The 57,671-nt window shown below is 54.6% G+C and carries 52 protein-coding genes and 1 pseudogene (2 of these 53 running past the window's edge); 46 read left to right on the top strand and 7 right to left on the bottom strand.

Annotated features, from left to right (window positions below):
- Positions 1-99, bottom strand: partial view of a DUF3817 domain-containing protein gene (locus ACP8MI_RS06000; protein ID WP_144736310.1) — the start only. It extends 378 nt beyond the left edge of the window; only the first 99 of its 477 coding nucleotides appear in the window; it begins with the start codon at positions 97-99; the stop codon falls past the left edge of the window.
- A 128-nt stretch (positions 100-227) separates the two neighbouring features.
- Here ACP8MI_RS06000 and ACP8MI_RS05995 point away from each other — a divergent pair, with 128 nt between their 5' ends.
- The 11 genes from ACP8MI_RS05995 to ACP8MI_RS05945 all read left to right on the top strand — a co-directional run bounded on the left by ACP8MI_RS05995 (position 228) and on the right by ACP8MI_RS05945 (position 12,732).
- Positions 228-1,163: an acyl-CoA thioesterase gene (locus ACP8MI_RS05995; RefSeq protein WP_126843764.1), complete on the top strand. Its 936-nt coding sequence runs from the start codon at positions 228-230 to the stop codon at positions 1,161-1,163.
- Positions 1,164-1,326: 163 nt separating this feature from the next.
- Positions 1,327-2,082, top strand: coding sequence for a YebC/PmpR family DNA-binding transcriptional regulator (locus ACP8MI_RS05990; RefSeq protein WP_249605858.1), 756 nt, complete (start codon positions 1,327-1,329; stop codon positions 2,080-2,082).
- A gap of 21 nt (positions 2,083-2,103) precedes the next feature.
- Positions 2,104-2,643, top strand: coding sequence for a crossover junction endodeoxyribonuclease RuvC (gene ruvC, locus ACP8MI_RS05985; RefSeq protein WP_049148331.1), 540 nt, complete (start codon positions 2,104-2,106; stop codon positions 2,641-2,643).
- Positions 2,644-2,646: 3 nt separating this feature from the next.
- Positions 2,647-3,279 (top strand): Holliday junction branch migration protein RuvA, encoded by a 633-nt coding sequence (gene ruvA, locus ACP8MI_RS05980; RefSeq protein WP_049167685.1) that lies wholly within the window; start codon positions 2,647-2,649, stop codon positions 3,277-3,279.
- A 21-nt stretch (positions 3,280-3,300) separates the two neighbouring features.
- On the top strand, positions 3,301-4,419 hold the full coding sequence (gene ruvB, locus ACP8MI_RS05975) for a Holliday junction branch migration DNA helicase RuvB (protein ID WP_249605857.1): 1,119 nt from the start codon (positions 3,301-3,303) through the stop codon (positions 4,417-4,419).
- Positions 4,420-4,531: 112 nt separating this feature from the next.
- Complete coding sequence (gene yajC, locus ACP8MI_RS05970; protein WP_049148328.1) at positions 4,532-4,942, top strand: preprotein translocase subunit YajC; 411 nt, start codon at positions 4,532-4,534, stop codon at positions 4,940-4,942.
- Positions 4,943-5,006: 64 nt separating this feature from the next.
- On the top strand, positions 5,007-6,815 hold the full coding sequence (gene secD, locus ACP8MI_RS05965; RefSeq protein ID WP_249605856.1) for a protein translocase subunit SecD: 1,809 nt from the start codon (positions 5,007-5,009) through the stop codon (positions 6,813-6,815).
- Positions 6,808-7,950: a protein translocase subunit SecF gene (gene secF / locus ACP8MI_RS05960; protein WP_082148332.1), complete on the top strand. Its 1,143-nt coding sequence runs from the start codon at positions 6,808-6,810 to the stop codon at positions 7,948-7,950. The genes secD and secF overlap by 8 nt, the downstream gene beginning before the upstream one ends.
- Before the next feature lie 129 nt (positions 7,951-8,079).
- Complete coding sequence (locus tag ACP8MI_RS05955; protein ID WP_238635790.1) at positions 8,080-9,789, top strand: ABC transporter substrate-binding protein; 1,710 nt, start codon at positions 8,080-8,082, stop codon at positions 9,787-9,789.
- A gap of 67 nt (positions 9,790-9,856) precedes the next feature.
- Positions 9,857-10,423: an adenine phosphoribosyltransferase gene (locus ACP8MI_RS05950; RefSeq protein ID WP_018119651.1), complete on the top strand. Its 567-nt coding sequence runs from the start codon at positions 9,857-9,859 to the stop codon at positions 10,421-10,423.
- A 17-nt stretch (positions 10,424-10,440) separates the two neighbouring features.
- Positions 10,441-12,732 carry a RelA/SpoT family protein gene (locus ACP8MI_RS05945; RefSeq protein ID WP_049148323.1) on the top strand — a complete coding sequence of 764 codons (2,292 nt, stop codon included), beginning with the start codon at positions 10,441-10,443 and terminating at the stop codon, positions 12,730-12,732.
- 155 nt (positions 12,733-12,887) lie between these two features.
- Here the strand turns inward: ACP8MI_RS05945 and ACP8MI_RS05940 are convergent, their stop codons facing one another.
- Positions 12,888-13,256, bottom strand: a complete 369-nt coding sequence (locus ACP8MI_RS05940) for a hypothetical protein (protein WP_018119649.1) — start codon at positions 13,254-13,256, stop codon at positions 12,888-12,890.
- 81 nt (positions 13,257-13,337) lie between these two features.
- Positions 13,338-14,204: a peptidylprolyl isomerase gene (locus ACP8MI_RS05935; RefSeq protein WP_018119648.1), complete on the bottom strand. Its 867-nt coding sequence runs from the start codon at positions 14,202-14,204 to the stop codon at positions 13,338-13,340.
- A gap of 181 nt (positions 14,205-14,385) precedes the next feature.
- On the opposite strand from ACP8MI_RS05935, the gene tpx reads away from it, so the two are divergent.
- Genes tpx through hisS form a run of 3 tightly spaced genes read left to right on the top strand, consistent with a single transcriptional unit; the run spans position 14,386 to position 16,903 of the window.
- Positions 14,386-14,886 carry a thiol peroxidase gene (gene tpx, locus ACP8MI_RS05930; RefSeq protein WP_026167714.1) on the top strand — a complete coding sequence of 167 codons (501 nt, stop codon included), beginning with the start codon at positions 14,386-14,388 and terminating at the stop codon, positions 14,884-14,886.
- Positions 14,887-14,945: 59 nt separating this feature from the next.
- Complete coding sequence (locus ACP8MI_RS05925) at positions 14,946-15,617, top strand: MBL fold metallo-hydrolase (RefSeq protein ID WP_018119646.1); 672 nt, start codon at positions 14,946-14,948, stop codon at positions 15,615-15,617.
- Between the two features lie 11 nt (positions 15,618-15,628).
- Positions 15,629-16,903 carry a histidine--tRNA ligase gene (gene hisS / locus ACP8MI_RS05920; RefSeq protein ID WP_284589492.1) on the top strand — a complete coding sequence of 425 codons (1,275 nt, stop codon included), beginning with the start codon at positions 15,629-15,631 and terminating at the stop codon, positions 16,901-16,903.
- Here hisS and ACP8MI_RS05915 read toward each other — a convergent pair.
- A complete protein-coding gene (locus tag ACP8MI_RS05915; protein ID WP_026167713.1) occupies positions 16,900-18,309 on the bottom strand; it encodes an L-serine ammonia-lyase in 1,410 nt (469 codons plus the stop codon). The genes hisS and ACP8MI_RS05915 overlap by 4 nt on opposite strands.
- A gap of 405 nt (positions 18,310-18,714) precedes the next feature.
- Here ACP8MI_RS05915 and aspS point away from each other — a divergent pair, with 405 nt between their 5' ends.
- From aspS to ACP8MI_RS05835, 16 genes are all read left to right on the top strand, one after another.
- Positions 18,715-20,532 carry an aspartate--tRNA ligase gene (gene aspS / locus ACP8MI_RS05910; RefSeq protein ID WP_039733557.1) on the top strand — a complete coding sequence of 606 codons (1,818 nt, stop codon included), beginning with the start codon at positions 18,715-18,717 and terminating at the stop codon, positions 20,530-20,532.
- Positions 20,533-20,617: 85 nt separating this feature from the next.
- On the top strand, positions 20,618-21,829 hold the full coding sequence (locus tag ACP8MI_RS05905) for a phosphotransferase (protein ID WP_018119642.1): 1,212 nt from the start codon (positions 20,618-20,620) through the stop codon (positions 21,827-21,829).
- 80 nt (positions 21,830-21,909) lie between these two features.
- On the top strand, positions 21,910-23,250 hold the full coding sequence (locus ACP8MI_RS05900; RefSeq protein ID WP_026167712.1) for a replication-associated recombination protein A: 1,341 nt from the start codon (positions 21,910-21,912) through the stop codon (positions 23,248-23,250).
- Positions 23,251-23,382: 132 nt separating this feature from the next.
- Positions 23,383-26,055, top strand: a complete 2,673-nt coding sequence (alaS, locus tag ACP8MI_RS05895; RefSeq protein WP_049148320.1) for an alanine--tRNA ligase — start codon at positions 23,383-23,385, stop codon at positions 26,053-26,055.
- Positions 26,056-26,198: 143 nt separating this feature from the next.
- Complete coding sequence (ruvX, locus tag ACP8MI_RS05890; RefSeq protein WP_049148380.1) at positions 26,199-26,756, top strand: Holliday junction resolvase RuvX; 558 nt, start codon at positions 26,199-26,201, stop codon at positions 26,754-26,756.
- Between the two features lie 25 nt (positions 26,757-26,781).
- Positions 26,782-27,981 carry an endolytic transglycosylase MltG gene (mltG, locus tag ACP8MI_RS05885; RefSeq protein WP_082150510.1) on the top strand — a complete coding sequence of 400 codons (1,200 nt, stop codon included), beginning with the start codon at positions 26,782-26,784 and terminating at the stop codon, positions 27,979-27,981.
- A complete protein-coding gene (locus ACP8MI_RS05880) occupies positions 27,935-28,858 on the top strand; it encodes a shikimate dehydrogenase (RefSeq protein WP_236658171.1) in 924 nt (307 codons plus the stop codon). Before mltG ends, ACP8MI_RS05880 begins: the two co-directional genes overlap by 47 nt.
- Positions 28,859-28,956: 98 nt before the next feature.
- Entirely contained in the window at positions 28,957-29,412 is a 456-nt protein-coding gene (locus tag ACP8MI_RS05875) for a prepilin peptidase (protein WP_018119636.1), read from the top strand.
- 8 nt (positions 29,413-29,420) lie between these two features.
- A complete protein-coding gene (gene aroC, locus ACP8MI_RS05870; protein ID WP_284589495.1) occupies positions 29,421-30,656 on the top strand; it encodes a chorismate synthase in 1,236 nt (411 codons plus the stop codon).
- Entirely contained in the window at positions 30,656-31,189 is a 534-nt protein-coding gene (locus tag ACP8MI_RS05865) for a shikimate kinase (RefSeq protein WP_018119634.1), read from the top strand. The genes aroC and ACP8MI_RS05865 overlap by 1 nt, the downstream gene beginning before the upstream one ends.
- Before the next feature lie 47 nt (positions 31,190-31,236).
- Positions 31,237-32,352, top strand: coding sequence for a 3-dehydroquinate synthase (gene aroB, locus ACP8MI_RS05860; RefSeq protein ID WP_049148379.1), 1,116 nt, complete (start codon positions 31,237-31,239; stop codon positions 32,350-32,352).
- Positions 32,353-32,410: 58 nt separating this feature from the next.
- Positions 32,411-32,866 carry a type II 3-dehydroquinate dehydratase gene (gene aroQ / locus ACP8MI_RS05855; protein ID WP_018119632.1) on the top strand — a complete coding sequence of 152 codons (456 nt, stop codon included), beginning with the start codon at positions 32,411-32,413 and terminating at the stop codon, positions 32,864-32,866.
- Positions 32,867-32,978: 112 nt separating this feature from the next.
- Positions 32,979-34,070 carry an aminopeptidase P family protein gene (locus tag ACP8MI_RS05850; protein ID WP_018119631.1) on the top strand — a complete coding sequence of 364 codons (1,092 nt, stop codon included), beginning with the start codon at positions 32,979-32,981 and terminating at the stop codon, positions 34,068-34,070.
- A gap of 213 nt (positions 34,071-34,283) precedes the next feature.
- Positions 34,284-34,847 carry an elongation factor P gene (efp, locus tag ACP8MI_RS05845; RefSeq protein WP_018119630.1) on the top strand — a complete coding sequence of 188 codons (564 nt, stop codon included), beginning with the start codon at positions 34,284-34,286 and terminating at the stop codon, positions 34,845-34,847.
- Between the two features lie 11 nt (positions 34,848-34,858).
- On the top strand, positions 34,859-35,452 hold the full coding sequence (gene nusB / locus ACP8MI_RS05840) for a transcription antitermination factor NusB (protein ID WP_018119629.1): 594 nt from the start codon (positions 34,859-34,861) through the stop codon (positions 35,450-35,452).
- A gap of 5 nt (positions 35,453-35,457) precedes the next feature.
- A complete protein-coding gene (locus tag ACP8MI_RS05835) occupies positions 35,458-36,309 on the top strand; it encodes a PPK2 family polyphosphate kinase (RefSeq protein WP_039733494.1) in 852 nt (283 codons plus the stop codon).
- 92 nt (positions 36,310-36,401) lie between these two features.
- On the opposite strand, the gene ACP8MI_RS05830 is transcribed toward ACP8MI_RS05835, so the two are convergent.
- From ACP8MI_RS05830 to ACP8MI_RS05820, 3 genes are all read right to left on the bottom strand, one after another.
- Complete coding sequence (locus ACP8MI_RS05830; RefSeq protein WP_018119627.1) at positions 36,402-36,902, bottom strand: YbjN domain-containing protein; 501 nt, start codon at positions 36,900-36,902, stop codon at positions 36,402-36,404.
- A 9-nt stretch (positions 36,903-36,911) separates the two neighbouring features.
- The gene (locus ACP8MI_RS05825; RefSeq protein ID WP_018119626.1) at positions 36,912-37,436 is read right to left on the bottom strand and encodes a YbjN domain-containing protein; all 525 of its coding nucleotides are present in this window, start codon (positions 37,434-37,436) and stop codon (positions 36,912-36,914) included.
- A gap of 121 nt (positions 37,437-37,557) precedes the next feature.
- On the bottom strand, positions 37,558-38,964 hold the full coding sequence (locus tag ACP8MI_RS05820) for a TIGR01777 family oxidoreductase (RefSeq protein WP_049148316.1): 1,407 nt from the start codon (positions 38,962-38,964) through the stop codon (positions 37,558-37,560).
- Between the two features lie 110 nt (positions 38,965-39,074).
- Here ACP8MI_RS05820 and pyrR point away from each other — a divergent pair.
- The 16 genes and pseudogenes from pyrR to ACP8MI_RS05740 form a co-directional block, all read left to right on the top strand.
- A pseudogene (gene pyrR, locus ACP8MI_RS05815) lies at positions 39,075-39,644 on the top strand (bifunctional pyr operon transcriptional regulator/uracil phosphoribosyltransferase PyrR); the annotation flags it as partial.
- A 134-nt stretch (positions 39,645-39,778) separates the two neighbouring features.
- Entirely contained in the window at positions 39,779-40,714 is a 936-nt protein-coding gene (locus tag ACP8MI_RS05810) for an aspartate carbamoyltransferase catalytic subunit (RefSeq protein ID WP_018119623.1), read from the top strand.
- A 77-nt stretch (positions 40,715-40,791) separates the two neighbouring features.
- Positions 40,792-42,201 carry a dihydroorotase gene (locus ACP8MI_RS05805; protein ID WP_490290744.1) on the top strand — a complete coding sequence of 470 codons (1,410 nt, stop codon included), beginning with the start codon at positions 40,792-40,794 and terminating at the stop codon, positions 42,199-42,201.
- A gap of 58 nt (positions 42,202-42,259) precedes the next feature.
- On the top strand, positions 42,260-43,468 hold the full coding sequence (gene carA / locus ACP8MI_RS05800; RefSeq protein ID WP_049148315.1) for a glutamine-hydrolyzing carbamoyl-phosphate synthase small subunit: 1,209 nt from the start codon (positions 42,260-42,262) through the stop codon (positions 43,466-43,468).
- Positions 43,469-43,470: 2 nt separating this feature from the next.
- The gene (gene carB / locus ACP8MI_RS05795; protein WP_049148314.1) at positions 43,471-46,806 is read left to right on the top strand and encodes a carbamoyl-phosphate synthase large subunit; all 3,336 of its coding nucleotides are present in this window, start codon (positions 43,471-43,473) and stop codon (positions 46,804-46,806) included.
- Positions 46,796-47,641 (top strand): orotidine-5'-phosphate decarboxylase, encoded by an 846-nt coding sequence (pyrF, locus tag ACP8MI_RS05790; RefSeq protein WP_018119619.1) that lies wholly within the window; start codon positions 46,796-46,798, stop codon positions 47,639-47,641. The genes carB and pyrF overlap by 11 nt, the downstream gene beginning before the upstream one ends.
- A 273-nt stretch (positions 47,642-47,914) precedes the next feature.
- The gene (gene mihF / locus ACP8MI_RS05785) at positions 47,915-48,238 is read left to right on the top strand and encodes an integration host factor, actinobacterial type (RefSeq protein WP_018119618.1); all 324 of its coding nucleotides are present in this window, start codon (positions 47,915-47,917) and stop codon (positions 48,236-48,238) included.
- Positions 48,239-48,243: 5 nt separating this feature from the next.
- On the top strand, positions 48,244-48,813 hold the full coding sequence (gene gmk, locus ACP8MI_RS05780; RefSeq protein ID WP_018119617.1) for a guanylate kinase: 570 nt from the start codon (positions 48,244-48,246) through the stop codon (positions 48,811-48,813).
- Between the two features lie 95 nt (positions 48,814-48,908).
- Positions 48,909-49,190, top strand: coding sequence for a DNA-directed RNA polymerase subunit omega (gene rpoZ, locus ACP8MI_RS05775; RefSeq protein WP_018119616.1), 282 nt, complete (start codon positions 48,909-48,911; stop codon positions 49,188-49,190).
- Between the two features lie 215 nt (positions 49,191-49,405).
- Positions 49,406-49,543 carry a hypothetical protein gene (locus ACP8MI_RS05770; RefSeq protein ID WP_018119615.1) on the top strand — a complete coding sequence of 46 codons (138 nt, stop codon included), beginning with the start codon at positions 49,406-49,408 and terminating at the stop codon, positions 49,541-49,543.
- Positions 49,543-51,162, top strand: a complete 1,620-nt coding sequence (locus tag ACP8MI_RS05765; RefSeq protein WP_018119614.1) for a sodium:solute symporter family protein — start codon at positions 49,543-49,545, stop codon at positions 51,160-51,162. Before ACP8MI_RS05770 ends, ACP8MI_RS05765 begins: the two co-directional genes overlap by 1 nt.
- 45 nt (positions 51,163-51,207) lie before the next feature.
- Positions 51,208-52,482 carry a bifunctional phosphopantothenoylcysteine decarboxylase/phosphopantothenate--cysteine ligase CoaBC gene (coaBC, locus tag ACP8MI_RS05760; protein ID WP_049148374.1) on the top strand — a complete coding sequence of 425 codons (1,275 nt, stop codon included), beginning with the start codon at positions 51,208-51,210 and terminating at the stop codon, positions 52,480-52,482.
- A 177-nt stretch (positions 52,483-52,659) separates the two neighbouring features.
- The gene (gene metK / locus ACP8MI_RS05755) at positions 52,660-53,895 is read left to right on the top strand and encodes a methionine adenosyltransferase (RefSeq protein WP_018119612.1); all 1,236 of its coding nucleotides are present in this window, start codon (positions 52,660-52,662) and stop codon (positions 53,893-53,895) included.
- Positions 53,896-53,912: 17 nt separating this feature from the next.
- Positions 53,913-55,919, top strand: coding sequence for a primosomal protein N' (locus tag ACP8MI_RS05750; protein WP_018119611.1), 2,007 nt, complete (start codon positions 53,913-53,915; stop codon positions 55,917-55,919).
- Positions 55,920-55,968: 49 nt separating this feature from the next.
- Positions 55,969-56,946, top strand: coding sequence for a methionyl-tRNA formyltransferase (gene fmt, locus ACP8MI_RS05745; protein WP_018119610.1), 978 nt, complete (start codon positions 55,969-55,971; stop codon positions 56,944-56,946).
- Positions 56,943-57,671, top strand: the 5' end (the start) of a protein-coding gene (locus tag ACP8MI_RS05740; RefSeq protein ID WP_425654125.1) for an RsmB/NOP family class I SAM-dependent RNA methyltransferase. It continues 891 nt past the right edge of the window; the window shows 729 of its 1,620 coding nt (coding positions 1-729); its start codon is at positions 56,943-56,945; its stop codon lies off the right edge, out of view. Before fmt ends, ACP8MI_RS05740 begins: the two co-directional genes overlap by 4 nt.

Below are 57,671 nucleotides of genomic sequence, written 5' to 3'. Positions count from 1 at the left end.
AGTGGTTCCGGAATACTTCAAGACCATGCCCAGGATTAACAGCGACCACGTCACCATCTCGAGGATTGCGGCGGTTCGGTGCAGTTTTTGTGGAGTCATAGCCGTAACTCTAGTGCTTCATCGATGCGTGAGCCGGGTTGGGTTCGACGTCTACTCATCGTGCAGTGGAGAATGTGCGGTAGGCTTGTAACGTCAATCACTAACCGTCGGCAAGCGAAAGAGACGTAATGAGCACGAATTCGAGCGAGATTGACCGCATCCTTCATGTGACAGAAATTCCGGCACCGGCATACTCGGCTGGTGTTGTTGATGTAAATAACAATGGCGATGAAAATGGCGACGGAGACGAAATACTGAGTGACCGGGAGACCAGGGTTGCGGCGATCCCGAACACGCGCTGGTTTCACGCTAGTAGCGTACCGACAAATTTGGAACGTACCTATGGTGGGCAACTAGTGGCACAAGCCTTAGCCGCAGCCAATGCGACCGTCGACAAGAAAAAACTGCATTCACTGCATACATATTTTCTCAAAGGAGGCGACGCACAACTAGGGATCGATGTGCAAGTTGAACTCGTGCGTGACGGGCGCAGCTTTGCGAATCGCCGGGTGCGGGTGTTCCAGAATGAGGTAGAAATTTGCCATGTTTCTGTGAGCTACCACCGTAGTGGTGATACCGGGCCATCGTATGGCCATGACATGCCCGCTGTTCCCAAACCCGAAACTACGCCACGAGCGGTCTTCGAAGATTTCAGCAAATCGCACACCTTAGACCACAGTGGTGATTGGGACGCTCTTGTAGTCCCACAAGAAAAAGTCGGTGATGGTTTCGCACCAGGCAACCGATTGAGTATGTGGATTCGCTATAACGGTGCCATCACCGATGGCGATAATCACCACGCCGCCGCACTGGGTTATATCTCTGATAGCACGCTGTTATCGAATGCCACCGCGCTTGAACCGGATCGTCATGTACAAATGGCCAGCTTGGATCATTCCATGTGGATATTCGCACCTTTTCGTGTCGACGACTGGCTGTTGTATGACCAATGGTCACCGGCGGCTGGCGCGGGGCGTGGATTCGCGATGGGGCGATTTTTTACCAGTGATGGACGACTTGTCGCGATGGCCACTCAGGAGGGCTTAGTCCGGGATCACCGGTGATAGCACACGTGCTCGCCAATTAATCTGTATTCACACGTATACTTGAATGCGTTAAAATATCCGGGCATTTTCTCGCTCGGGGTTCATATCGCTTCGTCGTGCGAGTAATGGGTATTCACCACGACGTTGAACCGGCATAAGCAATGCTGTTGAAAGGAATGACATGGCAGGCCACTCAAAATGGGCAAATAACAAACATAAAAAGGCTGCCAACGACGCCAAACGTGGCAAAGAATTCGCGAAACTGGTTAAAAGTATCGAAGTAGCGGCACGTAATGGTGGCGGAGACCCGGCAGCCAACCCGACGCTGGATGACATGATTAAAAAGGCCAAGAAGGCTTCAGTCCCAGCAGATAATATTGAGCGGGCTCGAAAGCGCGGTTCCGGTGAAGAGGCGGGCGGCGCCGATTGGCAATCAATCATGTATGAAGGTTATGCCCCGAATGGTGTGGCAATGCTGATCGAGTGCTTGACGGACAATAAGAATCGCGCAGCTACTGACGTACGAACCGCGATGAGCAAAAACGGTGGCAACCTGGGTGAATCAGGTTCTGTGGCCTATATGTTTAGCCGTACCGGCTATGTTTTGGTGGAAAAGAAAGGTGAGCTTACCGAAGACGACTTGCTGATGGCGGTCTTGGACGCGGGAGCGGAAGAAGTCAAAGACCAAGGCGAGAAGTTTGAAATCATCTGCCAGCCGACGGATATTCCGGCAGTGAGAACTGCTTTGGAAGAAGCCGGCATCGAAGTTGATGATTCGGACCAGGATTTTCGGGCTTCGGTGGACGTACCACTTGGTGTCGAAGGCGCCAAGAAAGTGTTTAAGCTGATCGACGCACTCGAAGACGTCGATGACGTGCAGGATGTTTATACCAACATGACTGTATCGGACGAAGTCATGGAAGAGCTCAACGCTTAGTCTGTGATGAAATAGTCTGCGATGAATCTTGAAGGACTGCGCGTGATGGGGATTGATCCCGGCCTGACGCGTTGTGGGCTATCGGTCGTGCAGTCCGGCAAAGGGCGAGCGATTTACCCAGTGTCGGTCGGGGTCATCCGTACACCCAGTGATGCACCGTTGACCGAGCGCTTATTGCGTATTTCCCATGCCGTGCGCGAGTGGATAGATGATTATCAACCCGACGTCGTCGCGATCGAGCGTCTATTCGAACGCGGTAACGTGTCTACGGTGATCCATACTGCGCACGCTGTTGGTGTGTTAATGCTCGCTGCAGCCGAACGCGGGTTGCCGGTCGATATGTACACCCCATCCGAAGTGAAAAAAGCGATCAGCGGTAACGGTCGGGCGGACAAAAAGCAGATGACGGCAATGGTGACTCGGATCCTGGGGCTGTCTGAGCCGCCAAAGCCTGCAGATGCGGCTGACGCATTGGCGCTAGCGATTTGCCATTGCTGGCGCGCACCTGCGTTAGCTCAGCAGGAACAATTGCTCAAAAAATCGCTGAAGAAAGGCTCTTAGTTTATGATCGCCTCGTTACGCGGGACAGTGATTGATATCGGCCTTAATGCTGCGGTTTTGGAATGCGCAGGCGTTGGCTACCGTGTTATTGCGACGCCGCGCACATTGGGAATATTGCGTCGTGGTGAAGACGCATTCATTTTGACCACGTTGGCGGTAAAAGAAGACTCGATGACCCTCTACGGGTTTACTGATTCCGGTGACCAAGAAATGTTCACGGTTCTCCAGAGCGTGTCTGGGTTCGGTCCGAAACTAGCGATGACGTCGCTGTCGGTTATGAACGCAGAAGAGCTAGCGACGGCGATTTCTGCTGGAGAAGCGAAAACCTTGCAACGTATACCCGGTATTGGCAAACGTGTCGCAGAGCGATTGATCGTCGAACTGAAAGATAAGGTTGCACAATGGCAGCCATCCAGTACTGGAACTGATGCTGTCGGCACAGAACACGGGCCTGCTGGGGTTGCTGGCGAACCTTCAGCTGCGTTATCGGAACAGGTAGTTGCCGCATTAATCGGACTTGGTTTCGGTGAGAAACAAGCAACGGCGGCGGTGGATAAGGTAGTTGCGCAACAGCCAGATGCAGATTCATCCCTTGTCTTGCGTGCTGCTTTGGCAGAACTGGGACCGAAGAAATAACGCTGGATAGAGCTGGTAGAAATGTCAGATTTGGAAAGAACTGAATTCGAACTGCCGAAAGATTATGCAGCCACCACCGGTGGTCGTGCATCTGGAGCCCAGAATGCTGGTGGCAGACCAATTGGTGCTGAGGTTGATCCTCAGCGACAGATTGGTGAACAGGATTTTGAACGGTCTTTACGCCCGAAAAGTCTGCAGGAATTCATTGGACAGCCAAAAGTACGGCAGCAGCTTTCCCTGGTTTTGGAAGGTGCGCGGGGTCGTAATGTGACTCCAGATCACGTGTTGTTATCCGGCCCGCCGGGGCTTGGTAAGACGACAATGGCGATGATTATTGCGGGTGAACTCGGTTCCAGTTTGCGCATGACATCCGGGCCAGCCTTAGAGCGCGCGGGCGATTTGGCCGCGATGTTATCGAATCTCATTGAAGGAGACGTGCTGTTTATCGATGAGATTCATCGCATGGCACGTTCGGCCGAAGAAATGTTGTATATGGCTATGGAGGATTTCCGCATCGACGTTATCGTCGGCAAGGGGCCTGGAGCAACCTCGATCCCGTTGGAAATTCCACCATTCACACTGGTTGGCGCCACTACACGCGCAGGAATGCTGACGGGTCCGTTGCGTGATCGTTTCGGTTTCAACGCGCAGATGGAGTTCTATGACACCGAAGATTTGACAGAAGTTATCGAACGCACCGCACACATCATGCACGTTGATATTGACCACGATGCCGCCGTTGAGATTGGTTCGCGTTCCAGGGGAACTCCCCGCATCGCCAATAGGCTTTTGCGCAGGGTGCGAGACTTTGCCGACGTGCATGGCCCCGGCAGGATTGATCTCCGCTCTGCTCAGGGAGCGCTAGATGTTTTCGATGTCGATGAACTTGGGCTTGACCGGCTCGACCGGGCTGTGCTCTCGGCATTGGTGAAGGGACATGGAGGCGGACCAGTAGGGGTCAACACCCTGGCAGTGGCAGTCGGTGAGGAATCTGCAACGGTCGAAGAAGTCTGTGAGCCCTACTTGGTCCGCGCTGGTTTATTGGCGCGAACTGGCAGGGGCAGGGTCGCTACCGCACGGGCCTGGCGCCACCTGGGGCTGGAAGCGCCGGAAAATGCACCTGGGCAATACGAAGATTAGCGTCACTATTCGTCGGTGCGCTTTATATTTTTCATCAGCTCCGACGGCTCAACGGACTATAGAATAGCTACTAAGTAGCATTGCCTTAACCGCGTCTGGCACACTATGGGGCATGGATATTGTTCTCATTATTGCTCTGTTGGCCTTGTTCTTGTTGCCATCATTTTTCATGATGCGCAAGCAGCGGAAACAGCAGGAAGAACTGCGTAGTTTTCAACAGGCGTTGAACCCGGGCGATCGAGTGATCACTGCCGGTGGCATCCATTTGGTATTGACAGATATTGGCGAAACCACTGTTACAGGAGAAATTGCTGCTGGCGTCGAGGTCACCATGGAAAAGATCGCTATTTTGCGCCCCGCGGATCAAGTGAGTCTGGCGCAGAACGCTCCAATCCACCCGGAACACGCGAACGATGATGCCGTGGAATCCACTGGCAGTGACCAAAACCAGGATGATGCCGCAGATGCACAGGGTGGCGGGGGATTTCCACAACACCCAGAAAATGATGATCGTAATAACTAAAGACTGACCGCGGTGCACATGTGCGCATTCGTAGGTTTATTAATCGCTTTCAGGAGAAACTCCCTTGCCGGAACCAAATACTAAGGCCAATCGTGGCGGTAATTCCCGCACGTGGCCTGCCAAGGCAATAGCCTGGTTCATCGTCATCACAGTGGCGTTATTTTCCCTTATTTTGTTTACGGGTGATAGACACGCAACACCCCGTCTAGGCATTGATCTGCAGGGCGGTACTCGCGTCACGCTCGTTCCGCAGGGGGATGAACCAACCCAGGATCAGTTGGATCAAGCGCGTGCAATTTTGGAACAGCGTGTCAACGGCATGGGCGTTTCTGGCGCGCAAGTCGTTACCGACGGCAACACGCTGGTGATTACTGTGCCCGGAGAAGACACAGCCCAAGCACGAGCAGTGGGGCAGACGTCGCAGCTGCTGTTCCGTCCAGTTGCGCAGCAACCAACTCCGAACCCAGCCGAGTTGACTGACACCCTCGGAGACATGGCCAACCGCTGGGTGGAATATGGATTGCTCGAGAAGCAAGACGCAGAAGAAACCATTAATCAACTTTTCGCTGCTTTCGAAGAACAAGCTGATGACGCAGCCGCTGCTGGTCTGGGAGAAAAGCCAAAAATCACGGCCTCTGCCAAGCCGGAGCCGGAAAACTCTTTGGAACAAGCCGAGCGCCGCGACGAAATTACCGAGATGCTGATTGCTGACCGGCAGTCGGAAGATCCAACGACCCAAGCCGCTGCCAGTGCTCTGTTGACCTGTGAAGGTGACGTTGATCCGCTATCCGGTGCTGATGATCCCGCGAAACCATTAGTGACGTGCGATTATGAGCAGGGCCAACCGTATTTGCTACAGCCTGCGCCATTGCTTAACGGGGTCACCGATCCCGAAGGTCCACGTTTGACGGGTAACGAAATTGATACCGATAGCCCGATCAACGGTGGTTTTAACCAGCACAGTGGCCAGATGGAAATCTCATTCGCGTTCAAGACTGGGTCTGGTCCGTCCGGTGCGCAGACTTGGGCTGATTTGACGGAAGAATATCTGCAACAACAGATTGCGATTACGCTCGACTCCAATGTGATTTCCGCGCCAGTGATTCAAGGCGTCACGCCTTATGGTTCGACGACCTCGATCACCGGGCAATTTAGCCAGGAAGAAGCCCAGGAGCTAGCGAATAACCTGCGCTACGGCGCCCTGCCTTTGTCATTTGTTGGAGAAGACGGCACTCCAGGCGGTACGGCGGAGACGGTTCCGCCTTCATTGGGGCAGGCCGCGTTGAAGGCTGGACTCATTGCTGGGCTGGTGGGACTGGCACTGATCGCCGTCTACGTCTTTTATTATTACCGCTTGCTAGCACTGGTGTCGCTAGTGTCCCTTGCTGCAGCAGGTGTTATTACTTATGCAGCGATCGTTTTGCTGGGCCGTTGGATCGGCTATTCCCTGGACCTTTCCGGAATTGCTGGATTGATCATCGGTATCGCCACCGCGGCTGACTCGTTTGTGGTGTTGTATGAGCGGATTAAAGACGAATTGTTGCAAGGGCGTACTTTCCGTTCGGCAGCACCACGTGCTTGGGAGCGTGCTAAACGCACCATCGTGACTGGTAACGTTGTCACTCTCATCGGTTCTGTGGTGGTCTATTTCCTTGCCGTCGGCGATGTCAAGGGATTCGCGTTTACGCTGGGAATCACGACAGTATTTGATATCGTCGTATCCTTCCTGGTCACCGCACCATTGATGATTATGGCTGCGCGAAAACCGTTCTGGGCAAAACCACAAGTCAACGGACTGGGCAAGGTATTTGACTTGATCGAAGAGCGTCGTGCAGAAGCCGAAGTTGCGGATGAGGAGAAAATCCATGGCTAAACAATCTCTTGTCAACCGTTTGACCACCGGTGATGGCGGCATCGACTTCATTGGTCGGAGTAAACTCTTCTATCTCATTACAGCGGCGTTGATTCTGATCAGCCTGGCGTCGATGTTGTTTCGTGGATTCTCCATGTCAATCGACTTCGAGGGTGGAACACGGATGACGATGCCTGCTGGTGATTTAGTCGCGGAGGAAGTCGAAGAGACCTTCGTCGAGGCAACCGGCGTAGAACCAGAAATCACGCAAATCGTCGGCTCCGGTGATTCCGAGACGCTCGAGATTACCGCTGAACACCTGTCGCAATCGCAAATTGATGCAGCTCGTTTGGCCATCTATGAAGAGCATGAACCCAAGGACCACACCGGTGCGCCGTCTCCGGATGCCATTGGTGATTCCACAGTGTCGGAATCCTGGGGCGATACCATTACACAGCGCATGTTGTTGTCCATGGTTGTTTTCTTGGTCTTCGCAACCATCTACGTCGCTTTCCGTCTGCAAAAATACATGGCACTCGCTGCAATGGGCGCACTTATCGTCGACGGTATTGTGATTGCGGGCATTTATTCGCTGTTTGGCTTTGAGGTCTCGCCAGCTGTGATCATTGGTTTGCTGACCGTATTGACGTTCTCCATCTACGACACCGTTATTGTTTTTGACAAGGTTAATGAAAACACCGAAGGCGTTACCGCTTCTCGACGCGCTACCTACGGTGAAGAAGCCAATCGCGCGATTAATCAGACGGTAATGCGTTCGATTTCGACGTCTGTTATTTCCGCACTGCCGATCATCGCGCTGTTCGCCGTTGCGGTCTGGTTGATGGGAATCGGTACTTTGCGCGATCTGGCGCTCGTCCAATTAATTGGTGTCATCGAAGGTATTTTCTCCTCAATTTTCTTGGCGACGCCATTGCTGGTCTCAATTGTTAATCGAAGCAAGAAGATCAAAAAACACAATCAAGAAGTCGCAGAATACCGTGCCCGTGGTGACCTCGATGGTGAATCAGCCGAAATCGATAATGACATCGAACATCGGACCATCGCATCTCCGGAAACGACTGCCGTCGCGGCACCAGCACGCGAAAGCTTTCAAACCCCGCACAGCACGGGCGGAAGCACCTGGCGCCCCGAATAGCGCGCGTTGCCACGCCCCTCGTCTAAGATTGAGGGGCGCGTCCGTGGACGTGCCCGCAATCAGGCAGCAGCCCGAAACCATTGCACAGATGAGGACCACTTGGCTATGACCGTTCTCTATGATTCGGACGTGAGACACCGCAGACGCGCCAACAGGCTATCGCGAATCCGGCGGCTAGGAGCCTGCGCGGCGAGCCTGAGTTTGGCTGGCGTCTTGGTGGCATGCGCCGATGAACCGGCTCCGGAGGCCGAAGAGCACTCAGGCTGGATTAGCACGGTGGCTGACGGGCAACAGGAACTGAATTACCAGTCCTCGTCCCCACTGACAACGACCAATGCGGGCTCCATTACCGGTAGCTCGACGGCAGCGCAGCAACTGTCGGCACGTCTGTATCCGGGTGTCTACGTTCCGGGGCCACACGGGCAGCTGATTCAGAACAGTGATTTGATCAGCGTGCGGTTTTTACCTGATATTAAGCCTCAGGTCATTTACACGATTTCCGAGGATGCGCAGTATTCCGATGGTGCTCCGATAACGTGCACGGATTTTTTGCTGGCCTATACTGCGGGCGTGATGCCGGAGCTTTTTTCATCACAGTTGCCATTGATGCAACATGTTGATGAATTTGAGTGCCAGCCGGGGGCCGCACGGTTTTCTGTAAAGTTCAAGGAGGGTGCAGGGAAGCGCTGGCGTGAGCTCTTCTCGCCGGGAACTGTGCTACCCGCACACGCGATTGCTTCCCGCGCAGGCATGTCGCTTACTGAGCTGCATCAGGCTTTAGAAGACCGCGACGTTGAAAAATTGTCTGAGCCGGCGAGAATATGGTCCGAGGCCTTTGCCTTGGATAACTTCGATCCCTTACTACAAGTATCTGCCGGTCCATTTCTGTTGGATCACGTGAGCGATGAAGGGGCAGCGATTCTGGCCCGCAATGAAGCTTATTATGGTGACGATGCACGGCTCGCGAGCCTCGCGGTGTGGCCTGCTCGTGCTGATTCAGGGAAGCTATTGGAACAAGACTCCCTGGATATCGCGGATATTAGCCAGGTGAACCCTGAATGGTTGGATCGTAATGCTGCTGGGGCTAATTTCACCATTCAACCTCAGGTCGGAGAACTCACGGATGCGTTGTTGTTGTCCGAAACCGGGATCTTTGCAGAACCTGGCAGTCGCCAAGCGTTCGCGGCGTGCATCGACCAAGGTGCGGTAGCAGAGACGTCGTCAAGAGTCTCCGGTGTTGAGGTCGGACCCGTGCTGTGGCAAAGCATCGAACATGAGGACCCGGTGAGGCATCATTTGCGGGATATTTCGGAACCGCATGCGGGCGTGGATATTGCTAAGGCGCGCGAATTAGAAGGACGAACCATCCGCGTAGGCTACCGCGGGCAGGATAAACGTTTGGCCGCCATGGTAGAAACCATTGCGCAGCGGTGCCGGGAAGCTGGAATTGAGGTTGTCGATGCGGCACAGGCAGAAACCACAGCACAAGATTTGTATATTGATGATGCGAATACTGTAGGAGATGGCTCTGTAGCGGAGGACTCTGCCGAGGAATCTATCAAGCAGTCCGGGGGCGACCAGCCCGGCGAAAAGCGCAAAATCGATGCCTATCTGGGCGCGGTATATCCACCAAATCTCGATGCACGAGCAGCTGTACACATTTCGGGCATTGATGCTCTGCGCCGAGCGGAATCCGCTATGTGGGAAGAGGTTTCTATGATTCCGTTGGCAGCCCAGCCACGGGTTTTTGTGATCAACCGCGATGTCACAAGTGCCGTGCCTTATACTGGAGAATCGGCGATCGGGTGGAATATGGATCGCTGGCAGAAAACCGGATAATCGCGCTGTCCATTAACTGCGCCGTCAATAAGCCGTCAATACGAAGCCAACCTTGGGAATTGAGACTGTGACTGAACTTGCTAGAACAACCACTCTCGTCGACGCGCAAAACGTATTGGATGACAAGATCAGGCGGGTCAAAGATTTCCCGCAACCAGGGATCGTTTTCGAGGATCTCACGCCAGTGCTTGCGGATCCACAATCATTTGCCATGTTGGTCGATGCATTAGCCGAACAGTGTGCGGCCGCTGGCGCAGAGATTATTGGTGGTTTGGATGCTCGAGGGTTTTTATTAGGTTCCGCTGTTGCATACAAGCTCGGGCTAGGGATTTTGGCAATCCGGAAAAAGGGAAAGCTGCCGCCCCCAGTCCATAGTCAAGATTACAGCCTGGAATATGGCAATGCTGCACTGGAAGTGCCCGCCGACGGGATCGATTTAGACGGCAAAAACGTTGCGCTTGTCGACGATATCCTCGCCACCGGCGGCACCCTTGGAGCAGCGAAAAAACTGCTGGCTAACTGCGGTGCAAATATTGTTGCAAACGTCGTTATTTTGGAAATTCCTGGTCTCGATGGGCGCAAGATGCTCGGTGACGATAATCTGGTAGTCATCTATCCACATTCGGCACGCTAGACCGCGGAGATGTACCTATGACGGACAATAAAGCAGCGAAACGATCGTCCCCCAGCGTGCGCAGCATGTCCGCACGGTTGGCAAGGTCGCTAACTTCCGGGAAAGTCAAGATTAAACCGGTTCTTGAACCACTGATGTCTATCCACCGGGAGTTTCACCCGAAGGCAGATGCGGACGTTATTAACCGTGCGTATGAGACGGCAGAACGCCTGCACGAAGGCGTTACGCGCAACTCGGGGGATCCGTATATTACGCATCCGCTAGCGGTAGCCACAATTGCTGCTGAGATCGGTATGGACACCACGACAGTGGCGGCTGCTTTATTGCACGATACGGTGGAAGACACCGATTATTCGTTGGATGATCTTACCCGTGACTTCGGCGAGGAGGTTGCTCGGCTGGTTGACGGGGTAACCAAACTAGACAAGCTAGCTTTTGGCAGCGGTGCTGAGGCGGAAACGATCCGCAAAATGATTGTCGCGATGTCGCGGGACCCACGCGTGTTGGTCATTAAGGTTTCGGACCGGCTGCACAACATGCGAACGATGCGCTTTTTGCCGCCGGAAAAGCAAGCGAAAAAGGCTCGCGAAACCTTGGAAATCATTGCTCCTTTGGCACATCGTTTGGGCATGGCCTCGGTGAAATGGGAATTGGAAGATCTTGCCTTTGCCATTTTGTACCCCAAAAAGTATGACGAGATTGTGCGGATGATTGCCGATCGGGCTCCGCAGCGTGATCGTATGCTGGCCGAGATTACCGCAGAAGTTACAACAACGCTGAAAGACAACGGCATTGAAGCTGAGGTACGCGGTCGCCCAAAACACTACTGGTCGATCTATCAGAAGATGATCGTGCGCGGCCGAGATTTTGCTGAAATCTTCGATTTAGTAGGCATTCGTATTTTGGTTAATGATGTCAACAGCTGTTATGCAGCCATCGGAGTCGTCCACGGCCTTTATTCTGCTCTGCCGGGGCGTTTCAAAGACTATATCGCTCAGCCTCGTTATGGCGTATATCAGTCGCTGCACACCACAGTGATTTCGGGTAGCGGCAAACCTTTGGAAGTCCAAGTTCGGACCCACGAGATGCATCATAATGCGGAATATGGAGTGGCTGCACACTGGCGTTATAAAGAGCTGAAGGGTAAAAACAGCGAAAAAGACGCCGAGGTTGACCAAATGGCGTGGATGCGTCAGCTGCTCGACTGGCAAAAGGAAGCGGCTGATCCCAACGAATTTCTCGATTCGCTACGCTATGATCTCACGTCCAACCAGATATTTGCGTTTACGCCGAAAGGCGACGTGGTTACGCTTCCGGCAGGTTCCACCCCGGTTGACTTTGCTTATACCGTGCACACGGAAGTGGGCCACCGCTGTATCGGCGCTAAAGTCAATGGCAAGCTCGTGGCCTTGGAATCCAAGCTGAATTCTGGTGATCGGGTAGAGATATTCACCTCGAAAGACCCGAATGCTGGACCGTCGCGAGACTGGCAGAATTTCGTTGTCTCGCCGCGCGCTCGCGCAAACATTCGCCAGTGGTTTGCCAAAGAGATGCGCGAGGTGCATCTGGAAGCAGGTAGGGATGCCCTAGCGGCGGAGATACAGCGAGGTGGCCTTCCACTGCACAGGCTGTTTACGACGTCTTCGATGAAGCAGGTGGCCACCCAACTGCACTACCCGGATATTGATGCGCTGTACACCGCGATTGGTGCTGGCCATGTGTCGGCAAAACACGTGACGAACCAGTTGATGGCCATGTTCGGCGACCAAGAAGATGCTGTGGATGCGTTGGCAGACCGCACGCCGTGGAGCCAGTTGCTGGAATCGAAACAGCAAGCCACTGGGCAGGAAAAAACCGGCAGTGCGATTCTGGTCGAGGGTAACCCTGATGTGATGGCGAAGATCGCGAAGTGTTGCCAGCCGGTGCCTGGTGATGAGATTTTCGGTTTCGTGACACGGGGTGGGGGTGTTTCCGTCCACCGGGCAGATTGCACGAATGCCACGAAGCTGCGTGATGAGCCCGAACGGGTGCTCGAGGTTACTTGGGCCAACAACGTCGATACAGAAGGGGCATTCAGTGCAACTTTGCAGCTGGAGGCTTTGGACCGGCAGGGGCTATTGTACGAGCTAACTGGTATTTTCCAGCAGTCAAGTTTGTCGGTGTTATCGATGAATTCGCAGTGCTCGGAAGATCATGTTGCAACAGTACGCTTCACCTTTACCGTATCAGGGAGCAAACAGCTTGGCGCGTTGATGAATACCCTGCGAAATACCGAAGGTGTATTCGACGTTTACCGTGTGACTGCATAGAAAAACCACCCGGTGAGTAATCTCAAAGATTACTGACCGGGTGGTCAATTTAGGTAGCCGCACGTTCACATGGCGCACGGCTAAGCGCCCGTGCATTGCGTAAATGCTGCGCTAAGAAATTAACCGAATAGACATTTCGGCACTCAATGCCCTCGTTAGATCAGCTTCAGAGACTTCAAGAAAGCAAAGATGGTGCTGGCTGCACCAACTACGCCCGAAATGGCCTTCAGGACTTGGTTCAGCTTATTGAAGTCAAAGCCGCCCTTGCCTTCACCCTCGGCGCTGGAGCCAGCAGGGGTGGAAGAGCCGTCGGTGTTGCTTTCTTTGTTCTTGGCGGTGGCGTCGGTGCCCTTCTCCTTGGTGCTGTCAGTGTTACCGGAGGAGCCGAAGAACTCTTCGACGCTGGATCCGACTGGGGCCTTTGCAGTCTCTTGAGCGATCGCTGGAGCAGCGGTCAGAGCGGTGGTGGACAGGGCGAGTGCGGTGGCGCCGGCCAGTACGGCCTTACGAGGAGAAAACTTCATGCTTCCTGAATTCCTTAGAGCTTGATGTGAATGGAACATATACAGCATAAACTACCAGAAACCTATTTGCAAGGGTTTTCGTTAAGATTTTACGGTCGCTTTTTTAATCCGTACTTCTTCGGCAGGTGCACCATCACCGGCGCCGCTTTCTGTGCCAGCTTCCGCGACGCTGTCCAGGGTTTTCAGGCCCTTATCGTCGATCTGTCCGAAATAGGTGTAATTAGCCTGCAGTGGTGAGTCTTCGTAGTTTAAGAAAAACTGCGACCCATTGGTGTCTGCACCCGCGTTGGCCATTGCGATGGAACCGCGTGGGTAAATGACCTGGGTGGATGCTGCTTCGTCGCCAAGCTCATCTGTTGGGTATTCGTTCGCGAACTGGAAGCCTGGGCCACCGGAGCCTTGACCGGTTGGGTCTCCGCACTGCAGCACGTGGATTCCTTCGGTGGTCAGACGGTGGCACACGGTGTCGTCGTAGTAGCCGGCGCTCGCTAGATGCTCGATTGCGTTTACTGTGCATGGAGCGACTTCGCGGTCTAGTTCCATACCGATGTCGCCCTGGGAGGTCTCCAGAGTGACAGTGACATTTCCACGGGCGGAGACATTATCTGTCTTGGGCAGACCGGCATCGCCTGTAGCAGTCTCGCCGTCGTGTTCGTTATAGGTACAGGTGACAGTCTCCGGAAGTTGTTCGCTACGCTCCAGCGCAAGTGCTTCTGCCTCTGGAGATTCTGATGTGGTGGTCTCTTCCTCGGCGGTAAGGTCTGCGTCATCGCCATCACGAGTTGCCAATAGCCAGATGCCACCGACGAGTACGACAATCGCCAGGGCTGCAACCGCGGCGACTCCGAGTGGGCGCGATTTTTCTTTTCGTTCGCGAGATTTCAAGGACTTTTCGAGTTCGTCGAGCGCCTCGGCGCCTCGTTGTTTGTTGCTGTGTTGCTTATCCACTGTTCAACTTTCTAGTAGCGGTAACTGCGCTCAGGGACCTGCCGAGCCAAAACCCAATGGCAGACCCAGGGCACGAGTACAGATGATATAGCGGTCTGCGCGGTATTTTAACAGTGCTGGCTATGAATTCCTGACTATGTTTTAGTGGCAGCGCGGGGCCTATGCCACTATTATGGCGGTCATGGCTATTACTAAATTCCAAGATCAAGAAACCGCAACCGTTAGTGACTTGCCAAAAGTTGGCGACAAGCTGCCTGACTTCACCGTCGTTGGTTCTGATCTGCAAGAGTTCTCTCCAGCTGATTTTTCCGGCAAGAAGCTGGTACTCAATATCTTTCCGTCTTTGGACACCGGTGTGTGCGCTGCTTCTGTGCGCCGTTTTAACGAAGAAGCAACGAAGCTTGACGACGCCGTGGTGCTGGGTATTTCCGCTGACTTGCCGATGGCGCACGGCCGATTCACCGATGCTGAAGGCATCGACAACGTGAAGACGGGTTCGGTGTTCCGGTCCAGTTTTGGGCAGGACTATGGCGTGCAGCTCGATGGGTCGCCGCTGAAGGGTTTGCTGGCTCGTACTGTTATCGTGACCGATGCTAATCACACGATTACTCACGTGGAACTGGTCGACGAAATCACCACTGAGCCAAATTACGACGCTGCATTGGAAGCGCTGCAGAACTAATTGTGATTTGTCGTTAACCGCTGCCTACTGTTTGTTGGTGCGGTAGGTAGAATCCTGACATGGAGATTTCCGGATTCGCTGCAGGCCCTTATCAAACCAATTGTTATATCGTTTCCGAAAACGGACACGCGATTGTGGTTGATCCGGGAATGCACTCTTTCGACCGCGTAGTTGCTGCAACACAGTCGTTGCACCTCGACGCGGTTTTTCTCACCCATGGGCATTTTGACCACACGCGATGTGCTGGCGATTTAGCCAGAGAATTTGACATCCCAGTTTATATTCATGCTGCCGATGAACTGTGGCTTGGTGATATGTCGGCGCTGCCACAACAAATGCAGGCACTTTTCGACGTTGCCAACATGGTTCCGATCGCTGATTTGCGCACTATTGGTAGCGCTGAAGCCCGTACCGCTGACAACGTGCGTGATGAACCCAGCACGATAGAACTTTTGGGGCGCGAGTTTTTCGTCTTGCATGCACCAGGGCATTCGCCTGGTTGTGTGATGCTGGGTAGTGACAACATCCTGTTTTCTGGTGATGTTTTATTCCGGGGCGCGGTTGGGCGCACGGATTTGCCGTTTTCTGACCCGCAAGCGATGAATACCTCATTGCGCGAGGTCGTGCTGAACCTGCCGGATGATCTGCATGTGCTACCTGGTCACGGACCAACCACGACCATGAAGCATGAGAAATCTACCAATCCATTCCTGGCGCAGCTAAGGGGCTAAACTGGTTTGCTGTGAGTACTTCGAAATTCAAAGCAGCAGCCCCGAAGGGTGTACCGGACTATATCCCGCCGCAGTCAGCGACGTTTGTGAAAGTGCGCGATACGTTAGTGCATCACGCGCGGCTTGCGGGATTCGAGCACATTGAGCTTCCGATTTTTGAAGACACCCAGTTGTTCGCCCGCGGTGTGGGCGAATCCACCGACGTTGTTTCTAAAGAAATGTATACATTCGCCGATCGAGGCGACCGTTCCGTGACTTTGCGCCCGGAGGGTACTGCCGGTGTAGTGCGTGCGGTCATTCAACACGGAATTGACCGTGGCCCCCTGCCTGCGAAATTAGTCTATAACGGCCCGTTTTTCCGTTACGAACGCCCGCAAGCAGGCCGCTACCGGCAGCTGCAGCAGGTTGGCGTTGAAGCGATTGGCGTGGATGATCCAGCGCTTGATGCTGAGGTTATTGCGATTGCCGATCGCGCCTATAAAGCACTGGGGTTGCGTGGATATCGACTGGAGATCACGAGTCTAGGCGATCAAAAATGCCGTCCGGCATATCGGGAGAAGTTGCAAGAATTTTTGTTCCAGCTTGATCTCGATGATGAGACCCGCAAGCGCGCAGAAATTAATCCTTTGCGGGTCTTGGATGATAAACGCGAAGAAGTCCAGCGACAGCTTGTCGACGCACCGTTGATGATCGATCACCTTAATGATGAATGCCGCGCGCATTTCGATGCGGTGACCGGCTACTTGGACGATATGGGCATTGACTACACGATTAACCCGCGTATGGTTCGGGGATTGGATTATTACACGAAGACGTGTTTCGAGTTCGTCCACGATGGTTTGGGTGCGCAATCGGGTATCGGCGGCGGTGGACGCTATGATGGCCTGATGGCGCAGCTTGGCGGTCAGGAATTGTCGGGCATTGGATTTGGTCTCGGCGTGGATCGTGCGCTCTTGGCTTTGGAGGCGGAAGGCATCACGCTGGAAGGTACTGAGCAACGAGTGGAAGTCTTCGGTGTTCCGCTTGGTGCAGCAGCCGGTGCCCAGATGCCAATCGTGTTGAACTCTCTGCGGCAGGTCGGCATTTCTGCGGATATGGCATTTGGTGGCAAGGGCATGAAGGGTGCCATGAAAGCGGCTAACCGGTCCGGCGCAGCATTTGCTCTGGTTCTGGGGGAGTCTGAGCTTGCCGACGGCGTTGTGGCTGTGAAGGATCTGGCAGCGCACGAGCAAACCGAAGTTCCAGCAGCTGAGCTGGAACAGTGGCTGTTAAACAAACTGCGCTAGCATTCCACCTGGCTGACGGTAAAGCCGAGGGTTTTCGCAAGGCCGCCGATGGATGTCTCCTTGTATTTTGAGAGCATATCGCGGCCGGTTTCGGCCATGGTCTCGATAGCATTGTCGAGCGTGACGTGGTGAGTACCTTCACCGATCTTGGCAAGTCGGGCAGCGTTGATTGCTTTGACTCCACCAATCGCGTTGCGCTCGATGCACGGAATTTGTACCAGTCCGCCAACTGGGTCGCAGGTTAAGCCGAGGTTGTGCTCAAGCGCAATCTCTGCTGCGTTTTCTATCTGGGCTGGGCTGCAGCCAAACAACTGCGCCATTCCGGCAGCTGCCATCGCCGAGGCAGATCCCACTTCACCTTGGCAACCGACTTCTGCGCCGGAAATAGATGCATTCTGCTTGATGATCATGCCGATTGCGCCAGCGGTCAGCAAATAACGTCGAGCAGATTCGTGGGTGAAATGTGCCTGGAAGTCGCGGGCATAGTGCAAGACAGCCGGGATGATGCCACAGGCGCCGTTGGTGGGTGCAGTGATTACGCGGCCACCGGCGGCGTTTTGTTCGTTGACGGCCAACGCATAGAGGTTTACCCAGTCCATTGCGTGAAATCCGTGCGAGGTATCGTGACCGCCGTCGAGAAGCTGCTGATATACCTGGTTTGCACGCCGAGGTACGTGCAGTCCACCGGGTAAGTGACCTTTGGCGGCGATTCCTTCGGTGACACAGGAACGCATGACGTTCCATACGGTGAACAGGTGCTCATTGACAAAGTCAATGCCGCCGTCGCTTTTGTGGAGTACCTTTTCATTAGCCTCGACGAGTTGCCAGATCTCCAAGCCCGATTCTTCGCACATGCGCAGAAGTTCTTCACCGGAGCTAAAAGGATAGGGTACCTCTGATTCGCCATCTACCGCTGCCATACCGGCGGGTACTTCATCGTCTTTTTCCACTTCGGCATCGAGTTCTTTGCGTGTGAGGATAAACCCGCCGCCGACTGAGAAATATTCGGCGCCGTCGACTACACACTCGTCATTGTTATCCCAGGCACTGAATACAACGGCATTGGGATGCTGGGGTAGCGGTTCGTTGATGAATTCAAGTTCGTAGTGTATTTCGCCATCTGGGCCCTGTGCAGTGCCCGCCGTCGGGATGGGTTGATCTGCGCGTGGCTCGGCATCAAGGGGGACGTCGAGTGGATCCCAGCCAACTAGGCCCAAGATAACAGCGCGGTCACTAGCGTGTCCACGGCCAGTAGCAGCAAGGGATCCTCGTAGCTGGGCTTTCACACGGTGTGGGGTAGCCGGAAGGGAATCAACGAAGGCTTTTGCCGCGCGCATAGGTCCTACCGTGTGTGAGGATGATGGGCCGATCCCGATCGAAAATATGTCAGTCACGCTAATAGTCATAGAAGTGCTCCTTGTTCCTCATCGCTCCGCAAAAGTGGGAGAGTGCTGGAGTGATAAGGACTACGCTTGTTTGTTCAACAATTTGCTGGGAATGCTTCCCTAGTCTACGTGCCAACGTTGTGGGCTAGCTAGGTATTTCGGCAGCACGCTCTAGCTTGGCAAAAAATAATCGACTGACTCCAGTGAAAGACGCTCCCAGGCCACACCTGCACGGGTTAAACTGCGGGGCTGAAACAATGTAGGATTGGGAACAGTTTCATTCAGGCTCAGTGCTGTCGGTCACGCTGTAATCCTGGCATGCTGCATCCTTCAGTAGCGCGCCAGGCTGCTGCGCGGCTGGCGATATCTTTGGAATACTACACAGATAAGAGCCACCCGACCCGCATGGAAGGATCTTCGATAATCGTGCTGCGCACACATTCAGCAGGCCAGCTTGGCAAAAACCTCGCAGGGGATTCGGTGACCCTCGCCGGATGGGTTGCCCGACGCCGTGACCATGGAGGCGTGATTTTCATTGATTTGCGGGATCACTCTGGGTACGTGCAAGCTGTCTTCCGCGATTCGCAGGTAGCCGAGCAAGCTCACACTTTACGTTCGGAATATTGCATCGCAATCACAGGTGAGGTCGAGCCTCGCCCAGAAGGTTCGGAAAACCCGAACCTGGCTTCTGGTGAGATTGAGGTCAACGTCACCGAACTCAAGGTCTTGTCGACGTCGGATGCATTGCCGTTCCAGGTGGAAGATGCCTCATCTACTGATGTCGGTGAAGAAGCACGTTTGCGTCACCGGTACCTCGATTTGCGACGGGGAAAGCAGGCAGACGCGCTGAAACTGCGTTCGCGCGCCAACCAGGCCGCACGCCGCGTGCTGGATAAGCATGATTTCTTAGAGATCGAAACTCCAACACTGACTCGTTCGACGCCAGAAGGTGCACGTGACTTCGTCGTGCCAGCACGACTGAAGCCAGGCTCTTGGTATGCGCTCCCGCAGTCGCCGCAGCTGTTTAAGCAGCTGTTGATGGTCGCTGGCATGGAGCGGTATTACCAGATCGCCCGGTGTTACCGCGATGAAGATTTCCGAGCAGACCGGCAACCGGAATTCACGCAGCTGGACGTCGAGATGTCGTTCGTCGATCAAGAAGACGTGATTGCACTGGGTGAGGAAATCGCTGCAGAGCTGTGGAGCCTCATCGGCTACGAAATTTCCCGTCCAATTCCGCGCATTACATACGCCGAGGCGATGCGGAAATATGGGTCGGACAAACCAGATCTACGCTTCGATATTGAGATCACCGAGTGTGCTGAGTTCTTCCAGAACACGTCATTCCGCGTGTTCCAGAATGAGTATGTCGGAGCCGTCGTCATGCGTGGCGGCGCTGACCAGCCGCGTCGACAGTTAGACGCGTGGCAGGAATGGGCCAAGCAGCGTGGTGCTAAGGGCCTGGCCTATATTCTGGTCGGTGAAGACGGCACGTTGTCTGGCCCAGTGGCGAAAAACATTACCGATGCTGAGCGCGCTGGCATCGCCGAACACGTCGGCGCACAACCGGGTGACTGCATTTTCTTCGCCGCCGGTGATACTCGCTCCTCGCGTGCCTTGCTGGGCGCAGCCCGTAATGAGATTGCACGCAAATTGGGTCTCATTAAAGAAGGCGACTGGTCTTTCGTCTGGGTCGTGGATGCTCCATTGTTTGAGCCAGCGGAGGCCGCAGTTGCCGATGGTGACGTTGCGCTGGGCAATTCCAAGTGGACTGCAGTACACCACGCGTTTACTTCACCAAAACCGGAATGGATTGACACCTTCGACGAAAACCCAGGTGAGGCTACCGCCTATGCGTACGATTTGGTCTGCAACGGCAACGAAATCGGTGGCGGATCAATCCGTATCCACAACAAGGATTTGCAGGAACGCGTGTTCAAAGTCATGGGTATCAGCGAAGAAGATGCTCAAGAAAAATTCGGATTCCTGTTGGAGGCTATGAGCTATGGAGCACCTCCACACGGCGGCATCGCTTTTGGCTGGGACCGCATTGTCTCTCTGCTTGGCGGCTATGATTCCATTCGCGACGTCATCGCCTTCCCTAAGTCTGGTGGTGGCGTTGACCCATTAACTGATGCGCCTGCTCCGATCTCTGCTGCGCAGCGGAAAGAAACCGGCGTTGATGTCAAACCAAAGGCCAACAAAGCCGGTGGACAGAGCACCGAGACCGACAAAGCCAAATAGGTTTTCGACCTTATCATGTGTCAATCCAGCCTTTTATGCACTCGATATAAGAGACTCGGATTGACCACTTCATGGAGTGACAACAGTGCCTAGCCAGGAACAATTAGTAAGCATCGCCGAAGATCTTCTTTCGCACCGTTTTGGTGGTTCACAGCGACTAGAAGACGTGGAGGTGCTTGCAGGTTCTGGTGAATCCACGGTGCTGCGTGCCCGCGTAGCAAGCCAACCATTCTTGCAGTATCGCACGGTAGTGTTGAAATTTGTCCCCATGATCGGTGAGGTGCTGTACGACGCCGCCTTGATGCGTGAAGTAGTTGCCTATCAGTTCACCACCGCATTGCCGGAAAACGTGCGTCCTGGACCGATGCTGCTCGCGCATGATATTGACCAACGCCTGGTGGTCATGACTGATTCTGGCGACGGCGATACTTTCGACGATTTACTGGAAACCGCGAAACATGAAACGCGTGGTCATATCCTGCGGAACTTGGGTAGTTCGTTGGGCCGCATGCACGCTGGGACAGCGGAACGGGAGAAAGAATTCGATATTCTCATGGCCCGGATGCTGAAGCAGCACCCACAGTTCGGGGAAAATCAAGAGGTCCGGGATGATGCACTTCAGCAGTCCATCCTGTTGGGTGAGCAGATTCTGGAGCAATCAGGATTTAGTGTTCCGCAAGCTTTCCACGATGCCGCACAGGTTGCTCGGAAACGTGTGGTCGGAGGATCTGCACGCGCTTTCACACCGTTTGATTTATCGCCGGATAATATTATTGTCGCCGAGAAAACGCATTTCCTGGATTACGAGTGGGCAGGTTTTCGCGATGTCTCCTTTGATATTGCGTGCGTGGTGGCCGGATTTCCACAATTTGTCTTCACCCACCCAATCACCGATGAAGAAGCCGATACCTTTATTTCTGCCTGGAAGAGGGAGATCAAGGAAGTCTTTCCCAACTTGGTCGAGCCGCACAACTTGCATGCGCGTGTGCTGGCTGCCCTCGTGGGGTGGGGCTTATCGACGCTTGCGACGATGTCGGCCGGAAATCTGAGTGGTGTTGTTGGCATGGTGCAGAAAGGCGAGGATATTTCCACTGATTTAGATCAGGCGGCAGCGTTACTGCGCACTGGTTCTGCCGATAGTTTCAGTGACGATGAACTATTGGCTAGGCGCGATATTTACGAGACGTTCGAAGCAATGTCGCGTTTTGGAGATAACGGCACGGAAGACACGAGTGCGGAGATTGCAGAGTTTGCCCGCAGTATTGCTCAGCGCGTCGAAAAGCCTGGCTGGAAATAATGAGTCAAGATTCGCTGTTCGGCGGAGCCTTACATGGAGTTAACTCCACCTCCAACCACCAGGACAATTCCGACGCAGAGATGTACGAACGTTTTCAAGGATCTGCTCTTTTCCAATCAGGTGCAGACGCGCCGTTGGCAGCTCGGATGCGGCCCGCGGACCTGCGCGAAGTGCTTGGCCAAGGCCACCTGCTTGATGAGGGTAAGCCTCTCCGGAAACTCGTTGAAGGACAGGGACGTAGTTCTGTCATCCTTTACGGCCCTCCGGGAACCGGAAAAACCACCATTGCTTCTCTCATCGCTTCGCAGATGGGGCACCATTTCGTTGGCTTATCGGCTTTGGATTCTGGCGTAAAACAAGTTCGCGAGGTTATTAGTGCTGCACGTCGTGATGCACAACATGGGAAACGGACCGTTTTGTTCCTCGATGAGGTGCACAGATTTTCCAAAACACAACAGGATGCTTTGTTAGCGGCTGTGGAAAATCAGACGGTGTTACTCGTGGCAGCGACGACGGAAAATCCGTCATTTGCGGTGGTGTCACCGCTGTTATCCCGTTCGTTGCTGCTGACACTCCAACCGCTCGACAAAGCTGAAATTGCTGAATTGGTCCAGCGCGCGGTGACTGATACCCGAGGATTATCTGGTCGGGTTCGCATTGCGCAATCAGCTGTGGATGATATTGTGCGGCTGGCCGGTGGCGACGCCCGCCGGGCACTGACGTATTTAGAGGCAGCGGCTGAAACTGCAGAAAGCGCGGACACCGCAGAAAACGCTGCGAAGCCTGAAATCACTTCCGACATGGTTGCCCAAAGCGTCGATACGGCATTGGTGCGCTATGATCGCGACGGCGACCAACATTACGACGTCACCAGCGCTCTTATTAAATCGATTCGCGGTTCTGACGTCGATGCCGGGTTGCATTATTTAGCTCGAATGATTGAGGCGGGCGAAGATCCGCGTTTTATTGCAAGAAGGCTGGTTATTCTAGCAAGCGAGGATATCGGCATGGCGGATCCGCAATCCTTGCAGGTCGCTGTGGCTGCGTCGCAGGCAGTGCAGCTTATTGGTATGCCAGAAGGAAAACTCACGTTGGCTCAAGCCGTCATCCATTTGGCGACGGCTCCGAAATCAGCAAGCGTGAATCAGGCGATCACTGATGCTTTAAATGATGTACGCGCTGGTAAGGCAGGTACGGTGCCGGCACATTTACGGGACGGCCATTATGAAGGCGCAAAGCGCTTAGGCAACGCGCAAGGTTATCGCTATCCACACGATGATCCGCGCGGAGTCCTGGAACAACAATATATTCCAGATGAGCTCCAGGATGCGGTGTATTACCAGCCGACGGATCATGGTAACGAGAGCCGTATTTCGGAATATCTGGGCCGACTGCGTAGGTTGGTACGAGGCAAGAAATAACCCCGCTGGGGCACTTAGTACACTCGGTGCTGAACGTATTAGCGGCAAAGTACAGAATATGCAGTGTGCAAGTTATACAGCATGCGCCGAGTGCTGTGTTCAGCGTGTTAGTAACGAAAAGGAATAGACATAATGCAAACCCACGAAATTAGAGATCGTTTTACCCAGCACTTCGCCAAACGAGGCCACGAAGTGGTACCGAGTGCCTCGTTGATCCTAGACGATCCCAACCTGCTGTTCGTCAATGCAGGTATGGTTCCTTTTAAGCCGTATTTCTTGGGGCAGCAAAACCCTCCGTACGAAAATGGTACGGCCACTTCGATCCAGAAATGCGTGCGCACCCTGGATATCGATGAAGTCGGTATCACTACCCGGCACAATACTTTTTTCCAGATGGCGGGAAACTTCTCGTTCGGCCAATACTTCAAAGAAGGCGCAATTTCCAACGCTTGGGCGCTGTTGACAAATCCGCTTGCCGACGGCGGCTTGGGGCTTGACCCAGAACGTTTGTGGGTCACCGTGTATGAAACCGATGACGAGGCCGCTGAGATCTGGAACAAGGTGATCGGCGTGCCAGACGAACGCATTCAGCGCATGGGCGTGGAAGATAACTACTGGCACATGGGGGTTCCGGGACCTTGCGGTCCGTGTTCCGAGATTTATTATGACCGAGGCCCAGAATATGGCGCGGAAGGCGGGCCATCCGCCGACGAACACCGGTACATGGAAATTTGGAACCTCGTGTTCATGCAATATGAACGCGGAGAATCGACCGGGTCAGGCAAAGGCGACTTCGAGATCCTCGGGGAGCTTCCTGCGAAAAACATCGATACCGGTCTAGGGATTGAGCGTTTGGCGTGCTTGCTGCAGGGTGTCGACAATGTCTATGAAACCGATCTGTTGCGACCAGTAATTACTGCCGCTGAAAAGTTGACCGGCGCCGCCTATGGGGCCGAGCAAGATAACGATGTCCGCTTCCGCGTGATTGCTGATCACTCGCGCACTGCGATGATGCTGGTTTTGGATGGAGTCACGCCGTCGAATGAGGGGCGGGGTTATATTTTGCGTCGTTTATTGCGACGTATTATCCGTTCTGCTCGCTTGCTCGGGGCTCAAGGCGAGACCATCAAGACCTTCATGTCGACGGTCATGGACACGATGGAGCCGTCGTATCCAGAAATTGCTGAGAGCCGAGAGCGCATTCTCGCGGTCTCATCCGCTGAAGAGCGTGCGTTTTTGAAGACTTTGGAATCGGGAACCAGTCGTTTCGACGAAACCGCACAACAACTCAACAAGCGCGGCGAGAAGGTCCTGACTGGTGCCGATGCCTTCTTGCTGCACGATACCTATGGTTTCCCCATCGACCTCACCATGGAGATGGCAGCAGAAGCGGGCCTTGAGGTCGACATGGACGGCTTCGAGACGGCAATGGCAGAGCAAAAGGCTCGCGCGAAGGCAGATAACAAGGCTAAGAAGAATACTCATGCCGACGAGTCTGTGTACCGCGAATGGGTTGACAACCAGCCGACAGAATTTGCTGGCTATTCGGAGCAGGCAACCAATTCGACGATTATTGGGTTAGTACGCGATGGCCAATCCGTGACGACGGCCCACAGCGGCGATAACGTCGAAGTCATTTTGGATGTTACCCCGATGTATGCAGAATCGGGTGGCCAGTTGGCTGATCGGGGCACGATTACCGCGGGTGATGCCACGGTAGAAGTTACCGACGTACAAAAGATCGCCAAGAAACTGTGGGTGCACCGGGGGCAGTTGCTTGGGGGATCACTAGAGATCGGACAAACGGCAACCGCAGAATATGACCAAAAATGGCGCCACGGAGCACGCCAAGCGCATACCGCCACGCACCTGATTCACGGTGCGCTGCGTGAGGTTTTGGGGCCGACTGCTGTGCAGGCTGGATCTATGAACCGACCGGGATATTTGCGTTTTGACTTCAACTACACGGAGCAGTTGAGCCCTGGTCAATTGGAGGAAATTGCGACGATCACCAACCAGGTAGTCGACGCTGATTACCAGGTTAATACGCTAGAAACCTCGCTTGATCATGCGAAGGATATGGGTGCTCTCGCCTTGTTTGGTGAAAATTATGGCGAGCGAGTGCGTGTCGTAGAAATCGCCGGTCCTTTTTCGACTGAGTTATGCGGCGGTACCCACGTCAGTCACTCATCGCAGATTGGTCCGGTCTCTGTACTCGGTGAATCATCGGTTGGCTCTGGGGCGCGGCGCATTGAGGCCTATTCCGGTTTGGATGCCTTCCGCTACTTCTCACAAGAGGCTGCCCTTGCCCATGGCGTGGCACAGTCGCTGAAGGCGAAGCCGAATGAGGTGCCCGAGCGCATCGAGACCTTGACGCGGAAGTTGAAAGAAGCGGAAAAGCAGGTTACCGCGCTGCGGCAACAGCAAATGGCTGCTAAAGCCGCGGAATACGCTAATGATGCGGTTGAGGTTAACGGTGTTGCTGTAGTGAACGCACAGCTTCCGTCAGAGGTTAATGGTGGTCAGCTTCGTTCTATTGCGGCAGATATCCGTAACCGGATGCAAGGCCGTCCAGCGGTCGTAGTCTTGGCTGCAGACAATGCTGGGAAAGTGCCGTTTGTGGTTGCGCTAAACCCAGAAGCGGTCGACAAGGGTTTGGCGGCAGGTAGCTTGGTGTCGATTTTTGGGGGATATGTCGGCGGTAAAGGCGGCGGTAAGTCAGACATGGCTCAGGGGTCCGGCAGCCAAGCAGCCGGAATTGAGCAAGGTTTTGCAGCGTTGCGTGACGAAATTTCTCGGGCATAGCATGCCAAGGTTTGCTTTTGCGCCTGCCGATCGCCGATTTGTTATCGTTTAGTTATAGAATAAGCGAGCACAACGGAGCATCGGCAGGTTTTTGCCTGCAGCGTCACGTGGCGCGTGCCGTAATCGCTAATACTATTTCGGGAATGGAAAGGGAGATCGCATACGTGAGCAAACTCGAGCCAAACGCTCCCAGCGTTGATTCGCCTCGGCATTCCCAAGTTATCGAGGGGCGGCGCATCGGCATTGATGTTGGTACAGTCCGCATCGGTGTTGCCGCGTCCAATAGAGAAGCTACCTTGGCATTTCCTGTGGAGACGGTACAGCGAGAAACTGGATTTAAGGATCGGGACCAGGAAGACATCGATCGGATTCTGGAGCTTATCTCGGATTATGATGCTGTCGAAGTCGTGGTAGGTTTGCCCCGAGATTTGCAGGCGCATGGCTCAAAGAGCGTCAAGCACGCGAAAGAAATTGCATTTCGTATCCGACGCCGTCTGCGTAACACAGGTTCTACTATTCCCGTAGTGTTTGCCGACGAGCGTTTGACGACGGTAGCTGCAACCCAGGCGTTACGAGCATCTGGAGTATCAGAAAAGGCCGGCCGATCGGTGATTGACCAGGCAGCCGCCGTGGAAATTTTGCAATCGTGGTTGGATTCACGCGTATTGGCACGTCAGCGTGAGAACGACTCTCCGAACTAACCCGAATAAAGAAGAGATAACACACATGAGCACACAGACGCGCGTGCGCGTAAGACGCAGCATGGATCCCAAATATGTGAAACGTCGGCAACGGGGTCTTGCTGTGCTAATCGCCTCTTTCATCCTGATTATCGGAGTGAGTGCCTATATTGCATTCAACGTCATATCCGGCAACCGAGGAGGCGCCGCAGTGGATGACTTCGACGGCGACGGTAACGGTGTCGTGGCTATGGTGCAGATTAAAGAAGGCGATTCGATTTCATCGCTTGGACCGGAGCTAGAAGAGCGCGGAATTGTGGCGTCGGATTCGGTCTTCCAGACTGCCGCGGCCAGCAATCCTGATGCCGGTAACGTGCAACCTGGTTTCTACCGTTTGGAAGAAGAAATGAGCGCCCAGGCTGCGGTGGCGGCATTGCTGAACCCCGATAAACAAGTAGAGCTACTTGATGTGCACGGTGGCACCACTCTGCACGATGTGAATGTTAAGGGTGGAAACATCCGTGAAGGTATTTACACGCAAATTTCCAAAGTCAGTTGCTCTGGTGGCGATGACAGTCAGTGTGTGAGCACACAGGAGTTGGAATCGGTAGCTGCTAACACCGATCCTGCAGATCTTGGTGCACCCGAATGGGCGCTGGAGCGTGTACGTGAGCAAGGTTCTGATCCGAAACGCCTCGAGGGGTTGATCGCTCCCGGACAATATGTCATTGATCCGAATATGGACGCAGAAGAGATCTTGACTGATCTGGTTACGCGGACGACTAAGCGCTATAACGACTCGAATATTGTTGAGAGGGCTCGTGCGATTGATCTAGCGCCTTATGATTTGCTTATCGCAGCTTCGCTGGTTGAGCGGGAGGCACCGGCAGGTGATTTCGATAAGGTTGCACGCGTCATTCTTAATCGCCTGGATGAACCTATGCGCTTGGAATTCGATTCTACTGTCAACTACGGACTAGACGACGTCGAACTCGCAACCACTGATGAAGACCGTGCGCGAAAGACCCCATGGAATACTTACGCAATGGATGGGCTACCGGCCACACCGATTGCAGCGCCCTCGGATGGAGCGTTGCATGCCATGGAACATCCAGCTGAAGGAAATTGGCTGTTTTTCGTCACCGTCGATGAACAAGGCACCACGGTGTTCAACGATACCTTTGAAGAACATTTAGAAGATGTCGATCGTGCACTCGAATCCGGAATCCTGGACCATCATGAATAGGATCCAAGCTGCGTCGAGTGCTAACTCGGACTTTCAGTTTCCGAATGATTCGGAACGGGATGTACCTCATCGCGTTGCGGTACTTGGTAGTCCGGTAGCTCATTCGCTATCGCCGGTGTTGCACAATGCCGGATATCGTGCGCTTGGCCTGAATGGCTGGCACTATGATCGCTGTGAAGTAGGCAAGGGACGGCTGGCCGATTTTGTGGCACAAGCTGATGGCTCGTACCGCGGATTTTCTGTTACGATGCCAGGAAAATTTGAAGCCCTGCAACTTGCTGATCACGTCAGCGGTCGTGCCAACATGATTGGCACCGCAAACACCCTGGTGCGACGTGATGGCGGGTGGTTTGCCGATAATACGGATGGCGACGGAGTACTTGGAGCACTCGGGGAATTATTTCCGAACAACAGTGGCTCGTTAGAGCATGTTGTGGTCCTGGGTTCTGGCGGTACGTCACGGCCGGTCCTGTGGGCTCTGGGTACGTTGGGAGTTCGGGAAGTCACCATCGTTAACCGCAGTGATCGTAGCAGCGAGTGGGCGCCGCTCGCCGAGTCCATGGGAGTGGCATGGAATATCGCTACTTGGGAAGACTCATTAGAAGACTGCGACGCTATTATTTCTACAGTGCCCGCAGACGCTGTAGCCGGTCACGAACGGCGTCTGGCCCACGCACCAGTCCTTGATGTCATTTATGACCCCTGGCCGACTCCATTGACGATTCAGGCAGCATCCAATGGGCATCGCAGCGTTGGCGGGCATGTCATGCTGGCACACCAGGCCTTTGGCCAATTTAGACTCTTCACAGGGCTTCCTGCCCCGAAAGAAGAAATGTGGGCTGCGCTCGATAGAGAGTTGAATTCTCAGAAACCATAAGAATTGTTGCTTTCGGGGTTGTCGGTTTTCTGACTTACGGGTAGGGCGGCGCTACGGAAATTCCCCTACACGAGGATTCTTCGGTAGCGTTAGCAGGCATGGGGGGATTTTTCGTAGTATTTGCTATTTTTCTGTGGGCGTGTGCCTTGGTCGGCTATGACTTAAAAGCCCACCGCTTGCCAAATTTTCTGACACTTCCGGCCGCAGCATGTGCTCTTGGATGGGCGTTTCAGCACCCTAATACCACCGAAATTTTGTCGGCGGCTAGTCTCTGGCCAATTCTGTATCTGGTGCAGATTTGGAGCGCTGCGCTGTGGCATCGTTTATGCGGGCGACCGCATGCACCTGGCATTGGTGGTGGAGATATTAAACTGGCAATTCCGCTTGCCATCATGGCTGCAGCGGCAGGTGGTGCTTTTGCCGTATTACTTGCCGCAGGAACAGCATCATTGCTGAGCTTGCTTATTGCAATGCTTCGAAACCGGGGCTACGTTGCACATGGGCCAGCTATGATTCTGGCCACTGTGATGGTCTCAATACTGCTTGTGGAATAATAGACGGCATGCTTCGTTGGACTACCGCTGGGGAATCACATGGCCAAGCATTGGTGGCTGTGGTGGAAAATATGCCTGCACACGTCGAGCTCACTGCAGACGATATTGCGTACCAACTCGCGCGTCGTCGTTTGGGGTATGGCCGCGGCGCTCGTATGAAATTTGAAGCCGATGACTTGAGTTTGCTCGCCGGTATTCGGCACGGAAAAACACTGGGTAGTCCGATTGCCATCATGATCGGAAACACGGAATGGCCGAAGTGGGAAACCATCATGTCCCCAAACCCTGTGGATGTGAATGATCCGGATATTGCGAAAGCCCTACACTCAGGCCGCGGCGCACAGCTCACGCGTCCGCGTCCGGGACACGCAGATTTTTCCGGCATGGTGAAATATGACCATGCCGACGCTCGCAATATTTTGGAGCGCTCTTCAGCACGCGAAACGGCGGCCCGCGTCGCTTGCGCCACCGTTGCCCGTAATTTTCTTCGGCAGGTGCTTGGCGTGGAGGTTTTGTCGCATGTGATTTCCATTGGGCCGTCCCAACCTTATGAAGGTCAGGCACCCCAACCAGGCGATCTCGAAACAATTGATGCTTCACCTGTGCGCGCATTTGGAAAAGACGCTGAAGCCTCGATGATCGCGGAGATTGAATTCGCGAAGAAGTCCGGCGATACCTTAGGTGGAATCGTCGAAGTTGTCGTCGATGGTTTGCCGGTGGGGCTGGGCTCTCATGTTTCTGGGCAGACGCGGCTCGATTCCCGGTTGGCCGGGGCTTTGATGAGTATTCAGGCTATTAAAGGAGTAGAGATCGGGGACGGGTTTACACAGGCTCGTTCCCGAGGCTCGGAGTCGCATGATGAGATCATCCGTACAGACACGGGATTGGCGCGCGCGTCGAATCGAGCTGGTGGATTGGAAGGAGGCACCACCAATGGTGAACAGCTGCGCCTGAAAGCTGCAATGAAGCCGATTTCTACCGTCCCACGCGCACTGCGGTCCGTCGATATGGAAACTGGTTCTGCGGCGACCGCGATTCACCAGCGTTCCGATGTGTGTGCAGTTCCCGCTGCTGGAGTTGTCGCAGAAGCAATGGTGGCGTTGGTATTGGCACAGGCTGTGCTGGAGAAATTTGGTGGCGATAGCGTTGTAGAAACCCGCCGTAATTTCTTGGCCTATCAACGCCGTGTAGAACAAAAACTCGCGTTCTCTGAGGATGCCACAGCTGGAGCGGGGGAGATGTAATGGGATATGGAGAAAGTTCACGCCCGTCTGTCGTGCTTATTGGGCCTCCCGGTGCGGGTAAGACAACGATTGGTCGTCGATTAGCCCGCGTTCTTAATCAGCAATTTGTTGACTCCGATTTTGTGATTGAGAGCAAGGCCGGCAAGACCTGTTCGGAAATTTTTGCCGAAGACGGTGAAGAAGCCTTCCGGGCACTGGAAGCTGAGGTGATCGCCGAAGCACTACAAGAGCCGGGGATTCTCGCGCTTGGCGGGGGAGCAGTCACGCACGCTGGAACACGCAGTTTATTAGACCAGCAGACCGTGGTATTCGTCGATGTCAGCGATGACACTGGGATTGAGCGCACCACGCGCCCTCATAACCGACAGCAACGCCCACTGCTTGCGGGGAAGGATGCTGATACGCGTTACCGGAATTTGATGGCACAACGCCGTCCGTTGTATCGAGAGGTTGCCGATTATCGTGCCCGCACTGATCAACGCAGTCCGCAACAAGTAGTTGCAGACATCTTGGGCTTTTTGGAAACTTTGTAATATCGCGTGCATTTAGCCGGAAGGTAGTAATAACGATGAGTTTTAACATGTTTTCCCCGTCACCTGAAGGCCGCCAGCATAGCGTGGGTAGTTCTGAGGTAATTGAAGTCAATGGCCCAAATCCTTATCAGGTGACAATTGGCCGCGGTCTGACTGATGCCATTGCGGACAGAGCGAAGCATACCGGAGCCCAGACTGTGGGGATCGTGCATCAACCGACAATGGCGGCACCTGCCAGGCAGGTTGCGCGTTCGATTGAAAATCTGGGCTTGCGAGTGCATTTATTCCCTGTGCCAGATGCAGAAGCCGCAAAAACTCTTGAAGTCGCTGGCCAATTATGGGACGAACTTGCGCAGCATAATTTCTCCCGACGTGATGTGATCATAGGTTTTGGAGGCGGTGCGGTCACCGATCTAGCTGGGTTTATTGCAGCTACGTGGATGCGAGGAATAAAGGTCATCCAGGTGCCGACGACTTTGCTCGCGATGGTGGATGCAGCCGTCGGTGGAAAGACCGGAATCAATACTGGCCATGGGAAAAATTTGGTCGGTGCTTTTCATGAGCCAGACAGTGTCTTCGTAGACTTAGACCGTCTGACGACTCTCCCTGAAGACGAGATAATTGCCGGTTCAGCAGAGATCATCAAAACTGGTTTCATCAGCGATGGCGTCATCATTGATCGTTATGAAGATGACCCGCTTGCTTGTTTGGACCCCGATGGTTATTTGCCGGAATTGATCACGCGTTCAATAGCGGTGAAAGCAAACGTCGTCGGCATGGACCTGCGTGAGTCAGGTTTGCGGGAAACCCTCAACTACGGTCATACCTTTGCCCATGCAGTGGAATTGCGCGAGAATTTTGCCTGGCGCCATGGAAACGCGGTGGCGGTGGGCATGATGTACGTCGCGCATTTAGCGCGTAACCGCAAGTTGATCGACGACGCATTGCTTCAACAGCACCGCCGAATTTTGGAATCAGTCGGACTGCCGGTGGCGTATGAGCCAGGACATTTCGACGAACTACTTGCAGCTATGAACAGGGATAAGAAAAACCGTGAAGGCAGACCCCGGTTTGTAGGAATCACGGGAATTGGCGATTGTATGCGTATTCCGGATGCCTCAGATGAAGAATTGCGTGCAGCGTACCAAGCAATTTGCGCATAGAACCTGCATCGATGCGTGACAACCAGATTTTTGTAGCCGCTGAAAGGATACTGTCGTAATGCCCGGGAATAATCGCTCCACTGTATTGGTTCTGAACGGTCCTAACTTGAATCGTTTGGGCAAGCGCCAACCCGAAATTTACGGTGCGACGACGCTCAGTGACGTGGAAACTGCACTGATCGCCGAAGGCGAGGCCCATGGCTTACACGTCATTTGTCGGCAATCCAATGCTGAGCACGAATTACTGGATTATGTCCACGAAGCCGCGGATCATCACTGGCCAGTAATCATTAACCCTGGTGGTTTCACCCATACCTCGGTGGCGCTGCGTGATGCGCTAGCAGAAATAGCAGACGGTGCTGGATTCATCGAGGTGCATATCTCCAATGTGCATGCTCGAGAGGCATTTCGTGGGCACTCGTACTTGTCGCCGCTTGCACGTGGTGTCATCGCGGGGCTTGGTATTACTGGATATAGTGCTGCGTTACGTTATTGGGCAGATAATGTGGCGTAACATCGTAAAAGATAGTTTCTTTGTGGAAATTTACGCTGAATGGGGATAGGAATTGCCACGATTACTCGTGGTTGACTACAAGGTTCAGCATACTAGCCTAATAAGGAGAACAATGACATTGGCTGATACTCGCTTTAGCAACCGTCGTCGTAAATTGGCGACAGCCATGGCAGCAGAGCGCCTCGATGACTTTTTGGTGACTCACCTGATCCACGTTCGGTATTTATCCGGTTTCTCTGGATCCAATGGTGCGGTGCTGTTATCGAAAGATCAATCTGCTGCTATTAGCACGGATGGGCGTTACGCGACACAGATTGCAGAAGAAGTTCCTGATATTACTGCAACGATTACTAGTGCCATCACAAAAGATCTGCTCCAGAAGCTAGAAGGCCCACGTCGGGTTGGTGTGGAGTCTGATTTCGTCAGCATCGAGCAGTTCAAGCAACTGGAAAAACAGTGTCCAGAAGAAGTGACACTGGTGCCAGTTTCCGGGATGATTGAAAAGATTCGGTTAATCAAAGACAACGTCGAAATCGAACGTCTGACAGGAGTCGCAGAGCTAGCCTCACAAGCACTCGAGGATATGATTGCTGCTGGGGAAATAGTCGCCGGTCGCACCGAACGTCAGATTGCTGCTGACCTGGAATACCGTATGCGTTTGTTGGGTGCGGAACGCCCAAGCTTTGACACTATCGTCGCTAGCGGCCCAAATGGCGCAAAACCACACCACGGTGCAGGTGATCGCGAACTGCAAGAAGGCGATCTCGTAACAATTGACTATGGTGCACACCGCGCTGGGTTTAATTCCGATATGACGCGCACTGTTGCTGTAGGCAAGATCGATGATTTCTCTCGGGAAATTTATGACATTGTGCTTAAAGCACAGGAAGCTGGAGTCCGGGCGGCTACCCCTGGTACTCCGCTGGCTGATATTGACGCCGCGTGCCGCGACATTATCCGTGAGGCTGGCTATGAAGAATATTTTGTCCACTCCACCGGGCACGGAATTGGCCTTGATGTACATGAAGCCCCAGCAGCTGCTCACACCGGTCAGGGCAAAATCGAAGCAGGTATGACGCTCACGATTGAGCCAGGAATTTATATCCCGGGCAAGGTAGGTGTGCGGATTGAAGATACTTTGGTGATTACGGACGGTAAGCCACGCAACTTATCTACACCGACAAAACAGTTGCGCGAACTCTAGAAACGTTTGCCATAACGTCGGCATGGATTGTCAGCATACGACGTTGCGCGCGCGTGGCGTCGGGTAGATAGGAGCGCACGAGTGCACATTGCCGCCCGTGCCGATTCTTTAACGGTCCGGGCGGTCTCGGTTATACTAGCGGGAGCAAAGATGTACTAGGCAACTCCACGCGTTGTGGAGCTGTCGCACTGACAAATATTGGAGAGTTGATTCGTGGCTGATACCACTGCTTTCAAAAACGGCGTTGTGCTGAAAATTGACAACAAACTACAACAGATCGTGGAATTCCAGCACGTGAAGCCAGGAAAAGGTCCAGCATTCGTGCGCACCAAACTCAAAGATGTCATGACTGGCAAAGTTACTGACAAGACCTGGAACGCCGGCGCGAAAGCCGAGTTGGCTACGGTTGACCGCCGTGACATGACGTACCTCTATAATGACGGCACCAACTATGTCGTCATGGATGATAAGACCTTCGAGCAGGTCGAATTGTCGGCCGACAAATTCGGCCGTGCAGTGGATTTTCTGCTCGAAAACATGCGCATCCAGGTCTCGTTCCACGAAAATGAGCCGTTGTTCGCTGAACTTCCGATCAACGTCGACCTCAAAGTGGAACACACTGATCCTGGTTTGCAAGGTGATCGCTCGAGCGGTGGCACCAAGCCAGCGACGCTAGAAACTGGCGCTGAAGTCCAGGTTCCGCTGTTCATCGAAACCGGAAACGTCGTCAAGATCGACACGCGTACCGGCGACTACCTCTCCCGTAGCAACAACTAACGCGCAAGGGTATGTCAGACAACAAAAAAACCGCGGCTTCCGGTACCCGTTTCACTCGCTCAGATAAGCGTTTGCACACCAAGCGCTACCGGGCTCGCCGCCGTGCCGCGGACATCCTTTACGAAGCTGAAACCAGAGACCTTGATCCGGTGGCGATTGTCGACGATCGCGTGGAGCTTGCCGCATGGGAGCAATCACCGGTCCCACCCGTGGCTGAGTACACCAAAGAAATTGTCGCGGGAGCTGCAGAGAAACTCGATGAAATTGACGAGTTAATTTCCCGTTTCTTATCACAGGAATGGGAACTTGGAAGGCTTCCGGCAGTTGACCGCGCGATCATGCGCGTTTCCGCATGGGAGATATTGTTTAACGCTGACGTACCGGCAGCCGTTGCCGTGGTGGAAGGCGTGGAATTAGCCAGTGAATATTCCACAGAATCGGCTGCGCCGTATATTCACGCGGTGTTGGACGATATTGCCCAATCCGTCTCAGCTGATAATCCGATGGCTCACGATGACAGAGATGACAGTGGCGTTGACGTTGGTGACATCGACGATGGTGCTAGCGACGATGCCGACGCCAAAAACACAGACGAGCAAGCCTAATTTCTGTGTCTTTTAAACCACGTCATGCAGAACGGTTGCGGGCAGTTCCACCCGTAGAATTGTCCGCAATTGATCCACAGTCGACTCCCGGGTTTTCCGGTAATCCGCGCGGGAAGAGGATGCGGAGACGATTCCGTAAATTCGATGCGGAACTGCGGCAACTGCAGGAAAAATTATTTGCGCATTCTCGCCTAGGGACCGCACAATCTGGATCCATCTTGTTGATTTTGCAGGGCATGGATACATCTGGCAAAGGCGGAATGATCCGCAACGCGTTGTCAGTTTTTGACCCCCAAGGCTTGCGTCCCGTGGGATTCGGCGCGCCAACTGAAGAAGAACGGAACCATGATTTCCTGTGGCGCATCAACAAGCATGCGCCGGAGGACGGCGAAATCGTCGTGTTTGACCGCTCGCATTATGAAGATGTTCTAATTCAGCGAGTAGAGAAAATGGCGCCAGCTGACGAGATCGAGCGTCGCTATGATGCGATCGTTGATTTTGAATCTCAGCTTGCAGCACGCGGGGTGCGCATTATCAAAATAATGCTGCATATTTCTGCAGAATTCCAGAAATCTAACCTGGCACGTCGGCTGCAACGACATGATAAACGCTGGAAATTTGACCCGTCTGATCTCGACAATCGAAAGAAATGGGAAGATTACCAGCGCGCTTATGAGATAGCCATTAACCGCACCCACACTGAGGACGCTCCGTGGTACATCGTGCCTAGTGACAATAAGCTTTATGCACGTACTGCCGTGAAGTACTTGGTGTTGCGGCGGTTGCGCGCCATGGATCTGGATTGGCCGCAGCCAAGCTACGATGTCGAGCAGCAGTACCGCCGCCTGCACGGATAGTTGTAATCACGGGTTCCTCGTGTTGTAGTGCCATGCCGCGTTAATGCTGCGTCCTGGCACCTACTATCTTAGCGCCTGTTTTTGCGCTGAGACTAGGCGCCTTGCTCGTCTGAGGTGTTGTGCTCAGCGGTGGTGTGATCAGCCTGGTCGCGGTGCTCATTGAGCTTTCGCATTTCGTCGGCTGCGGCGACCATCGCATCTTGTGCTCGCACCACACCGTCGACGGCAGCTTTGAGCGCGACCTTGAGCTGCTCGTCGGAGATTCCGGCGGCAACCACAATGTCACGTTCGGTGCGCACGATTAACTTGCCTTCGTGCTCGGCAATAACGGCGCGTGCGCCGATCGAGGTGGAATTAATTTGGTTGGCAGCCAAGAACAATCCAGCATCAGCACTGTCGTAGTCCGTATCGGTGGCGACTTCGGAGCGGACCACCATTGCCGAGCCCAGCACCGCGAATGTGCACAAGGTGTCGTTGAGGTTTGCGGTAGCGATTTCTTTTCCTGCAACCTTGGTGAGTTCCACATCAAATCCACGCATGGCCTCGACGACACGGTCGATGGTGGCTGGGGCCAGTTCTGTATCGGTGTTCATGAGAAACTCCTAGTTCTGTTCGTCGTGCGTGTGGTTTTCTTCCCAGGTGACAGCGTCTGGGAATTGTTTGCCGAGGGCCTGGAACGATTCCAAGACTGCGTCCAACGTGCTCAACAAAAACGCGCCCAACTGGTTTCGGGTCATGCCAGTGCTGACATCAGCTTCACGAACCGCTGAAATTGCTAGCAGGTTTTCTCCCTGCTCAAAAAATCGCAGCGTTGGGGCAAATTGTGCTTGGTTCCACGAATTTACGACAGCAAGCACGTCAACCGCTTGGCTAGTACTGAGCTGCCCGCGCCAGAGTGAATCGACGATAAGCATGTTTTGCCGGACGCTGATCGCGATTGCTGCATTACTAAATCCGGTGCGTACTACCTGCAATGTGCTGCCGTCGGGAATTTCTTGTTCCTCGTTGCGGTACACGAGCTTTTCGGCGTCAAGAATCTCACCTATGCGCTCGAAGGTGACTTCTGCAATGTCACCGACGGTTTCCGGCGAGCGATCTTGCTCATTCGGCGTTGGTTGTTGGCTCATATGCTCTTTCCGTTCGCGTTGGGTTTGCTTCTAACCATTGCCACCGTACCGGCAAACTAGCCGGAAAATCATTGGCCACAGTGTAAGTTTCAGTGTTAGTACTGGTTTTCCCATACTGTATTTATTCGTCTTGTAGCTGTTCACCCCCAAGTTCGTGAGCGAGGGCAGCATCAAGAGTGGGAAAACGGAATTGGTGGCCGAGCTGGCTAATCTTTGCACTGGAGACCCGTTGATTTGCCAAAGCTAATTCGTGGGCGCCTTCTTTACCCAGTAGTAATTTGGGTCCGAATGTGGGGACTGGAAGCAGCGTCGGGCGATTTAATTCAGTACCGAGTGCTTTAGCCATATCTTTGTTGAGCAATGGCTGCGGGGCTGCCGCGTTGATTGCGCCGGTAATCCGAGAGTCAACGATTACTCGGGTATAAATATCGGTTAAATCATCCATCGCGATCCAGCTGAACCAGAAATTTCCATCACCAAAACTCCCGCCCAAACCGGTGGAAAACAATGTCTTCAGCAGTGGAAGCAAACCAGAGTTTCCGGACAGCGTCACCCCAGTACGGATATTGACCACACGTTTTCCGGCTTCTAATGCCGGTCGACATGCAAGTTCCCAGTCAGCGACCACATCGGCCAAAAAGCCATCGCCGCGCTCGGAATTTTCTGTGAGAATTTCGGGACCGCGATCTGGGCCGTAGTAGCCGATAGCAGAAGCACAGACCATCGTCGTAACAGTCGGTGAGTCTGCGACTAAGCGTGCCAGTTTATAGGTTGGGTCTACCCGTGAGCCGCGAATCTCTTTTTTGTGTGCTTCGTTGAAGCGGCCAAAAATAGGTTCACCCGCTAAATGTACAAGGACATCGACGCCTGCGAGAAGATGTGATGAAGGGTAGTGGGTGTGCCAGTGGCGCTGACCGGTTTTCGCTTCCCCGCGCACCAGCTCAATGACAGTATGTCCAGCTGTGGTTAGTTGGGCTTTCAAGCTGCGTCCGACAGAACCATGGGCGCCGGTCATGGCGATCGTGAGAGCTTTTCCTGGTACGGGCTCTATGGAGTTTTTTCCGGTCGTGGCTGCGGACGTTGCCCCTGCGAAGCCTGCGTCCTTCAACGACTGTAAGAACGATAAATCCGCGATGAGCTGACGCTGCCGATAAGCAAACACCGGGCGCAATAAATGAGCGGGTGCACGTGTGTGGACAGTGTCGGTGATTGTGGTGGTATTCGGCAGCTCACCATCGGCGAAGTGGTGATCATGGCGCCATTGTGCGAGCTGTCGGACTGGGGAATTGATGCAAAAATCAGTAAACGATATTTCGGGTTGGTAGCGCGTGAGATCGTGGCGTGCGACCCATTTCAGCCCTGCCGGGAGCCGGAAAATTGTGGTGCCGTCGGCAAGACTCGTTGCTTCGGTCTGTGGCGTCATCGGCAGAAACGGCGGGGTGAGTCGACTGATTGCCCCTGGGCGGGTGTGCCAATCCCACACTTCGGAGCGTGGGGCTGGAACGAGATGTTGGGCGGAAAAGCTCACGCGCGTAATCCTTAGTGCTAGACTGAAGCGGTGTCTCCATCATAGACCCAACCATGAATGCAGTCGGCATCCTTTAAAATCCGCACAGAGAGGCGGGGAAGGAGGGCACGATGACAGTGGAAGAACCGTCCGCGGAGGCAGCAGAAACAACTGAGTTGTTGAGCGCTGCTGCAATTTCGCGCACGATCGCACGCATCGCGCACCAAATTATTGAGAAAAACGCCATCGGCTCGCCAGACTCGGCGCCGGTGATCTTACTGGGCATTCCGTCCGGGGGCCTTCCCTTGGCGGAGAGTATCGCGGACAAGATTCACGAGTTTTCTGGCCAGGCTGTCGCCACTGGCGCGCTAGATATCACTTTGTATCGTGATGACCTTCGTTCGAAACCACACCGCGCGCTAAAACCCACATCGATTCCGCGTGGAGGCATCGACGAGGCCATCGTGGTGCTTGTCGACGATGTGCTGTTTTCCGGGCGTACCATTCGCGCAGCACTCGACGCACTGTCCGATATTGGCCGCCCACGCGCAATTCAACTGGCCGTATTAGTGGATCGCGGCCACCGTGAACTCCCGATCCGCGCTGATTTCGTCGGCAAGAATCTCCCGACTGCGCGTACCGAGGGCATTTCTGTTTTGAATTCGGATATCGACGGCCGCGACGCCGTGATCTTGTCACGCGGAATGCGCAGTGTGCAGGACCGGGTTACGCAGCACCAAGCAGCTACATCAGCAGAATTCGTAGAGTCGACACTATCGACCGATACCGCAACCACTGATCTAGTAGACGACCAGCCTAGGCAAGGGGACAAGTAGTGAAGCACTTACTATCCATTGCGGATTTAAACGCGGACCAAATTACGGGACTGTTGGATGAGGCTGAGCGGTTTTCCGAAGCCCTGGCTGATCGCGATGTGAAGAAGCTTCCGACGTTGCGGGGGCGGACGATTTATACCTTGTTTTACGAAAACTCGACTCGTACCCGCTCGTCGTTTGAAACTGCCGGTAAATGGATGAGCGCCGATGTGATTAACCTATCTGCGTCGTCGTCGTCGGTGTCCAAAGGCGAGTCCCTGCGCGATACCGGGTTGACGTTGGCCGCAATCGGTGCCGATGCGATTATCACCCGGCATCCGTCGTCCGGAGCTGCTCAGTTGCTTGCCAATTGGGTGGATACCGACGGCTCTGGCCCGTCTGTGATTAACGCCGGTGATGGTGCTCATCAGCACCCGACCCAAGCCCTGCTCGATGCGATGACGCTGCGTCAGCATCTCGGCGAGATCTCCGGTCGTCGTGTCGTTATTGTGGGAGATTGTCTGCACTCACGTGTCGTGCGTTCGAATGTCGATTTACTTTCCACAATGGGCGCGGACGTGGTTCTCGTGGCACCGCACACCTTGCTGCCGCACGGTGTGGAACATTGGCCGGTACGTACCAGTCATGATTTTGATGCCGAGCTTGCCGGGGCTGATGCCGTGATGATGTTGCGTGTGCAAAAAGAACGCATGAACGGTGGTTTCTTCCCTTCGCACCGTGAATACGCCACGTACTACGGGCTGTCGAAGCAGCGTGCGGCATTGCTGCGTGATGATGCCATTATCATGCACCCCGGTCCGATGCTGCGCGGCATGGAAATCAACTATGACGTTGCCGACTACCCAAATACCGTGGTGCTGGGACAGGTGAACAACGGAGTGCACATGCGTATGGCGGTGCTATTTACGTTGTTGGCCGGCTCCGGAGCGGAATAACGCGTCAGTTAAAGAACGCAGGTGAAAACCAGAATATGACAGCACATAATTCACACAACACAGGGGAAGTCACGATCATGTCGCATACACACCACACTCCGTCGCAGGAGAAATATCCGCCGACTGGGCAATTACGCCCGGCGTCGCAAAGTTCCTTGTTGTTGCGCAACGTGCGGTCGTATGGCGAGGGTGACCCCGTTGACGTATTGCTTGCCGACGGGCGTATCCAGGCGATCGAGGTAACCGATTCGAACGCAGCTGCTGAACTCTCGGCAGATGATGAGCGCGATCTGCAGGGCAACGTTTTGTTACCGGGCCTTGTCGATATGCACGTGCACTTGCGCGAACCCGGCAGGGAAGACACAGAAACCATCGCCAGTGGCTCAGAAGCTGCAGCGCGCGGTGGCTTTACAGCCGTCTTCACGATGGCAAACACGCAGCCGGTGACGGATCAGCCGGTGATCGCGGAATCTGTCTGGTACAAGGGGCAGCAGCACGGCGTGTGCGATGTGCACCCGGTGGGATCCATTTCGCAAGGGCTGGAAGGTAAAAACCTCACAGAATTCGGTATGCTCGCACGCAGTGCAGCGAAAGTACGGATGTTTTCCGACGACGGGAAGTGCGTCAATGATCCACAGTTGATGCGTCGAGCTCTGGAATACGCCAAGGGCTTGAACGTCTTGATTGCGCAGCATGCAGAAGATCACCGAATGACCGAGACTGCGGTTGCCCATGAGGGTGCGACTGCAGCCCAGCTTGGGCTGTCGGGTTGGCCGCGGGTAGCAGAAGAATCCATTGTCGTTCGGGATGCACTATTGGCGCGTGATTACGGAAACCGCGTGCATATCTGCCATGCCTCCACAGAAGGCACAGTGGAGCTGGTGCGCTGGTCGAAGCAACACGAAATCCCGATCACCGCGGAAGTTACTCCGCATCATTTGTTGCTGCACGACGAGAAGCTGCGTACTTATGACGGGATTTTCCGGGTTAATCCACCGTTGCGTGAAGAATCGGACACGTTGGCGCTGCGGCAAGCTCTTCTCGATGGGGTAATCGACTGCGTGGCCACCGACCACGCGCCCCATGGCAGCGAGGATAAGTGCGTGGAATTCGAACACGCGAAGCCGGGGATGCTCGGCCTGGAATCCTCGTTGGCTGTAATCGCCCAGATTTTCGTGGAATCCGGTTTGGCAGACTGGCGTTTTATTGCTCGCGTCATGTCGGAGCGTCCCGCAGAAATCACTCGACTGCCAGATCACGGCCGCCCGATTGCGGTGGGAGAACCGGCGAACCTCACTGTGGTGGATCCGGCTTATCCATGGACCTCGAAGGCCGAGGAATTTGCGTCGAAATCGCGGAACAACCCTTATGAGGGCCATGAATTTGGAGCGAAGGTGACACACACGATCTTGCGGGGAGGGTTGAGTTATGAACTTGCCGATTGTGCGCGTGCCGACGCTGGTGAGGCAACAGGCTCGGAAGATTAAATGATTACCGCACAATGGACTCGAGAATTTGACAACAGCAAGCGAAAGGCAGAAAACCGTGACTAACCCTGCACACCGAAGCTACCCGCCCGAGACGGTACCTGCGGTACTCGTGCTCGGGGATGGCAGCGTGTATCCCGGATTTGGGTTCGGCGCCACTGGCAAAAACCTCGGCGAGGCCGTATTTACTACGGCGATGACCGGTTACCAAGAAACTATGACGGACCCGTCATATCACCGTCAGATTGTTGTCACCGCTGCACCTCATATCGGAAACACCGGTTGGAACGACGAGGATGACGAATCACACGACGGGCGCATCTGGGTTGCTGGGCTGGTCGTTCGCGACCTGGCACATCGCGTGTCGAATTGGCGTGCGACTACCTCGCTACCCGAAGCGATGGAGCAACAAGGCGTCATTGGCATTTCCGGTATCGATACCCGAACTTTAGTCCGTCGTTTGCGTAACCATGGTTCCGTCAAGGCGGGAATTTTCTCTGGTGAACAGGCACAGCGACCACATGATGAATTGATCGCGGAGGTCCGTGAGCAAGAAGATATGGCGGGCGCGGATTTGGCCGGGGAAGTCTCCGTCGACAAGGCCTACACCGTGCCTGCGGTAGGTGCGACTCGCTACCGCATCGTTGCATTTGACATGGGAATTAAAACAGCAACGCCACGTAATTTCGCACGCCGTGGCATTGAAACTGTGGTGGTGCCAGCGGGAACCAGTTTCGCCGAGGTAGAAAAGCTGCAACCAGACGGGGTATTTATCTCCAATGGTCCGGGAGACCCAGCAACCGCTGACGATATGGTTGCCACCCTGCGGGAGATTCTGGCGGCAAAAATTCCATTCTTCGGTATTTGTTTCGGTAACCAGCTGCTCGGCCGGGCCCTGGGCTTGCAGACGTACAAGATGAAGTTTGGTCACCGTGGCATCAATGTTCCGGTACTGCATCACGAGAGCGGCAAGATTGATATCACTTCGCAAAATCACGGTTTCGCGTTGGCCGCCCCGGGTAATACCGAGACGTTGCCTGCCGATTGCCAGGAAACCGACCGTGCGTTTTCGACCGATTTCGGCCCAGCGTTAATCACGCATACTTGCCTGAATGATGGCACCGTCGAAGGCGTCGCTTTGCGCAGTGGCCTGGCTTATTCCGTGCAATATCACCCGGAGTCTGCTGCTGGCCCACACGATGCCCACCCGCTCTTTGATCAATTTCTCGCGCTGCTTGAGCAGCACAGCCAGGAAAGGAAAGCTTAATTATGCCGAAGCGCCCTGATATTCACCACGTCCTGGTTATTGGATCCGGACCAATCGTCATCGGCCAAGCCTGCGAATTCGACTACTCGGGTACCCAGGCCTGCCGCGTCCTGAAATCCGAGGGCCTGCGGGTCACACTCGTGAACTCAAACCCGGCGACAATCATGACTGACCCGGAATTTGCGGATGCCACCTATGTGGAGCCGATCGAGACCGAATACATCGAGAAGATTATTGACAAAGAACGAGCTGGTGGGCACCCGATCGACGCGGTGCTAGCAACGCTCGGTGGACAAACTGCCCTGAACGCAGCAATCCAGCTGGATCGCGCGGGAATCCTCGACAAGCACGGTATTGAACTGATCGGTGCCGATATCGATGCCATCGAACGAGGCGAAGATCGACAGAAGTTCAAAGATATCGTCGAGAAGGTCGGCGGCGAGTCCGCGCGTTCGGAAGTTTGCTACACCATGGACGAAGTGCATGCATGCGTCGAACGATTGGGACTTCCGGTTGTGGTACGGCCGTCGTTTACCATGGGCGGACTGGGGTCTGGTTTGGCGTATACCTACGAAGACCTGGACCGAATTGCCGGAGGCGGTATTGCAGCTTCGCCAGATGCGAACGTCCTGATTGAAGAATCCATTTTGGGGTGGAAAGAATTCGAGCTGGAGCTGATGCGTGATGGTGACGATAATGTCGTGGTTATCGCATCAATCGAAAACGTCGATGCTCTTGGCGTACACACCGGTGACTCGGTTACCGTGGCGCCTGCTTTGACGCTGACGGACCGTGAATTCCAAAAGATGCGCGATTTGGGAATCGACATCATCCGCGAAGTTGGCGTCGACACGGGTGGCTGCAATATTCAATTTGCAATCAATCCGGACGACGGGCGGATCATTGTTATTGAGATGAACCCTCGCGTGTCACGTTCCTCGGCGCTAGCTTCCAAGGCGACTGGATTCCCGATCGCTAAATTGGCTGCCAAACTCGCCATCGGCTATTCCCTGGATGAGGTCACCAACGACATCACCGGGACCACCCCGGCGGCATTCGAGCCGACGCTGGACTACGTTATCGTCAAGGCTCCACGCTTTGCTTTCGAAAAATTCCCGGGCGCCGATGACACGCTGACCACCACCATGAAATCGGTGGGCGAGGCGATGGGAATTGGTCGTAACTATATCCAAGGCCTGAACAAGGTTATGCGTTCGCTGGAATCCAAGCCGTTTGGTTTGTGGACGGTGCCGGATGAGGTCATCGCGGGGGATGCGACAAACGTCTCGGAAGTATTGGATCGTTTGCGACGGCCAACCGCAGGCCGCATGTACGACGCCGAACTTGCGTTACGGTGGGGCGCCAGCGTTGACGCGGTACACGAAGCATCGGAGATCGACCCTTGGTTCCTTGCCGAACTCGCACACTTGGTGGAATTCGGTAACTACCTGCGTACCGCCCCAGTACTGGATGAACAGTTGCTGCGGCAAGCAAAGGTCATGGGGCTTTCCGACGCCCAAATTGCTGCACTGCGCCCAGAGTTCGCGGGGGAAAATGGCGTGCGTTCCCTGCGGTGGAGTCTGGGTATTAGGCCGGTATATAAGACAGTCGATACCTGCGCCGGTGAATTCGAAGCCCACACGCCGTATCACTATTCGGCCTACGAATATGATCCGAATGCAGAGTCGGAGGTTTCCGAACAGCGGGATAAGGACAAGGTCATCATCTTAGGCTCTGGTCCGAACCGCATTGGCCAGGGAATTGAGTTTGACTACTCCTGCGTGCACGCCGCACTGGAGCTATCACGCATTGGCTACGAAACCGTCATGGTCAACTGCAACCCGGAGACCGTCTCGACGGACTACGACACAGCCGACCGCCTGTATTTCGAGCCACTGACCTTCGAAGATGTCATGGAGGTCTACCACGCAGAATCTCAGTCGGGAAATGTCGCCGGTGTGATCGTGCAGCTCGGTGGGCAAACCCCACTGGGCTTGGCAGAGCGCTTGGAAGCTGCTGGTGTTCCTGTGGTCGGTACGAGCCCCGAGGCCATCAACAACGCAGAAGACCGGGGAGTGTTCGGCAAAGTACTGGCCAAGGCCCAGTTGCCAGCACCAGATTTCGGTACAGCCACTTCCTATGCAGAAGCCCGCGACGTTGCCGCACAGATTGGGTATCCAGTCCTCGTTCGTCCGTCTTATGTGCTCGGTGGACGCGGCATGGAAATCGTGTACGACGAAGCCAGCCTGGAAAATTACATCGAACGTGCGACAGAGCTGAGCGAAGACCACCCTGTGTTGGTGGACCGCTTCCTGGATTCGGCAATTGAGATCGACGTTGACGCCCTGTGTGATGGCGAAGAGGTTTATCTTGCTGGCGTGATGGAGCACATCGAAGAAGCAGGTATTCACTCTGGTGACTCTTCATGTGCTTTGCCGCCGATGACGCTCGGGCCAGAAGATATCGACAAGGTGCGTGAATCGACCAAGGCATTGGCTCACGGTATTGGCGTCAAGGGCTTGATCAACGTGCAATTCGCCTTGAAAGACGACATCCTCTATGTCATCGAAGCGAATCCACGTGCCTCCCGTACGGTTCCATTTGTGTCGAAGGCGACCGGTGTTCCACTGGCGAAAGCCGCCGCGCGGATCATGCTCGGTGCAAGCCTGCAAGATTTGCGCGCCGAGGGCATGGTCCCAACTACTTATGACGGTGGATCGCTGCCGCTGGATCACCCAATTGCGGTGAAAGAAGCAGTGATGCCATTTAAACGATTCCGGCGCCCGGACGGCACCCCGCTGGATACTTTGCTGTCGCCAGAGATGAAATCTACTGGTGAGGTAATGGGATTGGCAGACAACTTTGGTGCGGCTTATGCGAAAGCAGAAACCGCTGCGTTTGGTTGTCCACCACGTGATGGCACCGTATTCGTATCGGTGGCGAACCGCGATAAGCGTACACTGATCGTGCCAATCCAGCGTTTGGCATCAATGGGATTCAAGCTCGTCGCCACAGCTGGAACCGCGCAGATGTTGCGTCGTAACGGCATCGATTGTGAAGTTGCGTACAAGGCCTCGGAAATCCGCTCAGGCAATGTCGAGGGCAAATCCATCGTGGATCAGATCACCGAAGGTGATATCGATCTGATTCTGAATACACCGGCGGGATCTGCTGGGGCACGGCACGATGGATATGACATTCGTAGCGCTGCAATTTCGGTAGGCATTCCGGCGGTGACTACCGTGCAGGGTATTACCGCTGCTGTGCAGGGAATCGAAGCCCTGCGTGGTGATGAATTAACCGTTCGTAGCCTGCAGGAGCTCAACCATGGCGAGTAGTGCACCGGGTGCTGGAACTCTTCTCAGTTTCGGAGAGCGTATTCGCGAGCGTTCCGCTGAGCGCGGGCGGCTCTGCGTCGGTATTGATCCGCATGCCGCGCTATTACGCGATTGGGGACTGAACGACGACGTCGATGGATTGCGGGAGTTTTCGCGCCGGTGCGTGGAGGCGTTTGCGGATACGGCATGCGTCGTCAAGCCCCAGGTGGCGTTCTATGAACGGTTTGGATCCGCAGGTTTTGCAGTGCTCGAGGAAACCCTTGCGGAACTGCGTGCGGCGGGTGCGTTGGTCATCGCGGACGCAAAGCGCGGAGACATCGGTTCTACCATGGCTGGGTATGCGTCTGCGTGGCTTGACCCAGCCTCACCTCTCCGAGCGGATGCTGTCACGGTTGCTCCTTATCTTGGACTCGGTGCGCTGAAACCTGTGATTGACACCGCTGAGGCAACCGGCACAGGCGTGTTCGTCTTGGCAGCGACGTCGAACCCGGAAGCCGTCGAATTCCAGAATTTCCAACGTAACGGCACGAGCTTGGCGCAGCACGTCGTCAATTATTGTCGTGATTACAACGCGACGCAGAAATCAGCGACGCTAGGCATCGTCGTTGGTGCGACAGTCCACACCCCGCCCGATCTTCGCGGGTTTAACGGACCGGTGCTCATGCCTGGCGTTGGTGTGCAAGGCGGCACTGTGGCTGATATCGCACGGATAGCGACAGACGCTGCCCACTGGGCTTTTCCGAATGTCTCACGCAGTGTACTTTCGGCTGGTCCAGACATTGCTGACCTGCATAAAGCAGTAGTTGAGCAAGCTGCACAGTTTCCGGGGTGCTAAGACCCACGTGCAAGGCTTTCGTCTGTGCCTCCTGATGCTTTGACGTGGTAAAACTCTGCGGTATCCAAGGTGCGAAATCGCGGAATGCCTGGTTACGGTGTTAAGATATGCAAAAAGCCGGCGATGTTGCGTTCGGGAACCGACCGCGGTTGGTTTATCTTCGTCTGACATCGTTGAAGCTCTATAATTCCCATTCGGGCGGTAATTGGTGCATGACTGCTACAGTTGCCGTTGATAAGAACAACAAACCCACATTGAATCGGAGGAATCCACGTGGCCCTTCCAAAGTTGACTGATGAGCAGCGTAAAGAAGCCCTGGCAAAGGCTGCTGAGGCCCGCAAGGCGCGCGCTGAGCTCAAAGCCGAACTGAAGCGTGGCGGAACTAACCTGAAGGAAGTCCTCGACAAGGCAGAAACCGATGAAATCATCGGTAAGACCAAGGTCGCAGCACTTCTGGAGGCCTTGCCAAAGGTCGGTAAGGTCAAGGCCCGCGAAATCATGGAGGACCTGGAGATTGCCCAGACCCGCCGTCTGCGTGGTCTCGGTGAGCGTCAGCGCCGTGCGCTGCTGGATCGTTTCGGCTACTCCGAAGACTAAAGCGCATGCCCGGTGTGACACCACGTGGCCGTTTGGTTGTGCTTGCTGGACCAACTGCCGTGGGAAAATCCACGGTGGTGAAACAGCTTCGCGCCGCGATCCACGATCTCTACTTCTCGGTTTCGATGACGACTCGGGATCCGCGTCCAGGGGAAACTGACGGAATTGATTATTATTTCGTCACCCCGGAACGTTTTCAGGAGACCATCGATAACGGCGAGATGCTGGAATGGGCAGAGGTACATTCCGGTTTGCAGCGTTCGGGTACTCCAGCCGAACCCGTCACCAAGGCTTTGTCTCAGGGGCGGCCTGTGCTGGTTGAGGTGGATTTGGAAGGCGCCCGAAACGTCAAAGCTAAAATGCCGGAAGCCACGACTGTATTCTTAGCTCCACCATCATGGGACGTGCTGTGCGATAGGTTGAGTAACCGTGGCACTGAGCCCGACGACGTCGTGCGTCGGCGTCTGGAAACAGCCCGTGTCGAGTTGGACGCCCAAAATGAATTTGATCACGTCGTGGTTAATGACGATCTGGACAGGGCAGTAGAGACCATTAGCGAGTTTCTGCGCAGCTAAGACAATTCTAGGCAGTTGGCGGCGCTCGTCTTCCACGGCTCTGATACGGCTTATAATTTTTCTAAACATCAACGCGAAAAGGGGTTGGTCTCGTAGTGACTACCGAGTCCACGAAAACTGACAGCGTCTTCGATAAACCTGAAGGCATCACGGATCCACCAATCGACGAATTGTTGAATAAAGTGTCGTCGAAGTACGCTTTGGTGATCTTCGCCGCTAAACGGGCACGTCAGATCAATAGCTACTATCAGGAACAAGACGAAGGCGTATTTGAATTCGTCGGTCCATTGGTCACCCCGGAACCAGGCGAAAAACCATTGTCGCTGTCGTTGCGTGAGATTGAAGAAGGCCTGTTGGATCACGAGGAAGCTCGTTAAGCTTTGGTATCTGCTTAAGCAAGAGCCGCACATAGCTAGCCCACCTCCCCAGACACGGGGCGGTGGGCTTTGGCTTTTCGCATTACCCCCACCGGGGTCCGTCTCAGGTTGGAGGAAGCTGCGAAAGTTGTGAGAAAACTGACAAAAACTCCCGAATACGCTAGGATTCCATTGTTTCCCTACCAGTTTTGATCAGTTGTTGAATGGAGTGATGAATGCTCGAACTGCTATTTCCCAGCATATTGCACATCGTGGTGTTTAGTATCGGACTTGGCTTGGCCTATTGGAAGCTCAATTCCGAACTCAAAAATGCCCAGCACTCCGCCGAGCAGAAGGGGGAGGCTGAGAAATAGTGGATACGTTTACCATCACTGTCATCCTCTCGTTCCTTGGATTTCTCGTTGTAGGTATTTGGGTCAGCCGGGGGATCAATAACAAAAACGATTATTTCGTTGCTGGTCGTAACGTTGGCGTCCTGTTCATCGTCGGCACGCTAGTTGCGTCGTTCTTGTCGACGGTCGCGCTCATGGGAGAGGCCGGAATGGCTTATGATGGCTTCCCGTGGCCGATCTTGCTTTTGGGCGTGATGTCCAAGATGGGCTATTTGGCCGGCGTGGTCCTGTTTGGTCGCTACTTGCGCGATTCGGAAGCACTGACTATCCCCGAATTTTTCGGCAATCGCTTTAATTCTTCGCGCCTTCGCGCACTAGCCGGCGCGTCCGTGCTGATCGGTATGGGCTTATACCTTGTTACCGTCACTCGTGGTCTCGCGGTGGTCATCGAAGCGATCCTGGGCATCGATGGCTTCTGGGCCGTGTTCATCACCTGGGTAGCATTCACCATCTTTACGGTGTTGTCCGGTTCCAAGGGCGTGATCATCACCGATACGATGATGTTTTTCTTCTTCCTTATCGGCGGAATCCTGGGATCGATTGCAATTTTCCGCGAAGCAGGCGGAGTAAAAGAAACTTTCACGCAATTGGCAGCAGACCCGACATTGCGTGAGGGCTTATTGTGGCATGGGCAGATTGAGGGGCCTGGCGAGAGGCTGAATTCCATTGGTGAAGCGCTGATTTATATCTTCACCTTTGGCCTGGTGTGGGCGTTCGTGACTGCCGTGAGTCCGTGGCAGGCTTCTCGTTATATGATGGCAAAAACCAGTCACACTGCTATCCGTGCGGGTATTGTGACGCTGCTGATCATCCCGTCATTTTATCTCTTCATTATGTTTGCGGCGTACGCGGTGAACTTGATTAATCCAGATATTGAGCCAAATTCTCAGGTGTTTATCTGGGCTGCCTACAACGTCATGCCCACCGCGGTTGGTGTTATCCTCGTGACCGGAATTGTCGCTGCCGGCCTGTCTTCTGCGTCGACCTTTTTATCATTGGTCGGTTTCAGCGCAGCGCACGACGTTGGGCCCTTGTTCCGCCGTGGCGAGGGGTTGGATGGCAGCGACACGAATACTGATAACGTGCGCTCAGCTCGTTGGTCGATGTTTATCGTCGGCGGTATTGCGTTGCTGCTGGCATATGTCGCGACGCCAAGCGTGTTGGATATTGGCTATATGGCGGCGTCTTTCTTTGCCGCATCCTGGGGCATTGTGGCTTTTGCTTCTACGCAATCCAAGCGGATTTCCGAAGCAGGCGCTTTCTGGGGAATGCTCTGTGGCGGTGTCATCACGTTGATCCTGGAAAGCATCAAGACTTTCGGCGGTGTTGATTGGCCGATGGCGTTCCACCCGGTACTGTTCGGCCTCGCAGCCAGCTTGATTGCCGTTATCGTCGGTTCGAAGGTGAAGCCGGTGGAAGAAAGCTCGTGGCAATATATCTCGGAGTTGAAGCAACGCGTGGAATCAGATGTCACGGTAGCCGAGGTCAAACGCACCAATCGGTACATCTATGTGGCGATCGGCTTTATCGCCATCCTGTTTACCGCGGTAGGCTTTTTCTACGTGCCAATTATGAGCTAGGCGAATTTACAGGAGCCCCACACTATGTCCCAGATCGGATCGACGATGAACGCTGCCACCTCAGAGAGCCCGCGCAATTTCGATGGCGCACGCCATCCACACAATATTGTCGTCGGGGTATGTGGTGGGATCGCTGCTTTTAAGGCGTGCCAGCTCGTTCGGGAATTCACGGAAGACGGCGATCAGGTACGCGTTATTCCGACGAATTCGGCATTACAGTTTGTCGGGGCAGCAACATTTGAGGCTTTATCCGGTAATCCGGTTTCCACTTCGGTGTTCGAGGACGTACATGAGGTCGCGCATGTTCGTTATGGGCAAGAGGCCGACGGAATCGTGATTGCGCCTGCGACGGCCGATTTTTTGGCCCGCGTAGCTGCAGGGCGTGCCGACGATTTACTGGCTGCTACCGTGCTGGTCGCTACGTGCCCGGTGATTATTGCGCCGGCTATGCATACCGAAATGTGGAATAATCCGGCGACGCAGGCGAATGTCGCGACGCTGCGGGAACGCGGAATCGTGGTGCTCAACCCCGCAGTGGGCCGCCTGACTGGGAAAGACTCGGGTGCAGGCCGTCTTCCTGATCCCAGCCATATTGCGGCGGTTGCGCGCACTGTATTTTCTGGTGCGTCGATGGAGCACAACCTTACCGGTGTGAACGTGCTTATTAGTGCTGGAGGCACCCAAGAAGTTATCGATCCGGTTCGTTTTATCGGAAACCATTCGTCGGGGCGGCAAGGCTTCGCGCTTGCAGAAATCGCGGTACAACGGGGCGCCACGGTAACGCTTGTAGCTGCGAATAATTCCACGCTGCCCAATCCTCCAGGTGTCAAGGTCATCCCGGTGGAAACCACCGTGGAGTTGCAGCATGCAATGCATAATCAAGCCGAAGGTGCGGACGTGATTATCATGGCCGCGGCGGTATCGGACTTCCGTCCTGCTAGGCCCGCCGAGCATAAGATGAAAAAGTCGCAGGGTGCTGCAGGACTGAGCACGATTGAGCTGGTGGAAAACCCGGACGTGCTGGCTAGTTTGGTGGAAGCGCGAGCTGGCGGAAGTTTGGCTGCTGAGACTGTGATTATGGGCTTTGCTGCCGAAACTGGAGATGATAAGCAATCTATTCTGGAATATGCCCAGGATAAGTTGCAGAGTAAAGGCTGCGACGTGCTGATGTGCAATGAAGTAGGGCCGGGCAAAGTCTTCGGGCAAACGACCAATCAAGGATTTCTCTTGGACAGCGATGGCACTGTTACCGAGGTTGCCGCGGGCTCGAAGCACGTAGTTTCCGCCCAAATTTGGGACAAGCTAGCGTTGCTTCTATAGACCGCTTTGTCTATACTAATTGTTGTTCCTGCGCGGCGTTGTGCGCTGCGCTGAGTATTGTGCCGGTGTTGCGCTATGGCATTCCGCGTCATTGTAATGCGCGCATGCTGTGTTGTGCCGATGCTGGTAAATAGTTCGGTTTTGTACGTTGCTTTCTCTGTGTTCTAAGGATTTTTCGTGGCTGCACCAGTTCGCGCAAGCGCCAACGGCCTGCGCTTGTTTACTTCCGAGTCCGTGACGGAAGGTCATCCGGATAAGATTTGCGATGCCATTTCGGACAGCATCCTTGATGCGTTGCTCGAGAAAGATCAGCACGCGCGTGTTGCCGTCGAAACGCTGGTCACCACCGGCCAGGTGCATGTGGCAGGTGAGGTCCGGACCACCGGTTATGTAGAAATTCCGCAATTGGTGCGCAAGACTTTGTTGGAGATTGGTTTCACGAGCTCGGATGTCGGATTCGACGGTCGGACTTGCGGCGTGAACATTGCCATCGGTGAGCAGTCCCAAGAAATCGGCGACGGTGTGGATCGATCACACGAAGCCAGGTCTGGTTCTCAGCTGGATGATGACGACGTCGCGGGTGCCGGTGACCAGGGGCTGATGTTCGGCTATGCCACGAATGAGACTCCGGAGTTTATGCCGCTTCCAATTGCACTCGCGCATCGGTTGTCTCGTAGGCTCACTGACGTGCGTAAGCAGGGGATTGTGCCGCACTTGCGCCCGGATGGCAAAACGCAGGTAACTTTTGCTTATACCGGACAAAAACCGTCGCACATCGATACGATTGTGATTTCTACGCAACATGATCCAGAGGTCAGCCAGGAGTGGCTGGAAGAGCAACTTCGTACCCATGTCATCGAGCACGTGATCGAGCAGGCGGGGTTGCACGATTTTTATACCGACGATGTCACCTTGCTGATTAATCCGTCTGGTTCCTTTATTCTCGGCGGTCCCATGGGCGATGCAGGGCTGACCGGCCGGAAGATCATCGTCGATACTTATGGCGGAATGGCGCGCCATGGTGGTGGTGCATTTTCGGGAAAGGATCCGTCAAAAGTAGATCGTTCAGCGGCTTATGCGATGCGGTGGGTAGCGAAAAATATCGTAGCCGCTGGCCTCGCGGATCGCGCAGAGGTCCAGGTTGCCTATGCTATCGGTCGGGCTAATCCGGTAGGGCTCTACGTCGAGACCTTCGGCACCGCACATCATGGTTTGGATGACGAATCCATTCAGGCAGCGGTTGCACAGACTTTCGATTTGCGACCTGCCGTTATCATCCGCGAATTGGATTTGCTTCGTCCGATTTACCGTCCCACCGCGGCGTATGGTCACTTCGGCCGCGACGATCTGAATTTGCCATGGGAGCAAACAAACCGGGTCGAGCAACTGCGTTCCGCTGCAGGGGTGTCGTAACTGTTCGAGGAGATGCAATGCAGCTAGCCCGTCCGGTCGCCCATGTGCTGCCATTGCTTGGGCTAGCACACCTGGACCGCGGGTTTGATTATCTGGTCGCGGACAAAGATGATGAGGCTGCGCAGGCTGGTACCCGGGTACGCATACGTTTTCATGGCAGGCTTGTCGACGGCATCGTTTTGGAGCGGCGCGAGCATTCTGATCATGCCGGCAGGTTGCGTTATCTTGAACGGGTGTATTCACCGGATGTGGTCTATCCGGAACATACGGCAGCTTTGGTCGAGTCGTTAGCGCAGCGCTATAGCGGCACCCGAGCCGATATTATCCGCAATGCGATTCCTCCGCGGCACAAGCAAGCAGAGACAGCGGATTTCGCTACCGCGTGGGAGGATCTTGGTGAACCAACCGAGCCTGACTTATCAGGGTGGTCGAATTATCAGTACGGGGAGTCGTTTGTAGATTCGGTACTGTCGGGCCAGCCGTCTCGTGCGGCTTGGCAGATTACCCCGGGCGATGATTGGGCAAGCGTAGTGGCGTCGTTGGCGGCTAAGGTTGCCATTGACGGTGGCGGGGTTTTGCTGGTTGTGCCTGATCAGCGGGATGTCGATCGTTTAGAATCCGCGTTTCGGGAGTATGTGGGCCCAAAGCAGATTACGACTCTTCATGCCCAATTGGGGCCGCAAGCGCGCTACCGCCGTTTTCTGTCGGTTTTACACGGCCAAGCGCGTGTGGTCGTCGGCACCCGCAATGCGGCATTTGCGCCAGTCGCCAATTTACGGTTGGCGGTGATCATCGATGATGGTGATGAAAACCTGATAGATCCGCGTGCGCCGTACGCCCATGCGCGGGAAATTCTGACCACGCGTGTTGGGTTGGAAAAGTGCTCGTTGTTGATCGGTGGGTATGCACGAACTGCAGAAACACAGCTGTTGGTTGAAGCCGGCTGGATGCATAATTTGGTGGCTTCCCGGGACCAGGTGCGGGAGGCAGCGCCACTGATTCGCGCAGCTGCAGATACAGATTTTGAACTCGAAAAAGACCCTGGTGCTGCCCAAGCTCGAATACCGGGGCTGGCTTTCACTACCGCTCGTCGCGCACTGTCTTCCGCGAAGCCTGTGCTGGTGCAGGTCCCCCGGAAAGGCTATATCCCGACGCTTGCTTGTGGGCGGTGTCGTCATCCAGCGCGCTGTCGGACATGTAATGGCCCGTTGGGCTTGCCGGAGCATGAGAATACAGAGGCATCGGTACCGACGTGCCGTTGGTGCGGGGCAATACACTCGTCGTTTCGTTGTGGTGAGTGTGGTTCGCACAAGCTGCGCGCCGTGGTCTTGGGAGCGCAACGCACAGCTGAAGAACTTGGTAGGGCATTCCCATCGACGCGGGTAATTACCTCGGGTGGTTCGCGAGTACTGGATTCCGTGCCCAATGGCCCAGCGCTCGTGGTGGCAACACCGGGTGCGGAGCCTCAGGTGGAAGACGGATGTTATGGTGCCGCGCTCTTTCTTGATACGTGGGCTTTGCTCGGGCGACAGGATCTGCGGGCTGCAGAAGATACGCTCGCGACCTGGATGCGTGCGGCCGCGTTAGTGGAAAGCCGGGCGGCTGGTGGCACGGTGATTGTGGTTGCAGCTGCTGGTTTGCCAGCAGTGCAGATGTTTATCCGGTGGGATCCGATTGCCGCTGCGGCCGCGGAATTGGCGGGCCGACGGGAAACGCGGTTTCCGCCGGCGGTGCATATGGCTGCGATTGATGGAGCCGATGCCAGCCTGGATTTATTTTTGGATCTAGTTGAGCTGCCGAAGCATGCGGAAGTCCTCGGTCCGGTGGATCTGCCGCGTTCAACGCGATTACCGGGGGAATATGATGAGCAGCGTTTTGGGCCACCACAACGAATCCTGGTGCGTACTCCCTTAGGGCCCCGGGCTGAATTAGGGTCAGCGCTACGCACTGCGGCGGTGGCTCGGAGTCTGCGGAAAGATGAGTTGCCATTGCGGATTCAGGTTGATCCAATTCATATTGGATAAGTTGGGTAATTTTTAGTTATTACGCGTTGATGAAGGAGCAGTGAAAACTATGCGGATTGTGTTTGCTGGTACGCCGGAGCCAGCTGTCGTAGCTTTAGAAGCGTTATTGGGTTCTGAGCATGACGTCGTCGGGGTGCTCACGCGTCCTGATGCGCGACGAGGGCGTGGAAGAAACTTGGCTCCGTCGCCGGTGGCAGCGGTGGCACAGGAGCGGGGAATCGAGGTGCTGAAGCCGGAGACCCTGCGCGCTGATACCGACGATGGCGTCCAGGTACGTGAATGGCTACGGGAACTGGCTCCGGAGGCGGTCGCGGTCGTGGCTTATGGCAAATTGATCAGTCCTGATCTTTTGTCGGCGGCCCGTCATGGCTGGATCAATCTGCATTTTTCGTTATTGCCGCACTGGCGCGGGGCTGCCCCGGTGCAAGCCGCGATTGCTCATGGCGATGACATCACTGGGGCGAGCACGTTTCGCATCGAGGAAGGCTTAGATACTGGCGATGTCCTGGGCACAGTCACCGAGGTAATTCACGACGATGATACCGCCGATGATTTATTGACACGGTTGGCATATTCAGGTGCAGATTTGCTTGTAGCCACCATGGATGGGCTTGCCGACGATCGCCTGGAGGCGCAACCACAAACTGGTGAGGCAACCTATGCACCGAAAATTTCGGCTGATCAAGCCCGGATCGACTGGGCGCAGCCAGATTTCGCGGTGGATCGCCACATCCGTGCATATACCCCGGGTCCAGGTGCGTGGACGATGTTGGGGGATCAGCGGTTAAAGATTTCGCCGGTGACGGTGGTCAAACCAGGTTCCAATGCCGCTACGGTGTTGAACGAAACCGTGTTGTTGAAGGAAACTGCGTTAGCACCGGGCGAAATCCAGGTCACCAAAAATGACGTTTTCGTCGGCACGGCGACCACGCCGGTGCGTTTGGGAATGGTGCAAGCACCTGGCAAGAAGAAGATGGATGCTGCAGATTGGGCACGTGGTAGTCAACCGGAAGGAATTTTGTCATGAGTGCAGCCGCTGGAGGTTTTCGTTCTCGGGCGCGTTCTGGTCAGTCACAGCGCCCCGGACGCACAAAGGCGCAGAAGGGGAAGCAGGGCGCGCCGAGCGAAAAACAGCAAAACAACCAAAAATACTCTAAACGGCAGGACCGGAATCGCGAACACCAGGCACCAGCGGGCGTCGACAAGCCACGCCTGGTGGCATTCGAAGTGTTGAACCGAGTCAGTGACGATGATGCCTATGCGAATTTGATTCTGCCGAAATCTTTGCGGCAAGCGCGTCTAAAGGGACGCGATGCGGCATTCGCCACGGAGATCACGTATGGGTGCCTGCGTTGCCTCGGGATTATTGACACTGTCTTGGAGGAATGTTCCTCGCGCGAGTTGGAGTCTTTGGCAACCGCCGTGTTGAATTCCCTGCGCCTTGGCGCCTACCAGCTGTTGTTCACGCGGGTCGATGATCATGCGGCAGTGGATACTTCGGTTCGGTTGGTGGAAACAGCTGGGCACAGCAAGGCTAAGGGCTTCGTCAACGGAATTTTGCGCACGATCGGGCGTACCCCAAAGGCAGACTGGATGAGCCAGCTGCGACCGGATGGTGAGTTGGCAGGATTGGCGTTTGCCAACGCGCATCCGGAGTGGATCGCACGTTCCTTTAATGCGGCCTTGTGGGCAACGTCCAGCGAAAACACCCCTAGTGCTCTTGGAATTGGTAATCGCGCGGTTGCGGACGCT

It is taken from the genome of Corynebacterium sp. LaCa_70 (genome assembly GCF_058182015.1).
Note: the sequence above shows the minus strand (reverse complement) of the source record. Positions and strands in the feature narration are given on the sequence as shown.

Coding starts and splice junctions, on each gene's coding strand:
- ACP8MI_RS05995 (WP_126843764.1), top strand. CDS start 228: ATGAGCACGAATTCGAGCGAGATTGACCGCATCCTTCATGTGACAGAA.
- ACP8MI_RS05990 (WP_249605858.1), top strand. CDS start 1,327: ATGGCAGGCCACTCAAAATGGGCAAATAACAAACATAAAAAGGCTGCC.
- ruvC (WP_049148331.1), top strand. CDS start 2,104: ATGAATCTTGAAGGACTGCGCGTGATGGGGATTGATCCCGGCCTGACG.
- ruvA (WP_049167685.1), top strand. CDS start 2,647: ATGATCGCCTCGTTACGCGGGACAGTGATTGATATCGGCCTTAATGCT.
- ruvB (WP_249605857.1), top strand. CDS start 3,301: ATGTCAGATTTGGAAAGAACTGAATTCGAACTGCCGAAAGATTATGCA.
- yajC (WP_049148328.1), top strand. CDS start 4,532: ATGGATATTGTTCTCATTATTGCTCTGTTGGCCTTGTTCTTGTTGCCA.
- secF (WP_082148332.1), top strand. CDS start 6,808: ATGGCTAAACAATCTCTTGTCAACCGTTTGACCACCGGTGATGGCGGC.
- ACP8MI_RS05945 (WP_049148323.1), top strand. CDS start 10,441: ATGACGGACAATAAAGCAGCGAAACGATCGTCCCCCAGCGTGCGCAGC.
- ACP8MI_RS05940 (WP_018119649.1), bottom strand. CDS start 13,256: ATGAAGTTTTCTCCTCGTAAGGCCGTACTGGCCGGCGCCACCGCACTC.
- tpx (WP_026167714.1), top strand. CDS start 14,386: ATGGCTATTACTAAATTCCAAGATCAAGAAACCGCAACCGTTAGTGAC.
- ACP8MI_RS05925 (WP_018119646.1), top strand. CDS start 14,946: ATGGAGATTTCCGGATTCGCTGCAGGCCCTTATCAAACCAATTGTTAT.
- ACP8MI_RS05915 (WP_026167713.1), bottom strand. CDS start 18,309: ATGACTATTAGCGTGACTGACATATTTTCGATCGGGATCGGCCCATCA.
- ACP8MI_RS05900 (WP_026167712.1), top strand. CDS start 21,910: ATGTACGAACGTTTTCAAGGATCTGCTCTTTTCCAATCAGGTGCAGAC.
- alaS (WP_049148320.1), top strand. CDS start 23,383: ATGCAAACCCACGAAATTAGAGATCGTTTTACCCAGCACTTCGCCAAA.
- ruvX (WP_049148380.1), top strand. CDS start 26,199: ATGGAAAGGGAGATCGCATACGTGAGCAAACTCGAGCCAAACGCTCCC.
- mltG (WP_082150510.1), top strand. CDS start 26,782: ATGAGCACACAGACGCGCGTGCGCGTAAGACGCAGCATGGATCCCAAA.
- ACP8MI_RS05880 (WP_236658171.1), top strand. CDS start 27,935: ATGTCGATCGTGCACTCGAATCCGGAATCCTGGACCATCATGAATAGG.
- ACP8MI_RS05875 (WP_018119636.1), top strand. CDS start 28,957: ATGGGGGGATTTTTCGTAGTATTTGCTATTTTTCTGTGGGCGTGTGCC.
- aroC (WP_284589495.1), top strand. CDS start 29,421: ATGCTTCGTTGGACTACCGCTGGGGAATCACATGGCCAAGCATTGGTG.
- ACP8MI_RS05865 (WP_018119634.1), top strand. CDS start 30,656: ATGGGATATGGAGAAAGTTCACGCCCGTCTGTCGTGCTTATTGGGCCT.
- aroB (WP_049148379.1), top strand. CDS start 31,237: ATGTTTTCCCCGTCACCTGAAGGCCGCCAGCATAGCGTGGGTAGTTCT.
- aroQ (WP_018119632.1), top strand. CDS start 32,411: ATGCCCGGGAATAATCGCTCCACTGTATTGGTTCTGAACGGTCCTAAC.
- ACP8MI_RS05850 (WP_018119631.1), top strand. CDS start 32,979: ATGACATTGGCTGATACTCGCTTTAGCAACCGTCGTCGTAAATTGGCG.
- nusB (WP_018119629.1), top strand. CDS start 34,859: ATGTCAGACAACAAAAAAACCGCGGCTTCCGGTACCCGTTTCACTCGC.
- ACP8MI_RS05830 (WP_018119627.1), bottom strand. CDS start 36,902: ATGAACACCGATACAGAACTGGCCCCAGCCACCATCGACCGTGTCGTC.
- ACP8MI_RS05825 (WP_018119626.1), bottom strand. CDS start 37,436: ATGAGCCAACAACCAACGCCGAATGAGCAAGATCGCTCGCCGGAAACC.
- ACP8MI_RS05805 (WP_490290744.1), top strand. CDS start 40,792: ATGTCGCATACACACCACACTCCGTCGCAGGAGAAATATCCGCCGACT.
- carB (WP_049148314.1), top strand. CDS start 43,471: ATGCCGAAGCGCCCTGATATTCACCACGTCCTGGTTATTGGATCCGGA.
- pyrF (WP_018119619.1), top strand. CDS start 46,796: ATGGCGAGTAGTGCACCGGGTGCTGGAACTCTTCTCAGTTTCGGAGAG.
- gmk (WP_018119617.1), top strand. CDS start 48,244: ATGCCCGGTGTGACACCACGTGGCCGTTTGGTTGTGCTTGCTGGACCA.
- ACP8MI_RS05770 (WP_018119615.1), top strand. CDS start 49,406: ATGCTCGAACTGCTATTTCCCAGCATATTGCACATCGTGGTGTTTAGT.
- coaBC (WP_049148374.1), top strand. CDS start 51,208: ATGAACGCTGCCACCTCAGAGAGCCCGCGCAATTTCGATGGCGCACGC.
- ACP8MI_RS05750 (WP_018119611.1), top strand. CDS start 53,913: ATGCAGCTAGCCCGTCCGGTCGCCCATGTGCTGCCATTGCTTGGGCTA.
- fmt (WP_018119610.1), top strand. CDS start 55,969: ATGCGGATTGTGTTTGCTGGTACGCCGGAGCCAGCTGTCGTAGCTTTA.